Origin of the sequence: Pinisolibacter sp., assembly GCF_036782435.1 — a bacterium.
Lineage (GTDB): Bacteria > Pseudomonadota > Alphaproteobacteria > Rhizobiales > Ancalomicrobiaceae > CALBKH01.
Window position 1 is genome coordinate 1 of record NZ_DAIPZB010000005.1, and the last position, 56,038, is coordinate 56,038.

55 protein-coding genes and 2 tRNA genes (1 of these 57 cut by a window edge) are annotated in these 56,038 nt (G+C 67.6%); 42 read left to right on the top strand and 15 right to left on the bottom strand.

Going from position 1 to position 56,038, the window contains the following annotated elements; all coding sequences use genetic code 11:
- From V7Q42_RS03120 to V7Q42_RS03235, 24 genes are all read left to right on the top strand, one after another.
- A partial coding sequence (locus V7Q42_RS03120; protein ID WP_333822407.1) for a hypothetical protein occupies positions 1-210 on the top strand: 210 nt, incomplete at its 5' end.
- Between the two features lie 162 nt (positions 211-372).
- Positions 373-1,260, top strand: a complete 888-nt coding sequence (locus V7Q42_RS03125) for a hypothetical protein (protein WP_333822408.1) — start codon at positions 373-375, stop codon at positions 1,258-1,260.
- Positions 1,261-1,273: 13 nt separating this feature from the next.
- Complete coding sequence (locus V7Q42_RS03130) at positions 1,274-3,847, top strand: molybdopterin-containing oxidoreductase family protein (protein ID WP_333822409.1); 2,574 nt, start codon at positions 1,274-1,276, stop codon at positions 3,845-3,847.
- Between the two features lie 12 nt (positions 3,848-3,859).
- Positions 3,860-4,519: a 4Fe-4S dicluster domain-containing protein gene (locus V7Q42_RS03135; protein ID WP_333822410.1), complete on the top strand. Its 660-nt coding sequence runs from the start codon at positions 3,860-3,862 to the stop codon at positions 4,517-4,519.
- On the top strand, positions 4,519-5,295 hold the full coding sequence (locus tag V7Q42_RS03140) for a TorD/DmsD family molecular chaperone (RefSeq protein ID WP_333822411.1): 777 nt from the start codon (positions 4,519-4,521) through the stop codon (positions 5,293-5,295). Before V7Q42_RS03135 ends, V7Q42_RS03140 begins: the two co-directional genes overlap by 1 nt.
- Before the next feature lie 201 nt (positions 5,296-5,496).
- Positions 5,497-7,383 carry a sensor histidine kinase gene (locus V7Q42_RS03145; protein WP_333822412.1) on the top strand — a complete coding sequence of 629 codons (1,887 nt, stop codon included), beginning with the start codon at positions 5,497-5,499 and terminating at the stop codon, positions 7,381-7,383.
- Positions 7,358-8,761, top strand: a complete 1,404-nt coding sequence (locus V7Q42_RS03150) for a sigma-54-dependent transcriptional regulator (RefSeq protein WP_333822414.1) — start codon at positions 7,358-7,360, stop codon at positions 8,759-8,761. The genes V7Q42_RS03145 and V7Q42_RS03150 overlap by 26 nt, the downstream gene beginning before the upstream one ends.
- Before the next feature lie 482 nt (positions 8,762-9,243).
- Complete coding sequence (locus V7Q42_RS03155) at positions 9,244-9,957, top strand: hypothetical protein (RefSeq protein WP_333822415.1); 714 nt, start codon at positions 9,244-9,246, stop codon at positions 9,955-9,957.
- A 452-nt stretch (positions 9,958-10,409) separates the two neighbouring features.
- Positions 10,410-11,642: a phage portal protein gene (locus V7Q42_RS03160; protein WP_333822416.1), complete on the top strand. Its 1,233-nt coding sequence runs from the start codon at positions 10,410-10,412 to the stop codon at positions 11,640-11,642.
- Positions 11,635-11,961: a gene transfer agent family protein gene (locus tag V7Q42_RS03165; protein ID WP_333822417.1), complete on the top strand. Its 327-nt coding sequence runs from the start codon at positions 11,635-11,637 to the stop codon at positions 11,959-11,961. Before V7Q42_RS03160 ends, V7Q42_RS03165 begins: the two co-directional genes overlap by 8 nt.
- The gene (locus V7Q42_RS03170) at positions 11,958-12,203 is read left to right on the top strand and encodes a hypothetical protein (RefSeq protein WP_333822418.1); all 246 of its coding nucleotides are present in this window, start codon (positions 11,958-11,960) and stop codon (positions 12,201-12,203) included. The genes V7Q42_RS03165 and V7Q42_RS03170 overlap by 4 nt, the downstream gene beginning before the upstream one ends.
- A complete protein-coding gene (locus tag V7Q42_RS03175) occupies positions 12,203-13,822 on the top strand; it encodes a phage major capsid protein (RefSeq protein WP_333822419.1) in 1,620 nt (539 codons plus the stop codon). The genes V7Q42_RS03170 and V7Q42_RS03175 overlap by 1 nt, the downstream gene beginning before the upstream one ends.
- Before the next feature lie 29 nt (positions 13,823-13,851).
- A complete protein-coding gene (locus V7Q42_RS03180) occupies positions 13,852-14,322 on the top strand; it encodes an iron ABC transporter substrate-binding protein (protein ID WP_333822420.1) in 471 nt (156 codons plus the stop codon).
- Between the two features lie 2 nt (positions 14,323-14,324).
- The gene (locus tag V7Q42_RS03185; protein ID WP_333822421.1) at positions 14,325-14,903 is read left to right on the top strand and encodes a hypothetical protein; all 579 of its coding nucleotides are present in this window, start codon (positions 14,325-14,327) and stop codon (positions 14,901-14,903) included.
- A complete protein-coding gene (locus V7Q42_RS03190; protein ID WP_333822422.1) occupies positions 14,900-15,121 on the top strand; it encodes a helix-turn-helix domain-containing protein in 222 nt (73 codons plus the stop codon). Before V7Q42_RS03185 ends, V7Q42_RS03190 begins: the two co-directional genes overlap by 4 nt.
- Positions 15,122-15,124: 3 nt before the next feature.
- Positions 15,125-15,469: an HNH endonuclease gene (locus tag V7Q42_RS03195; RefSeq protein WP_333822423.1), complete on the top strand. Its 345-nt coding sequence runs from the start codon at positions 15,125-15,127 to the stop codon at positions 15,467-15,469.
- Positions 15,466-15,738, top strand: coding sequence for a hypothetical protein (locus V7Q42_RS03200; protein WP_333822424.1), 273 nt, complete (start codon positions 15,466-15,468; stop codon positions 15,736-15,738). Before V7Q42_RS03195 ends, V7Q42_RS03200 begins: the two co-directional genes overlap by 4 nt.
- A gap of 4 nt (positions 15,739-15,742) precedes the next feature.
- Entirely contained in the window at positions 15,743-16,369 is a 627-nt protein-coding gene (locus V7Q42_RS03205; protein WP_333822425.1) for a hypothetical protein, read from the top strand.
- A gap of 58 nt (positions 16,370-16,427) precedes the next feature.
- Positions 16,428-16,730, top strand: coding sequence for a head-tail connector protein (locus tag V7Q42_RS03210; RefSeq protein ID WP_333822426.1), 303 nt, complete (start codon positions 16,428-16,430; stop codon positions 16,728-16,730).
- Positions 16,731-16,742: 12 nt separating this feature from the next.
- Positions 16,743-17,156: an HK97-gp10 family putative phage morphogenesis protein gene (locus V7Q42_RS03215; protein WP_333822427.1), complete on the top strand. Its 414-nt coding sequence runs from the start codon at positions 16,743-16,745 to the stop codon at positions 17,154-17,156.
- A gap of 11 nt (positions 17,157-17,167) precedes the next feature.
- Positions 17,168-17,560 (top strand): DUF3168 domain-containing protein, encoded by a 393-nt coding sequence (locus V7Q42_RS03220; protein ID WP_333822428.1) that lies wholly within the window; start codon positions 17,168-17,170, stop codon positions 17,558-17,560.
- On the top strand, positions 17,557-17,874 hold the full coding sequence (locus V7Q42_RS03225) for a phage head closure protein (RefSeq protein WP_333822429.1): 318 nt from the start codon (positions 17,557-17,559) through the stop codon (positions 17,872-17,874). Before V7Q42_RS03220 ends, V7Q42_RS03225 begins: the two co-directional genes overlap by 4 nt.
- Before the next feature lie 99 nt (positions 17,875-17,973).
- The gene (locus V7Q42_RS03230) at positions 17,974-19,563 is read left to right on the top strand and encodes a terminase large subunit (protein WP_333822542.1); all 1,590 of its coding nucleotides are present in this window, start codon (positions 17,974-17,976) and stop codon (positions 19,561-19,563) included.
- Positions 19,564-19,710: 147 nt separating this feature from the next.
- Positions 19,711-23,346, top strand: a complete 3,636-nt coding sequence (locus tag V7Q42_RS03235; protein ID WP_333822430.1) for a tape measure protein — start codon at positions 19,711-19,713, stop codon at positions 23,344-23,346.
- Between the two features lie 29 nt (positions 23,347-23,375).
- Here V7Q42_RS03235 and V7Q42_RS21420 read toward each other — a convergent pair whose 3' ends face one another.
- Together V7Q42_RS21420 and V7Q42_RS03240 are read right to left on the bottom strand one after the other, a co-directional pair.
- Positions 23,376-23,822 (bottom strand): aspartyl protease family protein, encoded by a 447-nt coding sequence (locus V7Q42_RS21420; RefSeq protein ID WP_442958159.1) that lies wholly within the window; start codon positions 23,820-23,822, stop codon positions 23,376-23,378.
- Between the two features lie 886 nt (positions 23,823-24,708).
- Positions 24,709-25,020 (bottom strand): Arc family DNA-binding protein, encoded by a 312-nt coding sequence (locus V7Q42_RS03240; protein WP_333822431.1) that lies wholly within the window; start codon positions 25,018-25,020, stop codon positions 24,709-24,711.
- An 89-nt stretch (positions 25,021-25,109) separates the two neighbouring features.
- On the opposite strand from V7Q42_RS03240, the gene V7Q42_RS03245 reads away from it, so the two are divergent.
- The 4 genes from V7Q42_RS03245 to V7Q42_RS03260 all read left to right on the top strand — a co-directional run bounded on the left by V7Q42_RS03245 (position 25,110) and on the right by V7Q42_RS03260 (position 27,083).
- Positions 25,110-25,265 (top strand): Arc family DNA-binding protein, encoded by a 156-nt coding sequence (locus tag V7Q42_RS03245; RefSeq protein ID WP_333822432.1) that lies wholly within the window; start codon positions 25,110-25,112, stop codon positions 25,263-25,265.
- Between the two features lie 2 nt (positions 25,266-25,267).
- The gene (locus tag V7Q42_RS03250) at positions 25,268-25,720 is read left to right on the top strand and encodes a hypothetical protein (RefSeq protein ID WP_333822433.1); all 453 of its coding nucleotides are present in this window, start codon (positions 25,268-25,270) and stop codon (positions 25,718-25,720) included.
- Positions 25,721-25,818: 98 nt separating this feature from the next.
- A complete protein-coding gene (locus tag V7Q42_RS03255) occupies positions 25,819-26,013 on the top strand; it encodes a hypothetical protein (protein ID WP_333822434.1) in 195 nt (64 codons plus the stop codon).
- Entirely contained in the window at positions 26,010-27,083 is a 1,074-nt protein-coding gene (locus V7Q42_RS03260; RefSeq protein ID WP_333822435.1) for a tyrosine-type recombinase/integrase, read from the top strand. The genes V7Q42_RS03255 and V7Q42_RS03260 overlap by 4 nt, the downstream gene beginning before the upstream one ends.
- 93 nt (positions 27,084-27,176) lie before the next feature.
- Here the strand turns inward: V7Q42_RS03260 and V7Q42_RS03265 are convergent.
- Positions 27,177-27,251, bottom strand: a tRNA-Glu gene (locus V7Q42_RS03265).
- A gap of 266 nt (positions 27,252-27,517) precedes the next feature.
- On the opposite strand from V7Q42_RS03265, the gene V7Q42_RS03270 reads away from it, so the two are divergent.
- Positions 27,518-28,321 carry a TrmH family RNA methyltransferase gene (locus V7Q42_RS03270; protein ID WP_333822436.1) on the top strand — a complete coding sequence of 268 codons (804 nt, stop codon included), beginning with the start codon at positions 27,518-27,520 and terminating at the stop codon, positions 28,319-28,321.
- Positions 28,322-28,481: 160 nt separating this feature from the next.
- The gene (locus V7Q42_RS03275) at positions 28,482-28,868 is read left to right on the top strand and encodes a DUF302 domain-containing protein (RefSeq protein WP_333822437.1); all 387 of its coding nucleotides are present in this window, start codon (positions 28,482-28,484) and stop codon (positions 28,866-28,868) included.
- Positions 28,869-28,959: 91 nt separating this feature from the next.
- Here V7Q42_RS03275 and V7Q42_RS03280 read toward each other — a convergent pair.
- Positions 28,960-29,034 (bottom strand) — tRNA-Lys (locus V7Q42_RS03280).
- A gap of 293 nt (positions 29,035-29,327) precedes the next feature.
- Here V7Q42_RS03280 and V7Q42_RS03285 point away from each other — a divergent pair.
- Entirely contained in the window at positions 29,328-30,062 is a 735-nt protein-coding gene (locus tag V7Q42_RS03285; RefSeq protein WP_333822439.1) for a cytochrome c biogenesis CcdA family protein, read from the top strand.
- Between the two features lie 208 nt (positions 30,063-30,270).
- Here V7Q42_RS03285 and V7Q42_RS03290 read toward each other — a convergent pair whose 3' ends face one another.
- Positions 30,271-31,485, bottom strand: coding sequence for an SPOR domain-containing protein (locus V7Q42_RS03290; RefSeq protein ID WP_333822440.1), 1,215 nt, complete (start codon positions 31,483-31,485; stop codon positions 30,271-30,273).
- A gap of 153 nt (positions 31,486-31,638) precedes the next feature.
- On the opposite strand from V7Q42_RS03290, the gene glmU reads away from it, so the two are divergent.
- Positions 31,639-32,988 carry a bifunctional UDP-N-acetylglucosamine diphosphorylase/glucosamine-1-phosphate N-acetyltransferase GlmU gene (gene glmU / locus V7Q42_RS03295; RefSeq protein ID WP_333822441.1) on the top strand — a complete coding sequence of 450 codons (1,350 nt, stop codon included), beginning with the start codon at positions 31,639-31,641 and terminating at the stop codon, positions 32,986-32,988.
- A 113-nt stretch (positions 32,989-33,101) separates the two neighbouring features.
- A complete protein-coding gene (gene glmS, locus V7Q42_RS03300; RefSeq protein WP_333822442.1) occupies positions 33,102-34,931 on the top strand; it encodes a glutamine--fructose-6-phosphate transaminase (isomerizing) in 1,830 nt (609 codons plus the stop codon).
- A 116-nt stretch (positions 34,932-35,047) separates the two neighbouring features.
- Here glmS and V7Q42_RS03305 read toward each other — a convergent pair whose 3' ends face one another.
- Together V7Q42_RS03305 and V7Q42_RS03310 are read right to left on the bottom strand one after the other, a co-directional pair.
- A complete protein-coding gene (locus tag V7Q42_RS03305; RefSeq protein WP_333822444.1) occupies positions 35,048-36,142 on the bottom strand; it encodes a GNAT family N-acetyltransferase in 1,095 nt (364 codons plus the stop codon).
- 92 nt (positions 36,143-36,234) lie between these two features.
- The gene (locus tag V7Q42_RS03310) at positions 36,235-37,347 is read right to left on the bottom strand and encodes a GNAT family N-acetyltransferase (RefSeq protein ID WP_333822445.1); all 1,113 of its coding nucleotides are present in this window, start codon (positions 37,345-37,347) and stop codon (positions 36,235-36,237) included.
- 216 nt (positions 37,348-37,563) lie between these two features.
- Between V7Q42_RS03310 and V7Q42_RS03315 the strand changes: the two genes are divergently transcribed.
- Positions 37,564-38,310 (top strand): DUF502 domain-containing protein, encoded by a 747-nt coding sequence (locus V7Q42_RS03315; protein WP_333822446.1) that lies wholly within the window; start codon positions 37,564-37,566, stop codon positions 38,308-38,310.
- Here V7Q42_RS03315 and V7Q42_RS03320 read toward each other — a convergent pair.
- The 7 genes from V7Q42_RS03320 to V7Q42_RS03350 all read right to left on the bottom strand — a co-directional run bounded on the left by V7Q42_RS03320 (position 38,216) and on the right by V7Q42_RS03350 (position 47,165).
- Entirely contained in the window at positions 38,216-38,998 is a 783-nt protein-coding gene (locus V7Q42_RS03320; protein ID WP_333822448.1) for a DUF1003 domain-containing protein, read from the bottom strand. The two genes, V7Q42_RS03315 and V7Q42_RS03320, sit on opposite strands and share 95 nt — an antisense overlap.
- A 20-nt stretch (positions 38,999-39,018) precedes the next feature.
- Complete coding sequence (gene recG / locus V7Q42_RS03325; RefSeq protein WP_333822450.1) at positions 39,019-41,130, bottom strand: ATP-dependent DNA helicase RecG; 2,112 nt, start codon at positions 41,128-41,130, stop codon at positions 39,019-39,021.
- Positions 41,131-41,209: 79 nt separating this feature from the next.
- Positions 41,210-42,907, bottom strand: coding sequence for a thiamine pyrophosphate-binding protein (locus V7Q42_RS03330; protein WP_333822451.1), 1,698 nt, complete (start codon positions 42,905-42,907; stop codon positions 41,210-41,212).
- A gap of 412 nt (positions 42,908-43,319) precedes the next feature.
- Positions 43,320-44,267, bottom strand: a complete 948-nt coding sequence (locus V7Q42_RS03335; RefSeq protein WP_333822452.1) for a hypothetical protein — start codon at positions 44,265-44,267, stop codon at positions 43,320-43,322.
- Complete coding sequence (locus V7Q42_RS03340) at positions 44,264-45,574, bottom strand: TRAP transporter large permease (protein WP_333822453.1); 1,311 nt, start codon at positions 45,572-45,574, stop codon at positions 44,264-44,266. Before V7Q42_RS03340 ends, V7Q42_RS03335 begins: the two co-directional genes overlap by 4 nt.
- Before the next feature lie 6 nt (positions 45,575-45,580).
- A complete protein-coding gene (locus V7Q42_RS03345) occupies positions 45,581-46,111 on the bottom strand; it encodes a TRAP transporter small permease (RefSeq protein WP_333822454.1) in 531 nt (176 codons plus the stop codon).
- Positions 46,112-46,184: 73 nt separating this feature from the next.
- Entirely contained in the window at positions 46,185-47,165 is a 981-nt protein-coding gene (locus tag V7Q42_RS03350) for a TRAP transporter substrate-binding protein (RefSeq protein WP_333822456.1), read from the bottom strand.
- A gap of 331 nt (positions 47,166-47,496) precedes the next feature.
- Between V7Q42_RS03350 and V7Q42_RS03355 the strand changes: the two genes are divergently transcribed.
- Genes V7Q42_RS03355 through V7Q42_RS03365 form a run of 3 tightly spaced genes read left to right on the top strand, consistent with a single transcriptional unit; the run spans position 47,497 to position 50,234 of the window.
- Positions 47,497-48,786, top strand: coding sequence for an NAD(P)/FAD-dependent oxidoreductase (locus V7Q42_RS03355; RefSeq protein ID WP_333822457.1), 1,290 nt, complete (start codon positions 47,497-47,499; stop codon positions 48,784-48,786).
- Entirely contained in the window at positions 48,783-49,535 is a 753-nt protein-coding gene (locus V7Q42_RS03360; protein ID WP_333822459.1) for an aspartate/glutamate racemase family protein, read from the top strand. Before V7Q42_RS03355 ends, V7Q42_RS03360 begins: the two co-directional genes overlap by 4 nt.
- A gap of 9 nt (positions 49,536-49,544) precedes the next feature.
- Positions 49,545-50,234, top strand: coding sequence for a GntR family transcriptional regulator (locus V7Q42_RS03365; protein WP_333822462.1), 690 nt, complete (start codon positions 49,545-49,547; stop codon positions 50,232-50,234).
- A 306-nt stretch (positions 50,235-50,540) separates the two neighbouring features.
- Here V7Q42_RS03365 and V7Q42_RS03370 read toward each other — a convergent pair whose 3' ends face one another.
- Complete coding sequence (locus tag V7Q42_RS03370; RefSeq protein ID WP_333822463.1) at positions 50,541-51,164, bottom strand: hypothetical protein; 624 nt, start codon at positions 51,162-51,164, stop codon at positions 50,541-50,543.
- A gap of 363 nt (positions 51,165-51,527) precedes the next feature.
- Here V7Q42_RS03370 and V7Q42_RS03375 point away from each other — a divergent pair, with 363 nt between their 5' ends.
- From V7Q42_RS03375 to V7Q42_RS03395, 5 genes are all read left to right on the top strand, one after another.
- A complete protein-coding gene (locus V7Q42_RS03375) occupies positions 51,528-52,184 on the top strand; it encodes a dienelactone hydrolase family protein (protein ID WP_333822464.1) in 657 nt (218 codons plus the stop codon).
- A complete protein-coding gene (locus tag V7Q42_RS03380; protein WP_333822465.1) occupies positions 52,181-52,867 on the top strand; it encodes a phosphoribosyltransferase in 687 nt (228 codons plus the stop codon). Before V7Q42_RS03375 ends, V7Q42_RS03380 begins: the two co-directional genes overlap by 4 nt.
- A 544-nt stretch (positions 52,868-53,411) precedes the next feature.
- Entirely contained in the window at positions 53,412-54,677 is a 1,266-nt protein-coding gene (locus V7Q42_RS03385) for an ABC transporter substrate-binding protein (RefSeq protein ID WP_333822466.1), read from the top strand.
- 64 nt (positions 54,678-54,741) lie between these two features.
- Positions 54,742-55,617: a carbohydrate ABC transporter permease gene (locus V7Q42_RS03390; RefSeq protein ID WP_333822467.1), complete on the top strand. Its 876-nt coding sequence runs from the start codon at positions 54,742-54,744 to the stop codon at positions 55,615-55,617.
- Positions 55,614-56,038: the 5' end (the start) of a carbohydrate ABC transporter permease gene (locus tag V7Q42_RS03395; RefSeq protein ID WP_333822468.1), read on the top strand. 469 nt of this gene lie beyond the right edge of the window; 425 of the gene's 894 nt are visible here — the first part of the coding sequence; it begins with the start codon at positions 55,614-55,616; its stop codon lies beyond the right edge, outside the window. Before V7Q42_RS03390 ends, V7Q42_RS03395 begins: the two co-directional genes overlap by 4 nt.

Sequence of the window (56,038 nt, forward strand, 5' to 3'; positions counted from 1 at the left end):
GGCATGAGCGGCATGTCGGGCATGGGTGGCATGTCCGGTATGGGCGGCATGTCCGGAATGTCGGGCATGGGCGGCATGTCCGGTATGGGTGGCATGTCCGGTATGGGCGGCATGTCGGGCATGTCGGGCATGGGTGGTATGGGCGGCATGAGCGGCATGTCGGGCATGGGTGGCATGTCGGGCATGTCCGGCATGAACCCGCCGAAGTGATCGGCTTCGTCTGATCCGGGTGGGCGCCGGCGACGGCGCCCACCCCTCGCTCCCAGATTGTTCTTCTCAGCAGGTGCAGCCATGCGACCGGGCAGAGGAATTCGGAAGTCGACCACGTCCGCGACACTCGCGGTCGGGATCCTGGCAGGGCTCTTCGCGGCGGTGACCGTCGAAGCGGCCGAGATCGACGCCAAGCCGATCGTCGTCGCCGCGAACAAGGCCCAAGCGAAATCCGAGGCCATGAAGGTGCCGAAGCCGGCGCCGACGGACCCTGCCGTCGCGGCGCTCGAAGAGGCGACGACGCGGGCCAAGGCTGGCGATTACGATGCCGCCCGTTGGCATCCCATCCATTTCAAGCCGGCGATCGACAAGGCGAAGGATGGCGACTGCCTCACCTGTCACGCCGAGATTTTGAAGGCGAAGCCGCGCCAGGCCTCCGAGGTCGGCGTGCCCGCCGACAAGGTGCTCGCCTGGTACCAGACGCTCGACACCTACGTCGGCGGCCAGGAGGATTTCCACATCCGCCACATGGCGACGCCCTATGCGGGCAAGGTGATGAACCTCTCCTGCACCACCTGCCATCAGGGCAACGACCCGCGCGAAGAGAGCCCGCATGCCGAGCTCGCGGCGCTCGAGAAGGCCGGCTCCAAGACGCCGCTGTCCTCGACCCTGCGCAAGATGGTCAATCCCAGCGAGACCTGTCTGAAGTGCCACGGCCAGTTCCCGGCGCAGAACATGGAGCTGCCGGGCCCCTGGCACGAGATCCGCGCCGACATGGAGCCGGAAGGCACCGCCAACGGCTGCCTCACCTGTCACGAGACGATCCGCACCAGCCGGCATCAGGTGGACTATCTGAAAGCCGCGGGGATCGAAGAGGCGGCGAAGGAGAGCTCCGACGTCTGCTACGGCTGCCACGGCGGTCGCAGCTGGTATCGCATCTCCTACCCCTATCCGCGCACCCCGTGGCCGGACATGCCGGCCGACACGCCGGAATGGGCCAAGGGGCGCCCGACCGAACCGGAAGCGCGCTTCCGTCTGCAGGCCAAGTGAAGGAGAGGCGACGATGACCGAAACCATCGACCCGATGGCGGTCGGCGAGGCCGAACCGCTCACCGATACCACCATGACCACCACCGGCACGACCCGGCGCGGACTGCTCGAGATGGCGGCGGCGGTCGCCACCACCGCGCTGGTGCCGATCGCCGGGGCGACGAAGGCGGCAGCCTTCGCCTACGAGCCCTATCCGAAGGACGACGAACTCGAAACCGTCGTCACCAGCTGCGCCCACAACTGCGGCTCGCGCCACATGCTGGTGGCGCACAAGAAGGGCGACGTCATCGTCCGCCTGTCCTCCGACGACGGTCGTTATCAGAAGGACGGTCATTTCGGTAAGGACACCGAGGCCGAGCCGCAGCTGCGCGCCTGTCTGCGCGGTCGCTCCTATCGCTCCCGCCTCTATTCGGCGGAGCGCCTGCTCTACCCGATGATCCGGGTGGGCAAGCGCGGCGAGGGCAAGTTCCGTCGTGCCTCCTGGGACGAGGCGCTGACCCTCGTCGCCGAGAAGATGGTGTATCTGAAGAACACCTTCGGCCCGACGGCGATCGTCGATCAGTCCTATGCCGGCGCCTCCTACGGCGTGTTGCACAAGTCCGATCAGATCGAGGGCCTTCTCGGCCGCTTCCTCGGCATGTTCGGCTGCCGCACCTCGTCCTGGTCGGTGCCGTCCTATCAGGCGACGACCTTCTCCTCGCGCATGACCTTCGGCACCATCGAAGACGGCAACGAGGACGACACCTACGCGCACGCCAAGCTGATCATCATGTGGGGCTGGAACCCGGCCTACACGTTCCACGGCGGCAACACGTTCTACTACATGCGCATGGCCAAGCAGCGCGGCTGCAAGTTCGTGGTCATCGATCCGCAGTATACCGACTCGGCCTCGACCTACGACGCCTGGTGGATCCCGATCCGGCCGAACACCGATGCGGCGATGATGGCCGGCATGGCCCATGTCATCTTCACCGAGAAGCTCCACGACCAGGCCTTCATCGACAAGTTCACGCAAGGCATCGATGCCGGCACGATGCCGGACTGGGCCAAGGACAAGGAGAACTTCAAGGACTACATCCTCGGAAAATACGACAAGACGCCGAAGACCCCGCAGTGGGCCGAGAAGATCTGCGGCGTGAAGGCCGAGGACATCATCAAGCTGGCCCGCATGTACGCCGGCACCAAGCCGGCGGCGCTGAAGGCGTCGTGGGCGCCGGGCCGCAACGCCTATGGTGAGCAGTACAACCGCATGGCCGCGGCGTTGCAGGCGATGACCGGCAACATCGGCGTCCTCGGCGGCTGCGCCGAAGGCGTCGGCAAGGGCTGGCACGCCGAAGGCGTCGCCTACCCCTACGACCAGTTCTCCAACGTCTGGTACGCCTCGATCAAGTCGGATCGCTGGGCCCACATCGTGCTGAACTATCCGAACGTCAAGCGCGAGGAAGTGGGGCTCTGGCCGCGCAACGACCAACTCGACGGGGTGATCCCCAACATCAAGGCGATCTTCTGGCAGGGGTCGGACTGGTTCAACCAGCTGACCAACATCAACAAGGAGATCGAGGCGATCAAGAAGCTCGAGCTGGTGGTGTGTATGGACAGTACCATCACCCCGTCGGGCCTGTGGGCCGACGTGCTCCTGCCGATCGCCACTCACTTCGAGCGGCACGACGTGGCGTTGCCCTGGTACAAGGGCCACTACTACATCCACCGTCCGAAGGTGATCGAGCCGCTCGGTGAATCGAAGACCGACCTCCAGGTCTTCACCGAACTCGCCTGGCGCCTCGGCTTCGGCCCGGCCTACAACCCGAAGGCCAGCCGCGCCTACTTCTTCGAAAACGATACGGTCGACGAGGCTTACCTACGCGAGTGGTGGGAAGGCAAGGTGATGCACCATCAGGGCGTCACCATGAGCTGGGACGAATTCAAGAAGCGCGGCGTCTACAAGTTCGTCTTCGACAAGCCGCAGATCGCCTTCCGCGATCAGATCGAGAAGGGCGTGCCGTTCCAGACGCCGTCCGGCAAGATCGAGATCTTCTCGACCACGCTCGCCAAGATCACCGACTGGAAGAAGACCCAGTACGGCACCGAGATCCCCGCGATCCCGAAATGGATCGAGCCGTGGGAGAGCCTCATCTCGCCGAAGACCAAGGAACACCCGTTCCATCTGGTCAGCCCGCATCCGCGTTGGCGCACCCACTCGATCTTCAACAACATCGCGTGGCTGCGTGAGACCTACGAGCAGGAGGTGACGATCAACGCGTCGGACGCCAAGAAGCTCGGCATCCAGACCGGCGATACGGTCGAGGTGTACAACGCCCGCGGCAAGTGCGTCGTTCCGGCCTACGTGACGGAGCGCTGCATGCCCGGGGTCCTGGTGCTGCACGAGGGCGCCTGGATGGATCTCGACGAGAACGGCGTCGACCGGTCCGGCAATCCGGACTTCCTGACGCTCGACGAGCCGAGCCCGGCCGGTGCCTTCGCCTACAACACCGTGCTGTGCAGCATCCGCAAGTCGGAGCTCGTCCACAAACCCGGTTGGGACAGGCTCGCGGTTTCGCGCAGCGCCGTCTTCCGCCGCGATCAGTGACGGGAGGGGGACATGGATCAGCAGACCAAACAGGCCATCAAGGACGCGGCCGCCAAGAAGAAGCGCGAGCACTACACGCCGGTCGTCCCGGATATGCAGCTCGGCTTCATCCACAACAACGTCGATTGCATCGGTTGCCGCGCCTGCGAAATCGCCTGCAAAGACAAGAACGGCCTTCCCCCGGGGCCGCGCTTCCGTCGGGTGGCCTATGTCGAAGGTGGGACTTTCCCCGAGGTCTACGCCTACAAGGTCAACATGTCGTGCAACCACTGCGCGGAGCCGGCATGCCTTCCCACCTGCCCGACGGGAGCGATCTTCAAGCGCAAGGCCGACGGCATCGTCGACATCGACTCGACGCTGTGTATCGGCTGCCGGCGGTGTGAGGCGGCCTGCCCCTTCGGCGCGCCGCAGTTCATCCCGGAGCGCAACGTCGTCGCCAAGTGCAACCTGTGCGTCGACGAGATCGAGGCCGGACGCAAGCCGTATTGCGTCATGGCCTGCATGATGCGCGTACTCGACGTGGGTCCCATCGACAAGATCGCCGACGGCACCTACGAAACCAAGGCGCGGGGACCGGCCGACAAGATCGTGCGGCAGGTCAAGACGATGTCGGATCCGGAGTTGACCAACCCCTCGATCCGCTTCGTTCCCCACTCGAAGGGCGAGGTCTGATGAGCGGCATCGCCGACGAGGTGGTCGGGTTCACGCAGGAGCAACGGCGGGGATACGCGGAGGATCTGCGTATCCTGGCACTGCTCCACGCCCGTGAACCGACGGCGGACCTGATCGCGTCTTTGCGGTCCGGGTCGGTCGAGCGTATGTTCTCGCTGCCCCTCACCGGGGAGCAGGAACGCGAAGCGCTCGACTTCTTCCGCACCGCGTTGACCGAGAACGTCACGCGGACGGATCGGGCGGGTCTCGACGAGTTGGCGGCCGACCACGCCGCCATCTACCTCAACCACACGCATCGAGTGAGCCCGTCGGAGAGCCCCTGGACCGATCCGGAGGGTCTGACGTCGCAGCAGCCGATGTTCGACGTCCGCGACTGGTATCGCCACTGGGGGATGGAGACGCCCAACTGGCGGGAGCGTCCGGACGACCATCTCGTGGTGCAACTCGAGTTCGTCGCGCATCTGCTCGACCAGGTCGGCAGCGAGGCCGCGCTGATCGATGCGGCGCGGTTCCTGGATCGCCATCTGTTGCGTTGGTACGGCTCCTTCGCCGACGGCGTTTCACGGCGCTGTTGGACGGCCTACTGGGCTGCCGTCGCCAATGTGACGGCGGTCCATCTCGAGTCCTTGCGCGAACGCCTGGGACGGCTGCCCGGTTGCGAACGAGTGGAATACGAGAGCATCGAGGCGGAGAAGCAGCGCCGCCGCGACACCACCATCGCCGAGACCTGTGCCTCGGCGGGAGCCTTCGCGCCGGGCGCCGGTCCGACGTTGTGAGGAGACGGTGAAGGTCACAGGGTCGCAGGAGGTCGTCATAGGCCGGCGAGAACACATGGGATCGTGCCGCCCCTCCGGAGTGTCCTTCGGGGGTGGTCGGCCGATTCGCGTCTCCGGTCGCCGATGCGGCGAGACGAGTACGACCGGGGGGAGGGGGATCGACCTCGTCCGCCCCGCCGGCGCGGCCGGGAGGATCGGCCGATGATCATCCGTATGCTCGACTGTCTCAGATGCAGTCTGGCGGCGCGGCTGGCGGTGACGCTGGTGGCGCAGCTGGTGGTCGTCTCGGCCGTCTTCCTCGGCGGCTTCGTCTTCCTCTATCGCTCCAGCCTCCAGTACGAGCGAACCCAGGCGGCCGAGAAGGTCGGGCAGTTGCTCCAGGCCAGCCTCGAGAACGCGATGCTGAAGCGCGACATCGACGGCCTGCGCGAGATCGTCGACCATCTCGGCGGGCTCGACGACATCGTCTCGGTGATGATCCTCGATCCCAAGGGAGAGGTGCGCTTCTCCTCGCGGTCGGGTCGTTTCGGCTCGCACTTCGACCTGGCGAGCGGCGAGCTCTGCCCCGATTGCGTCGGCAAGGAGAAGGGTGGCGTCGGCGGCGCCGCCTTCATGCAGGACGGGACGCGCGAGATCCTGCGATCGGTCAAGCCGGTTTCCAACAAGCCGGAATGCGGCCAGTGCCACGGCCCGGTCTCGGAACATCCGGTCAACGGCATCCTGGTGATCGACCATGCCGCCGAGGGCCTGCGCCGCGAGGCGGCGCGCAGCGCGGCGCTCTTCGCCGGGTCGGGCGGCATCGTGCTGCTTTCGGTGGTGTTCTTCACCTGGTTGACCCTGCGGCGCAGCGTGACCGGGCCGGTGGCTCGGCTCGCCGCCGTCGCCCGGGCGCTCGAGGCCGGTGACCTGAAGGCGCGCGTGGGCGCGACCGGTGTCGACGAGATCGGCGAACTCGGCCGCAGCATCGACCGGATGGCCGACCGGCTGGTCTCCACCCTCGCCGACGTCCAGGAGCGGGAGGACTTCCTCCAGGCGGTGCTCGATGCGGTGCCGGACGGCATCCGGGTGATCGACGAGGATTTCCGGGTGATCCGCGCCAATCGCGCCTACTGCACCCACACCAACCTGACGCCGGAGAAGGTGGTGGGCCACCGCTGCTACGCTCTCAGTCACGGACGGACCGAGCCCTGCATACCGACGCTGGTCACCTGTCCGCTGGTCGAACTCCAGGAGCCGGGGGCGAGCGTCAAGTTCCACGATCGCTATCTGTGCGGGGAGGACGACGAGGTCGCGGTCGAGGTGGCGGCCGCCGCACTGACGCTCGCCGATCACCAGGGCACGCGCCGCGTCGTGGTCGAGGCGATCCGCGATCTCGAAGCGATGGCCAAGGTGTCGCACGAGCAGAAGCTGTCGGAGATCGATCAATTGGCCACCGGCGTGGCGCACGAGATCCGCAATCCGCTCTCCTCGATCGGCCTCGGTCTCCGGGCGGCGCTCGCCGACATCGAGAGTGGCGAAACGCATGAGGCGTCGGCGGCTCTGCGCCTGATCGAGCCCGAGATCGAGCGCTGCCTCGGCATCGCCTCGTCGCTGCTGAAACTGTCGGCCCCGACCGGCTCGCACCTCGATCTGGTGATCCTCGACGAGATGATCCGCGAGGTCGTGGCTCTTCTCGGCTACGAGGCCGAGAACCGCAGGGTGACGATCGACCTGAAGCTCGAAGAGAATCTACGGGTCATCGCATCCGACAGCGAAATGCGCATGGTCTTCATCAATCTCGCCCAGAATGCCTTGCACGCCATGCCCGACGGCGGTGTATTGGACATCACGGCCCATCGCGACGGGGCGACCATCGTGGCGGAAGTCGGCGACACCGGCGTCGGGATCAGATCGGAAGACCTCGACCGGATCTTCATGCCGTTCTGGAGCCACCGCGCCGACGGCGTGCGGGGAACCGGGCTCGGACTGGCGATCTGCCGCACCATCGTTCGCCGTGTCGGTGGCTCGCTCACCGTCGCCAGCACGGTCGGACAGGGATCTCGTTTCACCTTGAGAATGCCGGATGCAGATCATCGACAGGCCGACTGAGGCCGACCTGGCCACGCCGATCGCCGACCGCCGCAAGATGGTGCTGGTGATCGAGGACGACGCGACCCTCAACCGGTTGCTGGTGCGCCAGCTGACCCAGGCGGGCTATGTCGCTCGCGGCGTCCTGCGTTGGAAGGACGCGCAGAAGGTGTTGGGCGAGGAGGAGCCGGCGCTGGCGCTGCTCGACATGCGCCTGCCCGATGCCGACGGCCTCGACGCGGTGCCGCAGTTGAAGGAAGTCTGTCCGGTGGTGGTGCTCACCGCCTACGGCGCGGTCGAACACGCGGTCAAGGCGCTGAAGGCGGGAGCGACCGACTATCTCGTCAAGCCGGTGCGCGGCGAGGAACTGGAGCTGGCGATCGGCCGAGCGCTGGAGCGGGCGTCGCTGCAGCGCGACGGTCTGTTCTGGAAGGACCGGGCGCAGTCGATCGAAGGCGGTATCCGGATGATCGGCGCCAGCGCCGCCTTCCGCCGCGCCACCGATCTCGTCGACATGGTGGCGCCGACCGACCAGACCGTGCTGGTTCTCGGCGAGAGCGGCGTCGGCAAGGAGCTCTTCGCCCGCGCCATCCACGACGCCTCGTCGCGGGCGGCTTCGAAATTCGTGGCGATCGACTGCTCGACGCTGCAGGCCAACCTTTTCGAATCCGAACTCTTCGGCCACGAACGCGGCTCCTTCACCGGCGCCGACCGGCGCAAGGACGGTCTGGTCGAGGTCGCCGACGGCGGCACCGTCTTCCTCGACGAGATCGGCGAGGTCAGCGCGACGATCCAGGCCAAACTGCTGCGCATCCTGGAGACCGGGATGTTCCGCCGTCTCGGTGGCACCAAGGATCTGCACGCCGACGTCCGCTTCGTCGCCGCCACCAACCGCGACCTGCAGGAGATGGTGCGCGCCGGAACCTTCCGGGCCGACCTCTACTATCGCCTGTCGCGGTTCGTCGTCGAAGTGCCGCCGCTGCGCGAGCGCGGCGAGGACATCATCGCCATCGCCGACGCCTTCGTCGCCGGTCGCGCATTTCGCCGCAACGTACCGAAACGGCTCGGCATGGAGGCCAAGAAGGCGCTCGTCGCCTACCGTTGGCCGGGCAACGTGCGCGAGCTGAAGAACGTCGTCGAGCGCGCCGTGCTGCTCTCCGGCGACCGGGAGACGATCGGCGTCGCCGAGCTCGGATTGACGGCGGACCCGATGCGGGCGCCGGAGGCGAAGTCCTTCCGCCTCGAATTCGACGCACCGCCGACGCTCGAGGAGATCGAGCGGGAATATCTCACGCGTCTGGCGACGCGCACCGACCTCAGCCGCGCCGAAATGGCTGCGACGCTAGGCATCTCCGAGCGCAACACCTACCGGCTGCTCGCCAAGCACAAGCTTCGATGACGCTCGCAGGTGGTGGTGATCGGTGATCGACGGAGAGCGCGGCACAGGCCGACGCCGCGCTGCGACCGCGTGAGTCTCGCGTGACGGCGACCCATCCCGAAGCGGTTCGCCGCCGCAGCGTCCACCGGATCTTCGACCGGAACGCGGGAGCCGACCGCCGACGCCTCGATTCGGCGCGCCGTTTCATGTCGTTCGATGGTTCCGGGAGATCGTGGCGCGCCCTACGGAAACGCCAAGGTCCAACGATTTCATGCCGTTGTGGCCTGCTAACCGGGGGGAGGGCGGACATTGGCGGAAAAGGGTTTTTTGCCTCTGTCTGCTAACCGTTCCACGCGCTTTCGAGCCCCGATCGGGGGTATGAAAGCGAACGCCCTCGGCGGGACAACCGAGGGCGTTCAATGCGTAGACCAGAAGAACGAAGGTCGATGCTCTGTCGAACAGGAGCACTCTACCTTCGTTTCGGAACCGAAACAAGGTGCGTGATGCCCGGCGCGTGGTTGAACAGCCCGAAGGCCAAGGCCCGGTTCGAAACCGAGGCGAAGAAGCGTTCGCTTGCGGATCGCATCATGGATCTCGTCGACGCCGAGATCGCCGCCACCCCCTACGTCTACTCGCACCTGATCGGGGCCGAAGAACCCCTTCGGTGGGCGGCGAAGCCGCTGAGCTGGTACGCGACCCAACTCGGGGTGAGCGCCGATACTGTCGGCGACACGATCGGGCGACAGGCGGGCGGGGCAGCGCCCTTCATGAAGCACGTGGTGAAGCCCAAGGGGGAGCCGCGCGTCACGCTTCTCCGCCCCGGCGATCCGTCCGCCGACAAGATCCCCGAGGGGTACGCCAACGCCATGAAGGCGTACTACCTAAAAGCGACGAGCGAAAAGACGGTCTCCCGTGACGAGTACGGCCAGCTCGTCGGCCTCGCCGAGGCGTGGGGGCACAAGGCCCCCCAGGTGTTCGCCACCATCTGCACCCATTGGCTCGAATACGCCCACGTGATGCATACCTTCATCGACATCGCGAAGGCAGAGGCGGAGGAGCAAGGTGTCGAACTCGACGTCTACCATTTGACGCTCTCTCGACCTCGGATCGGCGTCATGCGTCTGGTGCCGTGGGTCGGCAGTGAGTTCTACAACCTAAAACTTCAAGAAGCAGGAAAGGCCGACCACAAGGGGCAGGATCTCGCCCATTCGAGGTAGCTCTTGCAGGAAGAAAGTGGGGTGCCCTTAATATATATTATATAATTGGTATTAGAGGAATTATGAAAGAAACAGTCTTCAATATCCATATTGTTAGAACAGGAAGAAAGTGGGGTGGATATAGAAGACGGCTCCGCCCCCTCGACCTCCGGTCTCGGGAGGACGTAGCCAGAGGCTTTGGTCCCCTCTTTCTCTCTCGGGAGAAGGATAAACCTCTTACCTCGGAAATGACGGAAGTCTCTCGCGCACATGCGCACACGCCCGAGCGCACACGAACGCGCATGCGCGCGACCCTCTCGACTTCGGCGGTTCAGAAACGTGCCACGAGCGCGACAGTCGATTGACGATCTCACTCGGTAGACTATGATGACGATGCTTGGTCGTCCCCCCATCGGGCTAGAGTGACACCAGAGCGGTAGGTCCTCCGCAGCAACAACGTTTGCGGCGGGACCATGTTCAAACTCTTCAATCGCCAGACCAAGACCGATACTTCGATCGCCGAGACCAAGGCGACGACTTCGACGCTCGCCTCGCCCCAGCCGTGGCTGTTCGATCTCTTCGACGCGGCCCCCGCATCGTCTGGCGAACTGATCTCCCCCCGCAACGCTGAGCGCGTCCCGGCCGTACGGCGGGCCGTGGGAGCCCTCGCCGAGGGCGTCAGCGGCCTGCCTTGCGTCGTCTACCAGACGGGCGTCAGCGGGGCCGTGAGCGCGATCACGGACCATCCGCTTTCCGACCTTCTCGGCATCACCGCGAACGACTGGACCCCGGCCGCCGCGTTCTACGAACAGATGACGCGGGACGCGGTTTTGACGGGCAACGCCCACGCTTGGATCGCCCGCAACGGCGACGGCGAGCCGGTCGAACTCACCCGGCTCCGGCCCGGCGACATGACGTGCGACGCGGATGTGAACCCGCTCGACCCGCCGATCTACCGCCTTCAAGGGATGGTGGTCGATCGTTCGAACGTCCTGCACATCCGAGCCCCGAGCCTGGACGGCGTGTCCGGTGTTTCGCCCGTCGTCGCCTGTCGCGAGGCGCTCGGCCTTGCCCTGGCGATCGAGAAGCACGTCGCCCGCCTGTTCGGCCGTGGGGCTCGGCCCAGCGGCATCTTGTCGTTCCCCGGACGGCTGGGAGCCGAAGTCGCCGCTCGCGTCAAGGCGAGTTGGCAGGCTGCTCATTCGGGCTCAAACAGCGGCGGAACCGCAGTTTTGGAAGAAAACGCACGGTTCGAAAGCTTGACGATGACGAGCGTAGACGCTCAGCTCCTCGAACTATGGAAGCAATCGGCGATCGAGGTCGCCCGCATCTTCGGTGTCCCGCCTCATCTGATCTTCGAACTCGACCGCGCGACGTGGGGCAATGCCGCCGCGATGGGCGAAACCTTTCTTCGCTTCGGCCTCAGCCGGTGGCTTCGGGCTTGGGAAGGCGAACTCAATCTCAAACTGATCGCCCCCGAGGATCGCCGCCGCCTGACGATCGAGTTCGACACGGACGCGCTCACCCGCACCGACCTCTCCGCCCGTGCGGACGCCTATTCGACGCTGATCTCGGCGCGCGTCCTCACGCCCAACGAGGCCCGCGCTCGTGAAGGCCTCCCGCCGAAGGACGGCGGCGACGACCTCGTGAACCCATTCACGACGTCGGCCAAGGCCCCCACGATGGGAGGACTGACCAGTGGCTGACACGACCGTTCGCCTCTTCGTCGGTGACGCCGCCCACGACCTCGCCCTGACGCCGCCCATGATCCTCGAACTCGAACGGCTCACGGGCCGCGGGATCGGCGGCATCTTCCGCCGCCTCGCCGCGAGTGAGTTCGCCTTCGCCGAAGTCACTGAGACCATCCGCCTTGGACTGGTGGGCGGCGGCATGTCGCCGGAGCGCGCCGCCGAGATCGTCGAGACCTACGTGCAGCCGCGTCCTCTCGCCGAGATCTTCCCCACGGCGCTCTCGATCATGGAAGCCGCGTGGTTCGGGGCTCCCGCGAAGGAGGCCACCGAATGACCACGACCCGCATGGGCCGCGTGAAGCGCGCGGTACTCGCCGCCTTCGAAGCCCAGCCTCGGCGCTGGTTCACCACCGCGCAACTCGCGGCCATCGCTTATCCGGGGGTCGAAATCGGGAAGCGCCACCTCGACGCGACCGACCGCGCGCTTCGCAACGTCGCGCCTACCCTCGGGCTGGTCCGGTGTCGGGTCGGAACTCCGAAAACAGGCGGATGGCACAATTCGTGGGGTGCTCGCTAATGTCGGACCACCAGCACTCGATTGCACGAGAGACCGACCACCTCGAACAGCTCGACCTCGAAGTGAAGTTCGTCACGGGCGAAGCCGGTCTCGTCGCAGGATACGCGAGCCTCTTCGGCAAGCCGGCCGACACCGTCCGCGACGTCATCGCCCCCGGTGCCTTCGCCGCCTCGATCGCCCGCCGCCTTCCCGAGATGCTTCGCGAGCACAAGGGCGACCCCATCGGCACCTGGACGGACGTGACCGAAGACGACCTCGGCTTGCGCGTCACCGGCCGCTTCGACCTCTCCACCCAGGCGGGCCGCGTCGCCCATGCCGACGTGCTCGCGGGCCGGATGGACGGCCTCTCGATCGGCTACTTCGCCAAGAAATCCGACCGCGCCGGAGACGGCGTGCGGACCCTCCGCGAGGTCGACCTCGCGGAAATCTCAATCGTGCGCCGCCCCGCGTCGAGCCGGGCTCGCATCCTCTCCGTGAAATCGATGGAGCCCAGCACCATGACCGACAATCCCACCGCGACCCCCGAGGCCGAAGACGAGGTGAAGGCCCTCGGCGACCGTCTCGCCGCGATCGAGGCCAAGGCCGCCGCGATCGAGACCAAGTCGGCCGACGCCGCCAAGATCACCCGTCGCCTCGACGAGATCGAGAAGCGTCTCGCCCGTCCGGCGATCGGCACCAAGTCGGCCGGCGATACCGAGGAAGTCGAGGTCAAGGCCGCGTTCGCCGATTACCTGCGCACCGGCCGCGCCTCCGCCGAGGTGAAGGCCCTCACGATCGAAAGCCCTGGCACCGGCGGCGTGATCGCGCCGCCCCAGGTCTCGACCTCGATCATTCAGAAGATCGCCGAGTTCTCGCCGGTGCGTCAGCTCGCCTCTTCGATCGGCCTCTCGGCTCCGCTCGTTCAGATCCCGCGTTTGGTAGACGAGGTCGAAGTGGGCGAAGTCACCGAGACCTCGACCCGTCCAGAGGGCGAACTCAGCTTCGAACAGATCGACCTCAAGCCGCACGAAATGGCCGTCATCGTGCCCATGTCGAAGACTGTGGTCGAAGACGCCGCCGTCGACCTCGTCTCGTTCGTGTCGAACCACGTCGCTCGTCGGTTCGGCATCAAGGAAGCCGGTTGGTTCGTGAAGGGCAACGGCACCTCGCAGGCCGAAGGCATTCTCACCTCGCCCGAAGTGGGAGTGACCGATAGCGCCGTCTCTGGCGGTGTGGTCGCGGACGATCTCGTCGAAATCTACTACGGCATCAAGTCGGTGTACGCCACGCGCGGCAGTTGGCTGATGAACCGCAAGACGATGGCGAGCATTCGCAAGCTGAAGGACGAAACGGGGGTCTACCTCTGGCAGCCCGCGCTTGCCGCCGGCCAGCCGCCGACCTTGCTCGGACGTCCGGTCTATGAAGCTCCCGACATGCCCGATCCGGTCGCCGGTGCGACGCCGATCGCGTTCGGCGACATCGCGAGTGGCTACCTGATCGCCGACCGCATCGCCCTGGAAATCGCCCGCGACGACCTCACCGGCTGGGGAACCGGCCTCGTGAAGATCCTCGCCCGTCGCCGTGTCGGTGGTCGCGTCGTGCTCGGCGAAGCCATCTCCAAATTGAAGATCAAGGCCTGATCGGCACCAGCTCTCGAAAGGACATCACCATGAGCATCGCCGCAACGGCCAAGAGCCGCATCTACATCGGCTCCGCCAACGCCACCATCTCCACGCTCGCCGCCTTCGAAGCCGACACCTTCACCGAGATCGGCGAAGTCGAAGACCTCGGCGAGTGGGGCGCGGAAGGAACCGAGATCACCTTCAAGTCGCTCGCGGACGGCCATGTCCGACGCCGCAAGGGCACGATCGACTCCGGCAAGGTGTCGCTCGTCTGCGCTCGTGATCCGCTCGACGCCGGCCAGATCAAGGCGCGCGCCGCCGTCGAAGACGTGCTTCCCTATGCTTTCAAGGTCGAACTCTCGGACAAGCCGAGCGCCACCGGCACGCCCACGACGTTCTACTTCCGAGCCGTCGTCATGAGCGCGAAGAACGCCTTCAAGGGGGCCGACGATCTCATGAAGACCACGTTCGAACTCGGGATCGACGGCGCGATCCTCGAAGTCGTGGCGGCGGCCTGATCATGGGACGGCTGGCGGAGGAGATCATCGTGCATCTGGCGGGCGAGGCGATCATGCTTCGCCCGTCCCTTCGTCATGCCCTCCGGCTCGAACGTCGACCCGGCAGCTTCAAGGCCGTCCTCGACGGGATCGAGGAAGGCTCGCTCACAGTGGCGGCGGAGATCATCCGCCCCCACGCCCACGACGTCACCCTCGACGCCATCTTCGCCGCCGGCCTCGCCAAGCTCCGCGAGCCCCTGACGCTCTACGTGCTCGGGTGCGCGGGGATTGATCCCGAGACCGCCCCCGCACGCCGTGCCAAGGCCAGCGGCAAGCCCCTGCCGTCCGTCCCGTTCTCCGAACACCTCGCGAGCCTCTACAGGATCGGCACCGGATGGCTGGGGTGGACGCCCGACGTCACGCTCGACGCCACACCCGCCGAGATCACCGAGGCCTATCGAGGCCGCGTCGAGATGCTGCGATCGATTTTCGGATCGTCCGAGGACGACACCCCGACCGCCGACGACCGGCCGCTCGACGACAAGATCCGCACCGTGTTCGGCACGTTCGGCACCACGAAGGTGACGCGGGAGCCGGCATGACCAGGTGCTCGACCGCATGGCCCGCCATCCTTCACGACCTCATGCGCGAGGCCGACGTCTCGGAACGTGAACTCGCGAGCCTGACCGGCCTGTCGCGCTCGACGCTCCGCCGCTTCCTCCGGGCCGAAACGTCCATGCGGGTCGACGATCTCGAACTCTGCCTCGCCATGTTCGGGGTCGAACTCGACGCCCATCCGATCCCGATCGAGGAGGCCTGACCCATGCCGATCGCCGCACCGCGCGTCTGTGGTCTCTGTGGTGGGGTTCACGCCTCGGGCATTCGTTGCTCGAAGGCGATCGCGCGCGACAAGGAACGCAAGGCGCGTCACGACGAGCAACGCCCATCGGCCCGTGAGAGAGGGTACGACGGCAAGTGGCAGCAGGCCCGCGCCGCGTTCCTCGCCAAGCACCCCAAGTGCGCCAAGTGTGGGGAACCCGCGACCGTCGTCGACCACGTCATCCCGCATCGTGGCGACAAGCGCCTCTTCTGGCAGCGGTCAAACTGGCAACCCCTGTGCGTCTCTTGCCATTCGAGCCGCAAGCAATCGGAGGAACGCCGCCGATGAACCGTACCGAGATCATGGACCACGCGACGCGGTTCATCGCCCACCGCCGTGCGAAGACGGGCGCGGCTTCCCGGCACCCCACCTACTACTTCAAGGGCGAGATGCTGACGGCCGCCGAGATCGCGAAGCGCACCGGCCTCAACAAGGCGACGATCCTCCGACGTGCCAAGGCCGGCCGTCCCCTCGATCATCCCGACAAGCGGCGCATGTCCGACGAGCAACGAATGCGTCGTGGGCTCGGACCCCGCTTCCCCGAGACCGGATGGTGACGCCATGCCCAAGCGCTACCTGTTCAGAGGCCAGCACCTGACGATCGCCGAGGCGGCCGACATGGCCGGTCTCAGCCAGAATGCCATTCGTGCCCGCATTCGGGGTAACACGATCGAGGACGTCGCCCGCCACCCTCGTGGGCGCCAGCCCGTGCGGTATCTCTTCCGCGGCGCGTGGCGCACCGTGCGAGAGATCGCAACCATCCTCGGGTGCCACCACACGACCGTCTATGAGCGTCGCAGTGGGGACAGGGTGCTCGAACCCCACGAGATCGAACTCAGCCCCCTCGACCCCAGGCCGAACGATCGGCGCGTGACCTTCAAGGGCATCACCCGCAACGTCGCCGAATGGGCACGCTTCACCGGCATCGATCGGCATATTCTCTATCAGCGCCTCGACGCGGGATGGACGATCGAACGCACCCTCACCACGCCCGTCTCCCCCAGGCGCCCGACGATCATCCTCCGCATGGTCACGGCCTTCCGTCGAGCCCGCAACGCCCACGCCATCGCGCGCATGGTCGAAGCCTTCCGTGCAATCGATTGCACGAGCCCCACCCGGGGGGTGTCCGAGACTTTCCCGAACGCCTCGGGGACCGGCGGACGGAGCCGCGTGAACGATCTGCATTGATAAAATCGATCGATCGACGGCATTCGATCGGTTTTACGAATGGATGAGGTGCCCGAACATGACCATTCTGACCGTGGAAGACGTGCGCGAGCACCTCAATCTGACCCTCACGGACGACGACGTGCTGATCGCGTCGAAGATCGCCGCCGCCGAGACGTGGGTCGCCACCTTCATCGGGTCGGCCCTGGACGATGCGACCGCCTTCCCGAACGGCACGCCGGAGCCGGTCAAGGAAGCCGTGCGCCAGCTCGTCGCCAGCCTCTACGAGAACCGGGAAGCCAACGCCGTGGGCGTGAACGTCGGGAGCCTCGATCCCGGCTTCTTCGACCTGCTCGCCCCGTATCGAACCTACGTGTTCTGAGGAGGTCGACGCATGTCCTCGCCCCAGCTCGAACGCCTCCGTCGCCGCATGAACGCCATCCCGCAGGCGGTGCGGGACGCCGTGACGCCGGCCTTGATCAAGTCGGGGGAAGAGCTGGTCGCCCGGCAACAGGCCCTCGTGCCCGTCCGCACCGGAGCCCTTCGCGACAGTATCGAGATGACCCCGCCGGGCGGGACCACGCCGCCCTATTCCCAGCCGGGAGGATCGACCACGGCCGGCCCGAACCAAGTGCTCGTGACCGCCGGCAACGAGGACGTCCGTTACCCCCATCTCGTCGAGTACGGGGTCGCTCATGCCCCGGCGCAACCGTTCTTCTGGCCAGCCTACCGCCTGACGAAGAAGCGCATCGCCAACCGGATCAAGCGTTCGATCGGCCGCGCCGTTCGGGAAGGGTGGATCAAGTGACGGAACCTTCGTTGGCACTACAGACCCTCGTGCGCGCACGGCTGATCGCCTCGCCCGACCTCGTCGCGCTGGTGCCCGCCGACCACGTGCTCGACAAGAACGACCGGCCGGAGGTGTTCCCCTGCATCCTGATCGGCGAGGGGCAGACGCTCCCCGACGAAGGCCTCGCGCGGGACCGCTTCGCCGTCACCCTCGACGTGCACGTGTGGGCGGAAGAACCCGGTCTCGCCACCGTGAAGACGATCGCTCACGCCGTGCGCCAAGCGCTGGTGCTGCCCTTCGTCATTCTCCGCTTCCACGTCGTCGACCTGCGCATCGCCTCGACGCGCTTCATGCGCGACCCGGCGGGGTACGGGCACGCCGTCGTCACCGTCGAAGCCCCGATGAAGGAGATCGTGCCGTGATCCGAGCCGGTTCCCTCGATCGGACCATCGTCATCGAACGCGTCACAACCAGCGTCACAACCGAAGGCACCCCGTCCGAGGTGTGGGCACCGGTCGCGACCATGCGAGCCCAGCTCGTGAAGCGTTCCGCCGATGACACGTCACACGACACCGGAGCCGTGACCGTCACCACCGTCACATTCCGCACCCGGTTCCTCGACGGTGTGACGCCGGCCGATCGCGTCACCTACGCCGGCCGCGCCTTCGGCATCGCCGAGGTGGTCGAACTCGGACGCCGCGAAGGGCTCGACCTCCGTTGCGTGGCGCGGGGGTGACGCATGGGCCGCATCGTCCTCCCCGCGAAGAAGAAGGTTCCCGCGCTGGCTCCGCTCGTCGTCGAGCCGATCAACCCGTTCCCGGCGATCCCCGATCCGATGGGGTACGGGCAACGGGCCGTCGACTTCCTGCGCTCGTTGAAGCATCCGAAGTCGCGGCTTCCGGGGAACCGGTTTCAGCTCGACCCGTGGCAAGAGGAGATCGTGCGGAAGATCTATGGACCGTGCGACGAGTTCGGGAACCGGATTGTCCGCAACGTCATCGTCATGCTGCCCCGCGGCAACCGGAAGACCAGCCTCGGCGCTGCCCTGTCGCTCCTCCACACCATGGGGCCGGAGGCGGTGCCGGGCGGCGAGGTGCTGTTCGCGGCATCCGACCAGAAACAGGCGAAGATCGGGTTCCGCGAGGCCGAAGGCATCATCGCGTCGGGTGACGAGAACCTGTGGCGACGGGGGCAGGCCTCCCGCCGCTTCGACGCCGCCGACACGATCAAGTTGCAGGAATACAAGAACCGCATCGCGTTCCCGAACGGCTCGTGGTTGGAGGCGATCTCCTCCGACGCGGGCACCCAGCACGGCCGCACGCCGGTGTTCGCCCTCGCCGACGAGATCCATGCGTGGAAGAAGCGCGACCTGTGGGAGGTGCTGCGCACCGGCCTCGTCAAGGTCCCGAACTCGTTGCTCGTAGTCATCACCACGGCGGGACGTGGACAAGAGAACATCGCCTTCGACGTGATCGACTACGCCCGCAAGGTGGCGCGCGGCGAGGTCGACGATCCGTCGACGTTGCCGATCCTCTACGAGGCCCCGCGCGACGCCGATTGGCAGGACGAAGCCCTGTGGCGGGCCGTCAATCCCGGCATGGCCCATGGCTATCCCGACCTCGCGGGGCTTCGTCAGCTCGCCCGCGAAGCCGCGCTCCGCCCGTCCGATCGCGAGGCCTTCCGGCAACTGCACCTGAACGTCTGGCTGGACCACTCCTCCGACCCGTTCCTCGACATGACCGTCTACGACCAGGGCTCGGACCCGATCGACCTCGACGCCCTCGAAGGCGAGCCCTGTTGGCTGGGGGTGGACCTGTCGTCGAACTCGGACCTCACGGCCGTGGTCGCCTGTTGGCGCGACCCCGACCGCGACGAGGGTTTCATCGTCCATCCGTGGTTCTTCTGCCCCCGCGACAACCTCGCCCGGAAGGCCGATCGGGACGGCGTGCCCTATCCCCGGTGGGCGGGGGAAGGCTTCATCGTCCCGACGCCGGGCAACGTCGTCGACTTCCGCGAAGTCGAGAACACCATCCGCGACCTCTGCGACCGCTTCGACGTGCGCGAGATCGCCTTCGACCCTCACCTCGCCCGCAACATGCTCGCCAACCTGTCGGAAGACGGGCTTCCGGCCGTCGAGATGCGACAGGGGTGGGTGACGATGGCCCCGGCGATCAAGGAACTCGAACGCGCCATCGTCGGCGGCAGGTTCCGCCACGGCGGGCACCCGGTGCTTCGATGGAACTTCGACAACATCGCCGTCGAGACCGACAAGGCCGGCAACAAGGCGTTCCACAAGGGGAAGTCGAAGGACCGGATCGACGGTGCGGTCGCCGCCGCCATGGCCGTTGCGCGGTGCTCGGCAGGGGATACCGGCCGCTCGATCTATTCCACCGATGAACGGGCCGGGGGATTGCTCGTCTGGTGACGAGTGCAATTGGAGTGCCCGTGCCTCGCGCACTTGCGTCTGACCTTCGCCAGTTTGCGCCGCAGCGCCGGCCCCGCATGGGCCGAAGTAGAACGTAGTCCAACGAGGCCCCCGGCCTCAATCGAAGAGACGAGGAAGGGTTAACCCATGGCGACCGAAACCGAAGGCTTGATCGTCAGCCTAGAGGCGCGGATCAATCAGTTCGAAAAGGCCTTCGCCCGCGCCTCGCGCACAGCCGACAGTCAGTTCAGTGCGGTGGAACGGCGGGCTCGCCAGTCGGCCGACCGGCTCGAAAGCCTCATGGGCTCGACCGCCCTCGGTGTGAACCGCGCCCTCGGCGCGATCGGCGCGGGGATCACCTTCGAGGGTATCCGGCGATATGCCGATGCTTGGACGGAAGCCGGGAACAAGGTGAAGGCCGCCGCCACCGCCACGGGCGTGCAGACACGATCCCTCGACGAGTTGAAGGCGGAGGCGAACGACGCCCGCACCTCCCTGGAAGCCTATGTCGACCTCTACGCCCGCTTGACCCGCGCCTCGGCGGGCGTCGCAAAGACCGAAGGCGACGTCGCCCGCGCGACGAGCATCCTCGCCAAGTCGTTCAAGGCCTCCGGTGCCACCGCCGCCGAGGCCGCGTCTGGCGCGCTCCAGGTCGGACAGGCCCTCGGCTCCGGCGTCCTCCAGGGCGACGAGTTGCGGGCGATCAAGGAGAATGCCCAGCCGATCGCGCAAGCCATCGCCGACGCCTTCGGAGTGCCGATCGGCGCGTTGAAGGCCCTCGGCGAGCAAGGCAAGCTCACCTCGGACAAGGTGTTCGCGGCGATCCTCGCCGCCGGCCCCAAGGTCGAAGCCCAGTTCGCCGCCACCACTGCGACCATCGGCGACAGTTTCACCAAGCTCGGCAACGAGCTGACCGCCTACATCGGCAAGACGGCGGAAGCGAACGGCATCTCCGCCGCCTTCCGTTCGGTGGTCGACGGCCTCGCCGGCAACATCGGGGCCGTCACCAACGCCGCCGCCGCGGCCGCCGCCGTGCTTCTCGGTGCCTACGTGCCCGGCATGATCCGGGCCGGCGTCGCCACGGCGGCGATGGTGGCGACGAACCCGTTCCTGTTGCTGGCGACCGCCGCCGGTGCCGCGGCCTATGCCGTCACGGCCTTCGGCGACCAGCTCCACCCGATCGAAGGCGACCTCGCCAACCTGCAGGACTACGCCGGGGCGGCGTGGGATGGGATCAAGGAAGGGGCGACGATCGCCGCCGACACGATCACCAACGCCTTCCGCGTCGCCGTCGACTTCATCGGCAACGCCCTCTCCGGCGTGAGCCTGTCGTGGGCGGACGTCGCCAACGTCGCCAAGTGGGTGGCGAACACCGTCGTGAACAGCTTCGCCATGGTCTATGACGTGCTGGTCGCGACCTTCACCAAGCTCCCCGCCGCCGTCGCCTCGGCGACCATCTCCGCCGTCAACGGGCTGATCTCGATTGTCGAGAATGCCCTGAACGGCATCGTCGAGCTGGTCAACATGACCGTCGACGCCTTGAACAGCGTCGGGTCGAAGGTGGGTGTCGAGCTGGGGAAGGTCGGCTCGATCGACCTCGGCAGGATCACCAACAGCTACGCCGGGGCCGGTGCGGCGGCGGGCGAAGCCTACGTCGACGCGCTCCGTCAGATGACCCGCGACCGCGTGGGCGAAGCCCTGTCGTCGATCAATGGGCAGGCCGATGCCGCCCTCGACGCGTGGCGTCGCAAGGCCAACGAGCGTGCGGCGGAGCGCAAGGCCGAAGAAGCCAAGACCAAGGCCGCCGACGCCGGCAAGGCTTCGGCTCCGATCCCCGCCGGCAAGACGATGCCGCTCGAAGTCACCAAGGGTTACACCGACCTTCAACAGCGGATCACCGCCCTACAGGCCGAAATCAGCCTTCGTCGATCGATCACCGGAAGCGTGGAACAGGTCGAAGCCGCCCTCGAACGTCAGAAGGTCGCCCAAGAGCTGGTCAACGCGGCGACCAAGGAAGGCGTCGTCATGACCGACGACGTCAAGTCCAAGATCGGCGCCCTCGCCGACGCCTACAGCCGCGCCGCGCAGGAAGCCAAGGCGCTCGCCCAGTCACAGCAGGAAGCCGCCCAGAAGGCCAAGGACCTCGAGGAAGCCGGCAAGAGCACGTTCAAGGGCTTCATCTCCGACCTCGCGCACGGCAAGAGCGCGTCCGAGGCCTTCGCCAACGCCCTCGGCAAGATCGGCGAGAAGTTCCTCGACATGGCGCTCGACCAGATGTGGGAACAGTCGTTCGGCAAGAACAACCCGATGTTCCAGCAGGCGGCGAACTTCCTCAATCCGACCGCCACGAAGCCGGCCTATGCCCCCGGCAACCCGCTGGCAGGTGTCAACTTCAACCCGGCCGGCATCACCACGCCCTCGGCGACCGTCAACGCCGGCACCGTCACCGTGACGGGTGCCATCCCCGGCGTGCCGGGTGCGCCGACCACGCCGACGAGCGCGGCCCCGGTCAACACCGTCGAAGCCGCTGCCCAGGGCAAGCCCGTCGTCGCGCCGCTCTCGCCGGCCGCGCTGCCGTCCGAGAACGCCGCTTCGCTCGCCGCTCTGTTGAAGGGCACGATCCCGGCGAACGCCTATGACAAGAGCATCCCCGCGAGCATCCGCACCAACAATCCCGGTGCCATGTGGTACGCGGCGTGGCAGAAGAAGTACGGGGTGCTGGGGAAACAGAACCTCGCGGACGGTCTCGGACAGGGCAACAACATCGGCATGTTCCCGACCCCGGAAGCCGGGGCCGCGGCGCAGTTCGAATTGCTGCAAAAGTACGGTGCCAAGGGCTGGGATCTCCGCAAGGCGATCACGACGTGGTCGGGTGGCAACTCCTCCGACCAGTACGTGGGATCGGTCGCCGGCAAGCTCGGCATGGCCCCCGACGCCAAGCTCGCCGACCTCATGGGTAACCAGGACACCGCCACGAAGCTCGCCAAGTACATGGCCGTTCAGGAGGCCGGCAAGGCCTATCCGATGTCGCAACAGCAGTGGGGCAGCGCGTGGCAGCTCTACCAGCAGCAGAACGGCAAGAGCGCCGTCGACACCACCCAGCAGCAGGCACAGGCCGCTCAGCAGGCCGCACAGGCGCAACAGCAGCTCATTCAGCAGACGAACCAGACGGGGCAGGCCTTCACCGGATTGCAGCAGCCACTACAGCAGCTCGACATGACGGCGACGGGAACCGTCCCCCAGCTCGGCACCCTCGGACAGGGCATCGGCGGGGTGGCGTCTCAGGCCATGTCGGCGATCCCCGGCCTCGGCAAGTTCGGCGGGATGCTCGGCAACCTCGTTCAGCAGCTTCTCGGAAGCCTCGGCGGCGGCGGGGGGCTGTTCAGCCTGTTCGGCTTCGCCGAGGGCGGGCACGTCTCGGGACCGGGCACCGGCACCTCCGACAGTATCCCCGCCATGCTCAGCAACGGGGAGTTCGTCGTGAACGCCAAGGCCACCGCCGCCAATCGGCCGGTGCTCGAAGCCATCAACGCCGGCAAGGCCCCCAGGTTCGCCACCGGCGGCATCGTCTCCCGGTCGGCCTTCTCGTCGACCACGAACAACAACATCAACGTGAGCGCGGCGAGCACCGGGAACGTTCGACAGGATCGCCAGTTCGCCGACATGCTCGCCGGCAAGATCGCCGCCGCCGTCAACCCGCCCGACACGTTCAGACGTTCGGACATGCAGCAGAAGGCATCGGCGGCAGCTCAGTTGCAGCTCGCGGGGGCGAGGAACAATTGAGAAAATTAGTGATCTCAGAACTTTGGTAGTCAGTAAGAAAGTGTGAAAATTCTGTCTTCACCACTGGAAAATAGTACGCACTTATCAAGAACGTCTCTCCCGAGAAGTCCGTCAATTCCTTGTGGACGAAGCAGGGTTTCAATAACAGGCAGAGCTTCAATAGAGAAAGGCGGATGAGCCGGGCTGCGAGGAACAAGCACCAGCATTACGTCGTACTGATTGCACGCATGAATGCCCCCATTTGTCGATGGGGTTTGAATATTTGCAACGCTTGTCGGCACCAATCCAAGCGGAGCAACAAGACCAGGGTCAACGCAAGTACAAGACGCACCAGTATCAATAAGGAAAGTCCCCGTTACCGGCGCGGGCAAGGTTCTTCCAGAACGCAGAAGCGCATCTCGATGTGGAACGCTTAGTGACACAACTACTTGTATCAGAAAGCCCATCGGTCCATAGCTAGAGGTTATGCTCGGCATGCAAAAGACAGGCCTCTCGAAAAATACGAAACCTGCTCAGCGGGCGCTATCCTCCGAACCAAGAATTCGCCCGGCTCGTACTTGGCGTAACCCGCGCTTAATGCGTCACCATATGTGTCGAAATAGCCCTCTATCTCCGAGCCCTTTATGAGCACGAAACGTCCGATATGCTGAAGCAGCACGGGGAGGTTCTCGTTGTAGGTTTTAACTTCTTGCTCAAGGGCACTCATGGCGTCATCTCCGCAGAGTTATCCTACGCAGCGTCGGCGCTTTGAGAGTGTGCAACGAACTGGTTAACGAGCCGTCGCCACCGGATAGATCCCGCTTCCTAGACGTGTTTGGTGTCAATTAAATGGGTTTCAGTCAACACGTTTCAATCGGAGCGAAACGGGCGCAAACGGGACGAAACGGGCGCAAACGAGACGAAGCGCATGGAAACACATGCATTTCGCCATTCCGCAATTTCGGGGTCCCCTGCGATGAAATGTCCGTGTCCGACGAAAGTTCCGGCTCTGATGACCACCCTGCGGTGTTCGTCATGGTGCCTCGGTGCCGACGCGGGGATAATCCGATATTCGTGCACTCGATGGTTAACGACGAACACTTAATTGAAGCGCGGCCGACTTGTCGGCCTCGGTAGCCGTCGAGAAGAACGCCCTCAGCTCGGCGCCGGGGGTGCCCGACCCCAATCCGTGACCAGACCGGAAGACCTTGACCCCCCATTCGGGTGGGAGAGTGCGTAGAGCCCTCTGAACGCTCCGCAACTGCCCCGCCGAGAAGCCTTCGCCATGGATCGCCGCCGCCAACTCCCGGCTGGTCACGTCCTTCCCACCGGCGGCGAGGACGGCTTCACGAATGGCGAGCATCAGCTTCCCCGGCCCTCGGCTCATTCCTTCTCAGCCTTCACTTTGAATGAGTAGTGCTTCCCATCCATTGACAATATGGCGTCAGCATATCCGTCACCGTCAACGTCTAGAACTACAATAGTAGAGTCGTCGGCGCATCTATTCGCCTCAGAACCTTCGATCTTGGACCAGTGTCTTCGCTTTAAGCGCGAGGGTTCTGATCCGAAGCTATGCTCCAAGCGGAAGACAATCTCAGAATTCAACGTTCTATTATTCTGACGTGCGGCGTCTTCGACCTTTCGGCGCAGTTCGGCCGATAGTCGGATTTTCATGTCTGGCGGGTTCTGACTCATGGGTTGAATGATTACCCGCGATGGGGGTTGACAGCAAGGGGTGTCGGGGCGCAATGATAGGGGTATTAAATAACCCTATAGAGGTGAGCATGAAGGCATTCAGCGAACTGAAAGTGCGGTTGCCCCCGGAATTGAAAGACACCCTCAAAGAACGGGCGAAGACCAACCACCGCAACATGAACGGCGAAGTCGTCGCCTTGATCGAGGCGGCGACGCGACCCACGGAAGACCAGAAGGAGAAGTGACCATGGAAGCGACCATCACCATCAAGCTCGGCAACGAGACCGCGAACCCGATCGAGATCGACCTGAACCTCGACGATCATCTCGCCAATTACATCAAGGCGCGCATGATCGCCGACGAACCCGAGATCGACGCCGATGGGCTCGACGCGGTGACGGAAGAGGCGGCGCTCGTCGACCTGATCGACAAGTGCCCTGTCTACTTCGCCGACGCTTTCACCAGCCTGTTCGAAGGCCTGATCGCCAAGAACTATGACGCGGCCGGCGCGCGGATCGAGCTTCGGGACGGCATCCGAGGCGAAACCTGCGTCGGCCTGTTCGGCACCAAGAACACCTTCGTCGTCGACGCCGATGACGCCGACCAGTTCGCCGCCGACCTCTGCGCCAAGCTCGATTGGCCGGCCGACTGCATCGATGACCTGCGCGAGACCGACGAAGGCGCGCATCATCGAACCTGAAGCCGCGTGAGCGCCTGCAATCAATGGTGAAAGGCGAACACTTAACCTGACCCGTCGTCGACCCCGGCGGCGGGTCGATCACTTCGAGGAGGCGCATCGTGCCGAGTAAACCCGCCACCATCAGCAGCCCCGACTTCAAGCGCGCGTGGAAGGCGCTCGTGAGCCTCGGGGAGAAGCCCGTCGCGGCCAAGTTCCACCCCGATGGCACGTTTCGCATTTTGACCGAGAAGTGCCTTCTCAAGAACGGCGAGAACACCGTCAACCCCAACGAGTGGGACGTGGTGTTACAATGAAGACGCCGCGCAAGCCTCCCTACGTTCACGAGTACGTCGATCGCCACGGGAAGCCGCGCCTCTACTTCAATCGCGAGGGGCAGCCTCGGGTGGCGCTCCCGCGTCCGATGTTCAGCGAAGAGTTCTGGACCGCCTACCATCGGGCCGTGAAGGCCAGCGACGAGGCCAAGGCTTCTCCCGCCACCGCCGTGGCCAGCTTGGGGGCCGGCGCGTCCCGCACGGTGCCCGGCACCATCAACGCCTTGGTCGCCGACTACTACCGCTCCGCCGGCTTCACGTCGAAGGCAGCCGCCACCCGGCGCAATTACAAGAGCGTCATCGAGCCCTTCCGGCTCGCGCACGGCGACAAGCGGGTCGCCACGATCAAGACCATCCATATCGACGCCATCCTCGGCGACATCGCCAAGCGGTCGACCGCGCAGGCCAAGAACACCCGCAAGCGGCTTTCGATGCTCATGAAGCTCGCCGTGAAGTGGGAGTATCGGCCCGACAACCCCATGCTCAACGTCGATCCTGTTCAGCACAAGTCGAAGGGCTATCGGACCTGGACCGAGGACGACATCAAGGCGTTCCGCGCCAAGTGGGGGGAGGGCACCCCCCAGCGCGTCGCTCTCGAGATCCTGCTCTACACCGGCCTACGCCGCAGCGACGCCGTGCGCCTCGGACGGCAGCACATCCAAGGCGGCTTCATCGTGATCCACACGAAGAAGAGCGGCGAGATGGTCGAGCTGAACATCCCCATCCACGACGACTTCGCCCGCCTGCTCGCCGGGATCGGGCACGAGCACCTGAACCTGATAGCGACGCGCACGGGCGTGGCGCGGTCGGAGAAGGCCTTCACGAACTGGATCATCGAAGCGGCCAAGGATGCGGGCTTGCCGCCTCACAGCTCGCCCCACGGCCTGCGCAAGGCCGCGTGCCGTCGTCTCGCCGAGGCCGGATGCAGCACCCTGGAAATCATGTCGATCACCGGCCATCGCAACATGAAGGAGATCGAGACCTACGTGCAGGCCGTGAACCAGAAGCGCCTTGCGCAATCGGCCGTCACCAAGCGCGCGACGGTGAAATGAGAACGGGCGAGCAACGGCGACCTGCTAACCTACCCCCGGAGGTAGCAGATTTCGGCTTCAAGGTGCTGATATCATTGAGCGGAAATCGTGAAGTGGCGCGCCCTACGGGAGTCGAACCCGTCTTTGCAACGTGAAAGGCTGCCGTCCTAACCGATAGACGAAGGGCGCTCACGAGGCGGCTTCATATATGGCTTCGGCGGAGGGGGCAAGCCCCGAGACGCCGTCTCGTCGACACCTTCGAGAGGGCTTCCGGGTTCGCGGCCTTACCCGGCGGCGAAGCGTGCGGCGCGACCCGCGGAGCACCTCGTGGCCGACGATCCGAGGATGAAAAGCCGTCTTCGGCGCGATAGGATCGCCGTCGAAATCCGATCGTTCCCCGAACCTTGGCGCGAATCGCGGCGATCCGCCGAGCCGCCGCCCGCAGAGACTTCGCCATGGCCGCCTTCACCCGCGTCGACGATCCCGACGACCCGCGCGTCGCCGCCTTCCGCGACGTGCGCGAGCGCGACCTCGTCGGCCGCGACGGGCTCTTCGTCGCCGAAGGCGCTGTGGTACTGGCGGTCCTGGCGGCGTCGCGACGCCACGGCGCACTCACGGTGCTCCTCGACGAGCGGCGGGTGGAGGGGCTCGCCGAGACGCTGGCGCGACTGCCGGACGAGGTCCCGGTCCTCGTCGCGTCGCGGCCGGTGATCGACGCCATCGCCGGCTTCCCGCTCCATCGCGGCATCCTGGCGCTCGGCCGGCGCGAGGCGCCGGTCGAGGCGGCGGCCCTGCTCGCCGGTCTGGGGCCGCGGGCGGTGGTGGTGGCGGCCTGCGGTATCGCCAACCACGACAACATCGGCGGCATCTTCCGCAACGCCGCCGCCTTCGGCGCCGATGCGGTGCTGCTCGACGCCGAATGTTGCGATCCCTTCTATCGCAAGGCGATCCGCGTCTCGGTCGGCCACGTGCTGAGCGTGCCGCAGGCGCGCTTGAAACGCGGCGCCGATCCGGTCGGGCTCCTGGAGCGTCACGGCTTCGAGATTCTGTCGCTGACGCCCTCGGCCACCGAGCGGCTGATCGACGTCGCCCCGCCGGCCCGCGTCGCGGTGGTCCTCGGAACGGAGGGTCCGGGGCTGCCGGCCGAGGTGCTGGCGCGCTCGCGCGCCGTATCGATCCCGATGGCGCCGGGCGTCGACAGCCTCAACGTCGCGGTGACCAGCGGCATCGTGTTGCATCACCTGACGGCGCGGCGCTGAGCCACGCGCGAGTTCGACGAGCGCCGCTCTTCGATCGAGAGCAGGCGCCACCGCCGCCGCTCACGATCTCTCGAGCCTGTGACTTCGGAAACACCTCGGAAAAAACGCGGAGGTGCCCTATGTGATCGATGGACGACATCGCCACACGAGGAGAGACCCCATGGCCTATACGATCGACCGCGTGATCACCGACGCCGATCTCGAGACCGTCGACGCACGGGTGCGCAAGGCGCTCGGCGACGCCGGTTTCGGCGTCCTGACCGAGATCGACGTCGCCGCGACGATGAAGAAGAAGCTCGGCGTCGACATGGCGCACTACCGCATTCTCGGCGCCTGCAACCCGAAGCTCGCCCATGCCGCGATCGGCCACGAGCCGCGGATCGGCGCGATGCTGCCGTGCAACGTCATCCTGAGGGCGGTGGACCGCGGCATCGAAGTGAGCGCCGTCGATCCGGTCGCCTCGATGGCGGGGATCGACAATCCCGCCCTGACCGCCATCGCCGGCAAGGTGCGCGACATCCTGGCAGACGTCGTCGCGGCGGTGTGACCGCAAGCGGAGGCGCGCGCGGCTCGGACGATCGTCCGCAGCCGTGCGCGCCGCATGTGAAGGCGGGAAAATCGGGAAGACGAGAAGGGTCTGGTGAGCCGGGCGGGGATCGAACCCGCGACCACATGATTAAAAGTCACGTGCTCTACCACTGAGCTACCGGCCCTCAGCGCGGCCGGACCATAAGGGGACGGTGGTGCGCCGGTCAAGCGGTGGTTCCGGGTCGCGACGATCGCGCGGCCGGGCCGTCCGGGACGGGCGAAAAGTCGCCGCACCCGCTTCGGGCCGTCCGCCGAGCACCGGCACTTGACGAAGCTCGAGGTTCGGCTGTCGGGAAGGTGATTTCGTCGCGAGGTGGTTTCGCGATAGGTACGGCGCGACCACCCGATCCCCCGGTCCCGCCCGAACCCCCGGTTCATTGCGGGCCGCGACGGAAGACCCGACGGAGATGCGATCCGAATGACCTCCAACGTCACCTTCCTCGGCACCTTCGCCGCCGGTGTCCTCTCCTTCGTCTCGCCCTGCGTCCTGCCCCTGGTGCCGCCCTATCTCGCCTACATCGCCGGGGCGAGCCTCGACGAACTGGAGAGTTCCGGTTTCGATCGGGCGCGGCGACGGATCTTCGGCTCGGCGCTCGCCTTCGTCGCCGGGTTCTCCACCGTCTTCGTCACCCTCGGCGCGTCGGCGTCGGTCTTCGGCCAGTTGGTGCGCGAGCACCTGAACACGCTGGCGATCGTCGCCGGCCTCGCCATCATCGTCATGGGCCTGCACTTCCTCGGCGCTTTCCGCATTCCGCTGCTGTTCCGCGAGGCACGGGTCCACGTCGACCGCAAGCCGGCGGGCGCCGTCGGTGCCTATGTCGTCGGTCTCGCCTTCGGTTTCGGCTGGACGCCGTGCATCGGGCCGGTGCTGGCGGCGATCCTCGGCGTCGCCGCGAGCCGCGACACGGTGGGGCAGGGCGCGCTGCTGCTCGCCATCTACGCCGCCGGCCTCGGCGTGCCGTTCCTGGCGGCCGCGGCCTTCTCGCAGCCGTTCCTGCGGCTGATGAGCCGCTTCCGCGCCCACATGCCGTTGGTCGAAAAGATCACCGGCGGTCTCCTCGTCCTCACCGGCATCGCCTTCCTCACCGGCGGCATCGAGCGGCTGTCGTTCTGGCTGATCGAGACCTTCCCGATCCTCTCCGCCGTCGGCTGACACCATCGATCATCGAAAAGGACCGATGGCATTCCTGACGCGAATTTCTCATGCCTCTGACGCAAGTGAGAAATTCGCGTGTCTTCGAAGGCCGGGCGCGTCGGCACCTTCCGGCCTTCGGTATTGATACGCCCCGGGTCCACCCGTGACGGCGACCGGCGGGGCGAACCGTCGTCCTCGCTTCTCGTTCCCGTGAGAACCGCGCGCCTCAGCGCAGGCCGCCGATCGGCTGGCCGGAATAGGTGGTGACGGCGCAGGGGGCGCCGCCCGCCTTGAGGCGCAGGCACGCTTTGGCGGCCTCGGTCGGATCGGCGAAGGGGCCGGCGAGCAGGCGCGCCTCCATCCCCGTATCGGTCTCGCGCAGGCGGGCGAGCGGCTCCAGCGCCTTGGCGAGCTCGGCGTTGCGGCCGGCGGTGTCGGACCAGGCGCGCCGCAGCGAGGCGAGCGTACGGAAACCGCCGAGATCGATCGCCGAAGCCGGTACCGTCGCCGCCGGTTTCACCGCCGGCGTGTCGGTCGGCGCGGTCGAGACGACTCGTACCGTTCGCGCGGGCTGGACCTCGGTCCGGGGCGCGGCGGCAGCCTCCACGGGCTTCGGCTCGGTCTCGGCCGAACTCGCATCCTTCGCTCGATGGTCGTCCGGCGTCTCCACCCCCGGTGCCGCTTCCGCCTTGGCAGCAGCCTCCGCCTTGGGTGCCGCCTCCACTTTGGGTGACGGTTCCGCCTTGATCGCCGGCAGCGCCGCCGTGTCGCCGCGGGCGGGCGAACGCGGCGCCCTGGGCACGGCGCCGGTGGTCGCCGGTCCGTCGACGTCGTAGCCGCTTGCCGGTGGCCCGAGACGCGCGTCGAGCGCCGGCCGCGGCAGCGGTGTCGGTAGGCGTTCCGCCTTCTGCGGTTCGCTGGCCGCGGTGATCGTCGGTCCGCCGGAGGCGCCGGTCGGCGTGCCGGCGACGGCGGGCGACGTCGCGGCGTCCACCGGCCCCCGAACCGACGAGATCCGCTCCTCGATGCCGTCGAGCCGGCGCGAAACGCCGTCACCCGCCATACCGATCTGTTGGATGCGGCGCCGGATCTCGGCGATCTCGGCGCGCAGCCGGTCCAGATCGCGCGACGTCGCCACCGTCTCGTGTCCGGCGAGCGGCATGGGCGCGACGCGGCCGAGCCCGATGGTGCGAGACGGCAGGACCGAAGTCGTCGCGCCGTCGGTGGCGGCGATCGATCCGGTGATCTCGCTCGGGTCGGGCTGACCGATTTCGGTGCGGGCGAGTGCCCCTGGGGCAGGGCGGGACGGGGCGTACTGCCACGATGCGAAGGCGAGAACGAATGTGACGACCGCGCCGAAGCCCCAGCCGAGCACGGCCAGTCCGCCGCCGCTCGCTTCCTCCTCGATCCATTCGCCGATGTCGCCGTTTCGCTCCACCACGACCGTGTTCGCCCGTCTTCTGTCGAATCGCGGTGACGAGGATAGCATTTCCACGCTAGACCCACCGCCGTTCGCCGGTGATGCGGTGAAACCAAAAGGAAACGCCGATCGGCTATTCCTGGGGCGGTAGATCGAAGACGGAGAGGTCCATCCATGACCGAGAGGTCGTCGCTCGGAATCGTGCTCGCCGCGGGCGAGGGAACGCGGATGCGCTCCGCCATGCCGAAGGTCCTGCACGAGGTCGGAGGTCGGCCGATGGTCGTCCATGCCATGGCGACGGCGCGCGAGGCCGGGATCGCCCGTCTGGCGCTGGTCGTCGGGCCGAACATGGCGGCGGTGGAAAAGGCGGTCTCGGCCGCCGGAGCCGACGCGATCGTCCATCAGGTCGAGCGGCTCGGCACCGCGCACGCCGTGCTGCGGGCGCGCGCCGCGATCGAGGAGGGCGCCGACGACATCGTCGTGCTCTACGGCGACACGCCGCTCGTCCGGCCGCAGACGGTGGCGGACGTACGCGCCAAACTGGCGCAGGGCGCCGATCTGGTGGTCCTCGGCTTCCGCACGCCCCATCCCGCCGGCTACGGCCGGCTGATCGAGGTCGACGGCCGTCTCGTCGCCATCCGCGAGGAGAAGGACGCCACCGACGCCGAGCGCGCCGTGACCTTCTGCAACTCCGGCATCATGGCCTTCCGCGGTGGCGTCGTGCTGTCGCTGCTCGACGCCATCGGCAACACCAACGCCAAGGGCGAGTACTACCTCACCGACGCGGTCGAGATCGCCCACGCCCGCGGCCTCACCGTGGTGGCGGTCGAGGGGGCGGAGGACGAGTTCCTCGGCGCCAACGACCGGGCGCAGCTCGCCGCCTGCGAAGCGATCTTCCAGAAGCGCCGGCGCGCCGAGATGCTGGCGAACGGAGTGACGCTGGTCGCCCCGGAGACCGTGTTCTTCTCCGCCGACACCGACATCGCCGCCGACGTGACGGTCGAGCCGAACGTCGTCTTCGGCGCCGGCGTCGTCGTGGCGACCGGCGCCCGCATCCGCGCCTTCTCGCATCTCGAGGGCGCGCGGGTGGGCGAGGGGGCGACGGTCGGCCCCTACGCGCGGCTCCGGCCCGGCGCCGACCTCGGCCGCGAGGTCCACATCGGCAACTTCGTCGAGATCAAGAACGGCCGCATCGAAGACGGCGCCAAGGTCAATCACCTGACCTACATCGGCGACGCCCGGGTGGGTGCCAAGGCCAACATCGGCGCCGGCACCATCACCTGCAACTACGACGGCTACTTCAAGCATCACACCGACATCGGCGCCGGCGCCTTCGTCGGCTCGAACTCGTCGCTGGTGGCGCCGGTGAAGATCGGCGACGGCGCCTACATCGGCTCGGGCAGCGTGATCACCCAGGACGTGCCGGCGGACGCTCTGGCGGTGGCGCGGGAGCGACAGATGACGCGCGAACGTTGGGCGGCGGCCTACCGGACGCGCATGGCGCGCGCCAAGGCGGCCAAGTGATCGGCCGGGTCGCGCGGGACCACGTCACAAAGCGACACACGATGTGATTTCGGGTCGGTGCGACGGGCGGGATAGAAGTTCTCGGAACATCAACGGCTAAGGGTTCGTCCTCCATGTGTGGCATCATCGGCATCGTCGGGCGTGAACCGGTCGCGGGTCATCTGGTGGAATCGCTGAAGCGGCTCGAGTACCGCGGTTACGATTCGGCCGGCGTGGCGACGCTCGAGTCCGACGGGGGCCTGACCCGGCGTCGCGCCGAGGGCAAGCTGCGCAACCTCGAGGCGCGCCTCGCCAAGGAGCCGCTCGCCGGCCTCATCGGCATCGGTCACACCCGCTGGGCGACGCACGGCGCGCCGACCGAGGGCAACGCCCACCCGCATGCGACGGCCCGCGTCGCGGTGGTGCACAACGGCATCATCGAGAACTTCCGTGAGCTCAAGGACGAACTCGTCGCGGCCGGTCAGGTGTTCGAGTCGGAGACCGACACCGAGGTGGTGGCCCAACTCGTCCATCATCACCTCGCGGCGGGCAAGTCGCCCGAAGAGGCCGTCGCGGCGTCGCTGAAGCGGCTGTCGGGGGCCTTCGCGCTCGCCTTCCTCTTCCCCGGCGAGGACGATCTCATCATCGGCGCTCGCCGCGGTAGCCCGCTGGCGGTGGGTTGGGGCGACGGCGAGATGTATCTCGGCTCCGACGCCATCGCGCTCGCCCCCTTCACCGACCGCATCACCTATCTCGAAGAGGGCGACTGGGTGGTGATCCACCGCTCGGGCGCCGAGATCCACGACGAGGCCGACGCCGTCGTCCATCGGCCGGTCGTCGTCGTCTCGGCCTCGGCCTTCCAGGTCGACCGCGGCAACTATCGCCACTTCATGGCCAAGGAGATCCACGAGCAGCCCGAGGTGATCGGCCACACGCTGGCGCATTATCTCGATCTCGGCGCCGAGAAGATCCGCCTGCCGATCGAACCGCCCTTCGACTGGACGAAGCTCGATCGCCTGACCATCGTCGCCTGCGGCACCGCCTACTACGCCGGTCTGACGGCGAAGTACTGGTTCGAGCGCTTCGCCCGGCTGCCGGTGGAGATCGACGTCGCCTCGGAGTTCCGCTATCGCGAACCGCCGTTGATGGCCAACGGCTTGGCGCTGTTCGTGTCGCAGTCGGGCGAGACCGCCGACACGCTCGCCTCGCTGCGCTACTGCAAGGCCCACGGCCAGCACACCGCCGCCGTGGTCAACGTGCCGACCTCGACCATCGCGCGCGAATCCGACGTGATCTTCCCGACGCTCGCCGGCCCGGAGATCGGCGTCGCTTCGACCAAGGCCTTCACCTGCCAGTTGGCGGTGTTGGCGTCGCTGGCGATCGCAGCCGGCAAGGCGCGCGGCATCCTCGCCGACGGCGACGAGAAGACGTTGGTACGTGCCCTCGGCGACCTGCCGGGGCTGGTGTCGCGGGCGCTCCGCCTCGAGCCCAGGGTCGAGCGGCTCTCCCGCCAGATCGCCAAGGCCAAGGACGTCATCTATCTCGGCCGAGGCTCCAGCTTCCCGCTGGCGCTCGAAGGCGCGTTGAAGCTCAAGGAGATCTCCTACATCCACGCCGAGGGCTATGCGGCGGGCGAGCTAAAGCACGGGCCGATCGCGCTGATCGACGAGACCCTCCCGGTCATCGTCATCGCGCCTTACGACCGCATCTTCGAGAAGACCGTCTCCAACATGCAGGAGGTGGCGGCGCGTGGCGGTCGGATCATTCTGATCACCGACGAGAAGGGTGCGGCGGAGGCCTCGGTGCCGACGCTCGAGACGATCGTCCTGCCCGACATGCCGGCGACGATCACGCCGCTCGTCTATGCGATCCCGGTGCAGATGCTCGCCTATCACACCGCGGTGTTCATGGGCACCGACGTCGACCAGCCGCGCAACCTCGCCAAGTCCGTCACGGTGGAGTGACGGGCCCGCGGACGTGACGACCCGGCGCCACCGCCGTCATGACGGACGAATCGAAGAAGGCGATTGGAGGAACCTCCGATCGCCTTCTTCAGTTTCGGGCGATGATGCCGACGTGATCAGGCGGCGGAAGCCTTCGCGTCGCGGCGGCGCGGCGCGTTCGGGTCGATCCAGCGCTTGAGCTTCTTGGCGATCATGTTGCGCGCCAACATGAGGCGCAGCATGGCCGAGCCGTGCGGCCCGAATTCCTCGGCGACCAGCCACAGCGGCTCCGGGGTCACGCCGAAATCGAACTTGTAGGCTTCCGAACCGATGGTGAAGTCGAACTCGGCGAGGCCGAGATCGATCGCCCAGGCGATGGCGTCCTCGATCACCAGGAGGCCCGGCGACCAGTTCTTGAAGCGCTCTTCGTGGCCGATGGCGAGCAGGCGGAAGGCGGACGGCTCGACCAGACCGAAGCCGGCGCTGATCGGTTCGCCGTCGAGGGCGAGCCACATCACCCGGGCCGGATCGCCGGCACGCACCAGCCGACGATAGAAATCGTCGACGTCCGCGCGGGTGCCGTAGCGTTCGCGGCGCCAGGCGAGGAGGCGCTCGAGCGGCGCGAGAGCGGCCTCTCCCGTCGCCACGGTGAAGACGAGGTCACCCTTGCGGGAGAGCTTGCGCCGCTTGCGGGTGAGCGAGCGGACCGAGGTCTGCGAGAAGCGGGTGTCGCGCAGCGTCGCGTAGTCGGCGTCGAGATGCAGCGGGTGGCGGACGACGTGGGAGCGGCGCAGTCCCGGCAGGTCCATCAGCGGTTCGGCCCGTTCGCCGATGGCGGCGGGGAGTTTGTCGATCATCAGGAAGGCGGCGTCGTCGGGCAGGGCCGCGACGATGCGGGTCCAGATCGAGCGCATCTCGACCGGTGAAGGGTGGAAATCGGGGGCGGTGAACGAGGCGTTGTAGTCGCACACCCCGTGATCGAGCGGCGCCCAGTAGGCGGCGGCGCCGAAGGTGTCGAGGGTCAGCGGCAGGGCGAAGAGCGGGCGGTCGGTCTCGGCACAGTCGACCATCGCGAGGATGGTTTCATTTTCGGCGCGTTCGCTACCAGCGAGCCAGCAACAGGTCCAGGCCGGGTGTTGAAAAGCGGTGGGACGCATCGCGTCGGGCAGGGCGGCGAGCGCCTCCCGCACGGCTTCGCAGCCGGTCACCACGCGGACCCGCGTCGCGGTCATGGTCGCCACTCCCCGAATGATCGGACACCGTCCTCGACGCCCGAACTCCACATCTCGGCGGCCACTCTAACGCGAGCGGACTGAACAGGTGGTTACGGCGCGGGTGGAGGCGGCGGCGTCGGATGTTCGCCGTGTCGGCGGGCGTGGATCGCGGCGAGGGACGGAAGGGTGCGGCGCACGAGATCGGCGGCGGCGCGGCGAGCGCCGAGGAGGCGCAACATCACCGAGCCGCGAAGCCCGAGCGGCTCGCGGATCTCCCAGAGCTGTTCGGTGCCGACGCCGAAATCGAACTTGTAGGGTTCGGATCCGATGGTGAAGTCGAATTCGCCGAGCCCTTCGCCGACCGCCCAACCGATCATGTCGTCGATGGCGAGCAGCCCCGGCGACCAGTTCTTCCAACGCTCGTCGAAGGCGACGACGAGGAGGCGCAGCGCATCGTCGCAGACGATGGCGAAACAGCCGGAGATCACCCGCCCGTCGAGCCGGAGCAGCCCGATGCGGGCGAGATCGGTGGCATCGAGGAGCCGGCGATAGAAGGCGGTGGTGATCGGCCGGGCGTCGTGGCGGCGGTCGCGCCACGCCATCAGCCGTTCGAGTTCCGTGGCCGCCGCCGCTCCGGTGCCGACGGTGAACTCGAGACGGCCCTTGCGCCCGAGTTTGCGGCGTTTTCGCGCGAGCGTACGCCCCGCCCGATAGCGTGCGCGCACCGCCTCGAGCCCGTCGACGAGCGCCAGCGGATGGCGCCGGAAGCGCGACGGCGACGGCCGGGCGAGATCGAGCAGCGGGTTGCGGCGATCTCCGACGCGTTCCGGGATCTTCTCCAGGAAGACGAGATCGGCGTTCGGCAACTGATCGAGAATGCGCGCCCAGATCCACCGCATGGTCTCGGGCTTCGGGGCGAAATCGGCGGCGAAGATCGGAGCGACGTAGTCGCAGACGCCGTCGTCGAGCGCCGTCCAACAGGGAACTCCGGAGCGGGGGTCGAGCATCAGCGGCAGGACGAAGACCGGCGCGTCGTCGGCCTCGGCGCCGACGACGGCGAGCGCGATCGCCGGTCGATCGTCGGCGCGGATGGCGAGCCATGCATCGATCCACGCCGCCTGTTGGAAAGGTCCACGCAGGAGGTCGGACGGTAGATCTCGCAGTGTCTGTTCGACGGCGCGCGCATCCGTTGCGACGCGGACACGGAGGCCCATCGTCTGCATGGAACGTCTTCCCCCCACCCGTGCCCCGAGTATTTCCGAATGCCGCGCCGGCAAACATGCACGAAAAGGCGGAGGAAGGCGAGTCGAGAACGAATCATGCGGACCGATCGGGTTGCGCGCGCCGCGGTGTCGCGGCACCGCGCCGTTCGCAGCCATGTGATTGCCGCATCGCGAAAAGACGCTAGTCTCACGGATGGACGTCCCCGGAGGGCCACCATGGACGACAGGACCGACATTCCCGGGCTGCACGCGACATGGGCGGCGCGGCTCAGAAATCACTTCGTCACCGGTCTGGTGGTGGTCGGGCCCCTCGCCATCACCGTCTACATCGCCCGCGGCTTCCTCGAGTGGGTCGACGCGACCGTCAAGCCGTTCCTGCCCACGGCCTGGAATCCCGACAGCTATCTGCCCTTCGCCGTGCCGGGGTTCGGATTGCTGGTGGCGTTGATCGGTCTCACCGCGCTGGGCGCGCTCACCGCCAGTCTGGTCGGGCGCACGCTGCTCTCCTACGGCGAGGATCTGGTCGGCCATCTGCCCTTCGTGAGGCCCGTCTACAAGACGCTGAAGCAGATCTTCGAGACCTTCGTCTCCTCCCGCGATCAGTCGTTCCGCGAGGTCGGGCTCATCCAGTGGCCGCGGCGGGGTGTCTGGTCGCTGGTCTTCGTCTCCGGAGCGGCGAAGGCGGAAGTGGCGGCGCGGCTGTCGAACGCGCGGCCGGAGGTGGCGGTCGACGACTGGCTCACCGTCTTCATCCCGACGACGCCCAACCCGACCGGCGGCTACATCATGTTCCTGCCGAAGGACGAGGTGCGCATCCTCGACATGAACCCGGAGGACGCGGCCAAGTTCATCATCTCCGGCGGCATCGTCACCCCGGAGTGGGCGGAGGTGCCGGAGGGGACGCCGGAGGAACCGGCGAAGAAGGCTCCGGCGGTCTCGGCGGTACCGAACGTTCCTGCATGATCTCGACCTGCATCTGCTGGATCTCGGCGAGCCGTTGCCACTGATGCGACAGGAGATGGTCGAGCTTCTCGTGCAGCGAGCGGATCTCCAGTTCGGCCTTGAGGTTGACCCGATAGTCGCTCTCCGAGCGCAGCCGATCCTTCGTCTCCTGGCGCTTCTGGCTCATCATGATGATCGGCGCCTGGATCGCGGCGAGACAGGACAGCACCAGATTGAGCAGGATGAACGGGTAGGGATCGAAGGCGCGCGCCGCCATCGCCACGTTGATCGCCATCCAGACGACGAGCACCGCCGCGAAGATCGTGATGAAGGTCCAACTGCCGCCGAAGCTCGCCAATCCGTCGGAGAGCCGCTCGCCGAAGCTGCGTCCTCCGGCATAGGCCGCGGCGATGTCGGTGGAGATGGTGTCGGCCTGGGCGATCGAGCGGGCGACGTCGGCCTCGAGCGCGGTCAACTCGCCGCGTTCCTCGGCGAGCAGGTCGCGGATGTGGCGGTCGCGCAGCCGCGCCACCTCGCGGCGATCGATCAGCGCGTCGGCGGCGATCTCCGGCCGGTCGTGACGGATCATCTCGGCGAGGCCGGCGGAGAGCGCATAGAACGGCACCAGATCGCGCAGCGGCACCTCGCGGCCGGTGAGCGCGCAGACGCCGCGGGCGGCATGATCGGGCGTGTGATGACGGGGCGGCATCGTAGGGCTCCTCGCCGGGGTCAGCCCGCCTTGATCAGGCGGACGCCCTGGTCCTGGTCGAAGAGATGGAGAAGAACACGCAAGGCACGACCGCGCTCGCTCGTCAGATCGGGATCGCGGGCGAGGATCAGGCGGGCGTCGTCGCGCGCCGTCTCCAGAAGCTCGGCGTGGAGGTCGAGCCGGGCGAGGCGGAAGCCGGGCAGGCCGGACTGCTTCGTCCCGAGCACCTCACCGCCGCCGCGCAGCTTCAGATCCTCTTCGGCGATGACGAAGCCGTCCTCGGTCGCCCGCATGATCTCGAGCCGCGCCTTGGCCGTCTCGGTCAGCGGCGCCTTGTAGACGAGCAGGCACGAGGAGGCTTCCGAGCCGCGCCCGACCCGGCCGCGCAGTTGGTGCAGTTGGGCGAGGCCGAAGCGTTCGGCGTGTTCGATCACCATGATGGTGGCGTCGGGGACGTCGACGCCGACCTCGATCACCGTGGTGGCGACGAGGAGGCGGGTCACTCCCTCCTGGAAGGCGCGCATCGCCGCATCCTTCTCCTCCGCCTTCATCCGCCCGTGGACGAGACCGACGACCGGGCCGAGCGCGCGGGTCAGGTCCTCGTAGCGGGCCTCCGCCGCGGCGAGATCGAGCGTCTCGCTCTCCTCGACCAGCGGCGACACCCAATAGACCTTCTGGCCGTCGGCGATGGCGCGCGCCAGCGCCTCGACGATCTCGCCCATCCGGTCCGACGAGGCGAGGCGGGTGGCGATCGGTTGGCGCCCGGCCGGTTTCTCGGTGAGCCGCGAAACGTCGAGGTCGCCGAAGAAGCTCATCATCAGGGTGCGCGGGATCGGCGTCGCGGTCATCACCAGAAGATCGGTGGCGCGCCCCTTCGAGGTCAGCGCCAGACGCTGGTGGACGCCGAAGCGATGCTGCTCGTCGACGACGGCGAGCGTGAGGTCGGCGAATTCGACCGGCCCCTGGAAGAGGGCATGGGTGCCGACGAGGAGGCGGATCGTCCCCGTCGCCAGCCCCTCGAGGATGCGCTCGCGCTCCTTGCCCTTCTCGCGGCCGGTGAGGATCGCCCAGTCGATGCCGGCCGCTTCCGCCAGCGGCGCCAGCGATCGGGCATGCTGACGGGCGAGAAGATCGGTCGGCGCCATGATAGCCGCCTGGCCGCCCGCCTCGATCGCCATGGCGCAGGCCATCACCGCGACCAGCGTCTTGCCGGCGCCGACGTCGCCCTGGAGGAGGCGCAGCATCCGTTCGGGAACGGCGAGATCGCGGCGGATGTCCTCGACGGCAGCTTCCTGCGAGCCGGTCAGGCGATAGGGCAGGGCGTCGACGATGCGCTCGGTCAGTTCGCCGGTGGCGAGACGCGGCGGCTTCGCCGTGCGCTTCGCCGAGGCGCGCACCAGGGCCAGCGTCAGTTGCTGGGCGAGGAACTCGTCGTAGGCGAGGCGGGCGAGCGCCGGGGCGTCGGGTCCCTCTCCGGGCGTCGCCTCCGGATGGTGGATGGTCCTGAGCGCGTCGCGGAAGTCGGGCCAGCGCTGCCGGGCGAGCCACTCGGGGTCCTGCCATTCGGGGAGCCGCGGGCAGCGGTCGAGCGCGGCGGCGACGGCGCGGGCGATGGCGCGCGAGGCGAGGCCCTCGGTCTGCGGATAGACCGGCTCGATCAGCGGCAGCTTTTCGAACTCCGCCTCGGTCACCACGTGATCGGGGTGGACCATCTGCGGCGCGCCGTTGAACCACTCGACCCGGCCGGAGACCCACCGCGTCTCGCCCTCCGGCAGCAGCTTCGCCAGCCAGTCGGCCCGCGCCGAGAAGAAGACGAGGGCGATCTCGCCGGTTTCGTCGAAGCCGTAGACCTTGTAGGGCGCGCGCGAACCGCGCGGCGGGGCACGGTGGCGGTCGATGGTGAGATGGAGGGTGACGATCGCCCCTTCCGGCGCGCGGGCGACGCCGGGGCGCAGGCGGCGGTCGACGATGCCGGACGGCCGATGGAACAGGAGATCGACCAGACGCGCGCCCGATCCCGCCTCCACCGCGACGCCGTCGAGCAGCCGGTCGTAGAGCGCCGCGGTCTTCGGGCCGACGCCGGGTAGTCCGGTCAGCGAGGCGAAGAGGGGCGTGAGGATGTCGGGACGCATCGCGGCTCGCCGGCGTTCGGGATCGAGGTTCCTCGAACCGTTTGTAGCAGGCGGGTCGCGCGGCGGGAAAGGGTGCGCCTCAGCCCATCCACTGGCTGACCGGAGCCGCGGCCTCCTGCAGCGGCTGGGTGATCACGTCGAGGAGAACGGGGCCGTCGTGGACGAGGGCCTTCGCCAACGTCGGCGCGAGGTCGCGCGGATCCTCGGCGCGGAACGACGTCACGCCGTAGGCGGCGGCGATGCGGGCGTGATCGGTGCGATCGAAATCGACCGAGAAATAGCGCTCGCCGTAGCCGGCGCGCTGGCTCGCCTTGATCCAGCCGAAGACCGAATTGGAGATGACGATCATCAGGATCGGCACCTTGAGCCGGACGATGGTCTCGAGCTCGCCCACCGTGAAGCCGAACGAGCCGTCGCCCATGATCGCCACCACCCGGGCCTCCGGGCGGCCGATACGGGCACCGGTCGCCGCCGCCATCGAATAGCCGAGGGCGCCGTGGGCGCGATTCGTGATGAAGTGGCGCCCCGGGCGGCGCAGTTCGTAATAGGCCGAGACATAGGGGCAGGGCGTTCCCGGATCGGCGACGACCACAGCGGTGTCGGGCAGGGCGGCGGCGAGATCGCGGATCAGCCGTTCCGGGCGGATCGGCATCTCGTCGGAGGCGGCGAGGGCGGCGAAGGCCGACCATTTCACCCGCTTCGCCTCGGCGACCAGGGCGCGGCCGTCGCCGTCGCGTTCCGGACGCCCGGCGAGCCGATCGGCGACCGCCGCGTCCAGCGCCTCGAGGGCCAGCTTGGCGTCGCCGACGAGGGCGACCTCGGTCGGATAGTTGACGGCGATCGCCGCCGGATCGACGTCGATGTGGACGATCGGCACGGTCGGGGCGGGATGGCGCCAGTGCTCGGTCGAGGTCGAGCCGGCGCGGCAGCCGACGATCACCACCAGATCTGCGGCGTCGATCACCGCGCGGGTGGCGCGGACACCACCGTTCGAGCCGACGACGCCGGCGCAGAGGTCATGGGTCTCGGCGAGCGCGCCCTTGCCGCTGACCGTCGTGGTGACGGGAGCGTCGAGCCGTTCGGCCAGCGTCGCCAGCTCCTCGCTCGCGTCCGCCGCGATCACCCCGCCACCGACCAGGAACACCGGCCGGCGCGCGCCGACCAGGAGATCGGCGGCGCGTTCGACGTCGTCGGCCGCCGGAGCGGAGCGCCACGACGGCGCGCGGCCGTGTTCGGGCTGAGCCCAGATCTCGCTCTCGGGGACCGTTCCGGTCTGGACGTCGAAGGGCAGGCCGATGTGCGCCGATCCGGGCTTGCCGGTGGTCATGGCGCGGAAGGCGGCGCGCATCGCCCGCGGCAGGTCGACGGCGCGATCGAGCACCGTGTTCCATTTGGTCAGCGGCCGATAGAGCCCCTTCTGGTCGAGTTCTGTCAGCGGAAAGCGGCCGCGCGAGGCGACCGAGACGTCGGAGGTGATGCCGAGCACCGGCACCGAACTCTCGTTGGCCTCGACGATGCCGGGCAGCAGATAGGTCGCGCCGCCGCCGCTCGGACCCTCGCAGACGCCGACCTTGCCGGTCACCCGGGCGTAACCGTCGGCCATGTAGGCGGCGGAGCGCTCGTCGCGGGTGAGGATGTGGCGGATGCCGCGGCCGTCCTTGAAGAAGGCATCGTAGAGCGGCAGCGAAGTGTCGCCGCACAGGCCGAAGACCGTGTCGACGCCGTTCAGTTCGAGCATCCGCAGCAGGGCTTCGGCGCCGGTGAGTTCGTTGCTCATGGGGCAGGCTCCGAGGGGGACGAGAAAACCGTCTACAGACCTGTATTCAGGCTAGGTGAGGGGGCGAAGGCTGTCAACGCGAAGGGGCGGCGGGGAGGACGGATGTGACGTGGTCGTTCCGTGGCGCGACCTCTCGAAGCGACCGGGTCACCGGGGAGATCGGAGGGGCTGGGGCGGCCCCTTTCCGCCGGCGGTACCTGGTGCCGTACACCGGTCGGCGCCCTCCCTGCGAGATGCTACGAGACGCCGCCTTCGGCGGTTCCTCGGCATGAGGGGCTCTCCTTCGCACGGAAATCTTCGATCCCTCATCCTGAGGAGGGCCGAAGGCCCGTCTCGAAGAATCGGGCACGGACTCGGATCCGCGATCTCACCCGAAACTGCTCCGGCGGACGACGAGATCGCCGCCCCATCATCACCTTCCGCCGATCCGCCGATAGAACCCGGCGAGCAGCAGCGGCGTCAGGTACATCGGTAGCTGATAGCAGCCGACGAACAGCATGATCGGTTCGACGATGCCGTCGGGCAGCGCCGTGAGCAGCAGGATGAAGTTGCGGTTGCCGGCGGCGATGCCGATCGCCGGGGCGGCGTCGGACGCGCCGAAGCGGCGGGCGAGGAGCGCGCCGACGATCTGGAAGCCGAAATTGGCGGCGAAAGCGGCGAGTGCGGTGACCGCCACCGATGCCGGGTCGCGGCGGATCTCGAGCGCGATCGCCTCCATGACGCCGATCACCACGATCGCGAAGACGAAGGTGGAGAGCCCGTCGACGGCAGCGAGGCGGCTTCGCCCGAGGTCGGGCGCGAGGCGGGCCCGCGCCCCGAAGCCGACGAGGGCAGCGACGCCGATCAGGCCGGCGAGGCGTAGCGCCGCCGGCGCCACGGCGGCGGGATCGCCGAGGTCGCCGGAGGCGAGGAAGACCGGCACCACGGTCAGAGGCAGCAGCCCGGTCGCCACCACGACGAGGCGCAGCGCCGGAGCCGGGTCGCCGCCGACCAGAATGGTGAGGTTCGGCGTCCCGGCGATCGGCGCCGTGGTGGTCATGATCAAGAGCGCCATGGCGATCGGCCCGGCGAGCCCGAAGCCGCGTTCGACGGCGAGGACGGCGAGCGGCACGGCGATCTGCAGGAGGACGACGAGGCCGAGGGTCGAGGCCATCGCCGACAGGGCCCCCCAGGCGGCGCGCGCGCCGATGCGGAAGGCGGCGATCGCCAGGAGGACGGCGATGAGCAGGCCGATGTGCGGCCGGATCGCCCCGGCGAGGCTCGGCGAGACGATGCCGGCGAGAAGGCCCACGACCAGCACGCCGCGGCCGTGGCGGGCGAGCGCGCCGAGCGCGGTCTCGAGGGTCGACCCGAGGCTCATCCCGGCGCCAGGGAGAGGTGGTCCGGCAGCCAGGTGGCGAGTTCGGGGAACATGATCATCACGAAGACCATGACGATCATGATCATGAACATCGGGAAGGCCGATTTCGCCACGAATCCCATCTGGTGGCCGGTCATGCCCTGCATGACGAAGAGGTTGAAGCCGACCGGCGGGGTGATCTGCGCCATCTCGACGACCAGGACGATGAAGATGCCGAACCAGATGACGTCGATGTCGACCTGCCGGATCATCGGCTCGACGATGGCGATGGTCAGCACCACCGAGGAGATGCCGTCGAGGAAGCAGCCGAGGATGATGTAGAAGACCAGCAGCGCCATGATCAGCTGGAACTTGGTCAGTTCCAGCGAGCCGATCCAGGTGGCGAGCGCCCGCGGCAGGCCGGTGAAGCCCATCGACATCGACAGGAAGGCGGCGCCGCACAGGATCAGGGCGATCATCGCCGAGACGCGGGTGGCGCCGAGCAGGCTCTCGACGAAGGACTTGTAGGTCAGCGACCCCTGCGCCGCCGCGAGGGCGAGCGAGCCGGCGACGCCGATGGCGGCGGCTTCCGTCGCGGTGGCGAGGCCGGCGTACATCGAGCCGATCACCGCGACGATGAGCAGGATCACCGGGATGAGGAAGCGCGACCGCGACAGCCGCTCGGCGAAGCTCATCGGCGGTTCGGGCGTCGGCGCATAGTCCTTCGCCGTCTTCACCCAGATGATGAGATATCCCATGAACATGAGCGCGAGCACCAGTCCCGGCACGATGCCGGCCATGAACAGCTTGGTGATCGATTCGTTGATGGTGACTCCGTAGACGATCAGCGTCAGCGACGGCGGGATCATCAGCCCGAGGGTGGCGGCGCCGGCGAGCGTGCCGATGATCATCCGTTCCGGATAACCGCGCTTCTTCAGTTCCGGCACCGTCATCTTGCCGACGGTGGTCAGCGTCGCGGCGGAAGAGCCGGAGACGGCGGCGAAGATGGTGCAGCCGACGATGTTGGTGTGGAGGAGCCCGCCGGGCAGCCGCGCCATCCACGGCGCCAGCCCTTTGAACATGTCTTCCGACAATCGGGTGCGGAACAGGATCTCGCCCATCCAGATGAACAGCGGCAGAGCGGTCAGCGACCAGGACGACGACGTCGACCACATGGCCGTGATCATCGCATCGCCGACGGGCCTCGAGGTGAAGAGGATCATGCCGACGAAGGCGACCCCGGTCAGCGCCAGTCCGATCCACACACCGGTGGAGAGCAGGAAGAACAGTATGACCAGGAAGAGTGCGGTGAACTCCAGTTGATCCATCGCCGCTCACTCCACCTGGATGGTGTCTTCGGCGCCCGACCCGATGCCGGACGTGCCGGAGAACAGGTAGCGGACGAAATTGTCGAGGAAGGCGACGGCGAAGAGGATCGCCCCCACCGCCATGGCGGTCTGCGGGATCCACAGCGGCGTGGCGTCGAGACCCTGGCTGAGATCACCGAGCTTCCACGACCAGTAGACCGCCCGGCAGGCGTACCAGGCGATGTAGCCGGAGATGGCGGTGCCGACGGCGAGCGCCCAGATCTCCAACGGCCGGCGCATCCGCGGCACGATCTCGTGGATCATCGTCACCCGGATGTGCGAGCCGCGGTTCAGCGCCGCGGCGAAGGCGAGGAACGACGAGGCCGCCATCAGATAGCCGGCGTAGTCGGTCGAGCCGCGCAGCGACACGCCGGACCATCGGGCGATCATCTGAGCGACGATCAGGCCGAAGACGCCGAGAAGCGAGAGCGCCGCGAGGGCTCCGGCGACGAGGTAGAGCGCATCGAGCACGCTGCGCAGGAGACGGGCGATCGCCATCGCTGAACCCGAGCGGGAGAGGAAGGGAGGACACGGGCGTGGAGCGCGCCCGTGTCCTCGGAGGGTGTGCCGATCACTTCGCCTCGAAGGCGTCGATGATCGTCTTGCCGCCCGGACCGGCCTTGGCGATCCATTCGGCGGTCATGGTCTTGCCGAAGCCGGACAGTTCGCCCGCCAGCGTCGCATTGGGCTTGGCGACGGTCATCTTGTTGGCCGCCAGCGCGTCCAGGTACTTCTGGGTGAGCGCCCGCGACTTGGCGAGGCCGTCGGCCGCGGCCTTGTCGCCGCAGGTCTTCATCGCCGCCTGATCGGCGGCCGACAGCTTGCCGAAGGAGTCCTTGTTGGCGAAGATGACGTTGCGCGGCAGCCAGGCATCGACCTCGTAGAAGTTGGTCATGTACTCCCACGCCTTGACGTCGAAGCCGGTCGAGCCGGACGAGATGAAGCTGTCGGCGACGCCGGTGGCCAGAGCCTGCGACAGGTCTGCCGCTTCGATCTGCACCGGGATCATGCCGGCGAGTTCGGCGATGCGGGCGGTGGCGACCGAGTAGGAGCGGAACTTCACGCCCTTCAGGTCGGCGACCGCGTTGATCGGCTTCTTGGTGTAGAGGCCCTGCGGCGGCCACGGAACGGCGTAGACGTAGACGAGGTTCTGGCTGGCCATGAGCTTCTCGAGCTCGGGTCGGGCCGCCTTCCACAGCTTCTCCGAGGCGTCGAAGCTCGACGCGAGGAAGGGGATCGAGTCGACGCCGTAGAGGGCGTTCTCGTTGGCGTGGGCCGAGATCAGGCGCTCGCCGATCGGCGCCTGTCCGGTCTGGACGGCACGCTTGATGTCGTTGCCCTTGAACAGGGCGCCGTTGGGATGGACGGTGATGTCGACGCGGCCGGCGGTCGCGCCCTTGACGCAGGCGCCGAAGGCGACCGCCGTCTCGGTGTGGAAATTGGTGGCCGGATAGGCCGCCGGCAGATCCCAGCCCTCGGCCAGGGCCGCGCCGCCGCCGAGAAACTGCGCCGCGAACGCGGCCATCATCCAACCCGACTTCGATACCTTCATGTCGACCACTCCCTGGATCCGCCGGTGTCCCCGGCGCACATGTCGTCGGGCCGCGAAAGGATTTTTCCGTGACGCAGCCGATCGGAAAAAACGAGTTCTGTGACGCCTGTATACGGATCATGATGCAAATGACCCGACCGTCAAGCCGGAATCTCTCGCCTCGAAAGCGCCGCGTGGTGGGCGCTGCCGCCGCGGCCCGGCGCCTCGCGCGGGGCCGTCACATCGTCCGCCGCGGGAGGGATTGCATCGGCTCGAGATTTGGCTTCATCTCGGGCATTCAGATCTGAATACGGACCGATCGAGGCATCGCCCCTTCGGTGGAGAGTGCGCCATGGCGGAGCGGATCGTCGTCGTCGGTGGGGGAGCGGTCGGAGCGGCCTGTGCGCTCGAAGCGCATCGGCGCGGCTTCGCGGTGACGTTGGTCGAACCCGGCGATCCCGGCGGCGATCAGGCGGCGAGTTACGGCAACGCCGGCTGGCTGTCGGTGCAGTCGGTGATCCCGCCGTCCGAACCGGGTGTGTGGAAGAAGATCCCCGGCTATCTCCTCGATCCGCTCGGGCCGCTCGCCATCCGGCCGCTGCACCTGCCCGGCATCGCGCCCTGGCTCGTCCGCTACATGGCGTCGGGGTGGACGCGCGAGCGCATCCGCGCCATCGCCGGCATGCTGCGTCCGCTTCTCGCCGATGCGCCGACGCTCAATCGCGAGGCGGCCGAAGAGGCGGGGGTCGCCGACCTCGTCGCAGCCTCGAGCGGCCTCGCCCACGTCTTCCGCGACCGCGCCGCCTTCGCCGCGGAGACGAGTTGGGCGACGCGCGCCGCCGTCGGCATCCGCTGGGACGAGGTCGAGGGCGACGCGGTTCGTGAACTCTTGCCGGAGATCGATCCGGCCTATCGCTTCGCCGTCGTGGTGCGCGAGGGCGGTCACTGCCGCGATCCCGGCGGCTTCGTCGCCGCGCGGGTGCGTCACGCCGGACGGCTCGGGGTGACGCTGGTCCGGGCGAAGGCGCTCGATTTCGCCTATGCCGGCTGCCGACTCACCGGCGTCGTCACCGATGCGGGCACGGTTCCCGCCGATCGTGCGGTGATCGCCGCCGGCATCCGCTCGACACCGCTCGCCGAACGCGTCGGCCTGAAGGTGCCGATGGAGAGCGAGCGCGGCTATCACGTCGAGATCGACGGGCTCGACGCCGGTCCGGCGATCCCGGTGATGATCCAGGACCGCAAGGTGGCGATCACCCGCATGGCCAAGGGCCTGCGCGTCGCCGGTCAGGTGGAACTCGCCGGCGTCGAGGCGGCGCCCAACTGGCATCGCGCCGAGGTGCTGAAGACCCATCTCCTCGGCGTCTTCCCCTCGCTCGCCCCGGCGATCCGCGACGGCGCGGCGCGGACGTGGCTCGGCCACCGCCCGAGCACGCCCGACGGCCGGCCGGTGATCGGCCGTAGCCCCCACGCGGACGTGCTCGTCGCCTACGGCCACGGCCACATCGGACTGGCCAGCGGTCCGAAGACCGGCCGCATCGTCGGCGATCTCCTTCTCGGGCGGACGCCCGAGATCCCGATCGACGGCTTCGCGCCGGATCGCTTCCGCGCTTATCCCACCACCGGAGGGCAGCCGACATGACGACGATCGTTTCCCCCGTCGGCCCGTTGGCGCGCGGCGGCAAGGCGATCTACGGCGCGCCGCTCGGCATCCTGATGCTCGAGGCGCGCTTTCCCCGCATCCTCGGCGACATGGGCAACGCCGAGACCTGGCCCTTCCCGGTGCTCTATCGGGTGGTGCGCGGCGCGAGCCCTGAGAAGGTGGTGCTGAAGGGCGCCGCGGGGCTGCTGCCGGACTTCATCGAGGCGGCGCGCGATCTCGTCCGTCTCGGCGCCGAGGCGATCACCACCAACTGCGGCTTCCTGGCGCTGTTCCAGAAGGAGCTCGCCGAGATGGTCGGCGTGCCGGTCGCCACCTCGTCGCTGATGCAGGTGCCTTGGGTGCAGGCGACGCTGCCGCCGGGCCAGAGGGTCGGCATCGTCACGGTGTCGAGTTCGACCCTGACGCCGGCCCATCTCGCCGGCGCCGGCGTGCCGCTCGACACGCCGGTCGTCGGCACCGAGACCGGTTGCGAGTTCTTCCGGGTGCTGATCCTCGCCGAGAAGGACGACATGGACGTCGGGCTGGCCGAGGCCGACATCCTGGCGGCGGGGCGCGAGCTGGTGGCGCGCCATCCGGAGGTCGGGGCGGTGGTGCTCGAATGCACCAACATGCCGCCCTACGCCGCCGCGCTCGCCGCCGAGATCGGCCGGCCGGTCTACGACATCTACTCGATGATCTCCTGGTTCCACGCGGGTCTCCGCCCGCGGCGGTTCCGTCGCGAGGGGTGAGGAGGGGCCATGTCCGCCGAAACCGACAGCGTCGTCGATCGCGTCTACGAGGCGCTGAAGGAGATGGCGGTCGGCTATGCCGTCCGCCCCGGCGAACGGATCAACGAAGGCCGGATCGCGACGCAGCTCGGGGTCAGCCGCACCCCTCTCAGAGAAGCCTTGAACCGCCTCAAGATGGAGGGATTCCTGCGCTTCGAGCCGGGCCGCGGCTTCTTCTGCCGCGAACTCGATCCTCAGGAGGTCTTCCAGCTCTACGAGTTGCGCAAGACGATCGAGACGGCGGCGGTGCGGCTCGCCGTCGCCCGCGCCGACGATCGCGAGATCGCCGCACTCGCCGGCTTCCTCGACGCCACCGGCCCCGGGAGCGACGGCCGTTCGGTCGGCGAACTGACCGAACTCGACGAGACCTTCCACGCGCGCCTGATGATGCTCTCCCGCAACGACGAGATGCTGAGGGTGCTCGACAACGTCGATGCCCGCATCCGCTTCGTCCGTTGGATCGACATGGGCGAGGGGCGCTCGACCACTCAGGGCGAACACCGCGCCGTGGTCGAGGCGCTGGCGCGACGCGACGCCGACGCCGCGGCCGCGATCCTCGAACGCCACATCGATCGCCGTCTCGACCAGATCACCGCGGCGATCCGCGAAGGCCTCGCCCGGATCTATCTGAAGCCGCAACCCGGTGAGGGCGAGGGCTGACGAGGCGGCCCCCGCGGTCGCGGAGGCGCTTTCGCGTGCCTACCTTCACGGCACGTCTCGTGTAGATCGACGGAGCCTCGATTTGCTCCCTCGTAGCTCCGAAATCAGCCGTCGTCTCCGGCGAGAGAAGCGAGGGAAGGGGATCCACTCGCTCCGCGTATCGTCGGACCGTCGATGGATCTCTTCCCCTCCGCTTCGTGTCCCACCGGGGATGACGGCCTCCTGATCGGGCTCGTCGGGTGGCGGGACGCCGGGCGTTCGGCCTCGGTGGCGGCGCGCGCGGCGGCCTCCCCACGGTGGCGGCGCTCACGCCTTCGGCGCGGCAGCGTCGCCGCCTGCACGGGCGCTCTCCTCGCGCAACAGGTCGCGTAGTTCCTCGAGGCGAGTGCGATAGCCGTCGGCGTCGCCGTAGTCGAGGAACCCGACATAGCGGCGATGTGGATCGGTGGTCTTCAGTGCGTGCTTGATCGGGCACCAGTATTGTTCGGTGCGGCCGGCGATCTCGCGGACGAAGGCGACGACGCCGTTGGCGTAGGAACAGTAGCGGCAGTTCAGCGCCTCGATCCAGTTGAGATAGCCGAGCCGGGCGCGGTCGAAGACGACGTAGTCGGCGCGGCGCACCCGCGGGATGCCGTAGGCGCGGAAACAGATCTGCTGGTAGAGGTTGGCCCACAGGTCGAGCGCCACCAACGGCACGATCAGCGAATAGATCACCGGCGCGGTGAGGATCGAGGAGAGCGAGGACTCGGCGAGGAAGCGCGCCGCGCCGGTCTTCAGCCGGCGGTGCTCGGCGGCGATCCCCTCCTCGAACTCGACGAAGCGCTCGCGCAGACGCCAGCCGAGGGCCTCGCGTCGCGCATCGATCTCGGCCTCGAGTTCGCTCTGGAGGCGGAGGATCTCGCCGATCAGGTCCTGCATGCGTCGGGTCATGGGGTCGGCCTTCCGTGGGAGGGAGCGGCAGGGCGCGCGACGGGGTCACCGCGTCGGCATCCGCGGCGCATCGAGCCGGTCGGCGGTGACGGAGGCCCGTGCCGAGCGTGTCGCTCGCCGGCCGCCCCGCCTCCGACGTGCCCGCGTCGGAAGGCGATCGTCACGGCGAGCGGTCTTTCGACGGGGCCACCGTCCCGACCCGGTCCGGTCGCGGAAAATTCCAACATTTCTGCATGATCCGACCGAAAGACGCGCGCGTCGTTGATGCCGATCATGGTGACGGGCGGCTCGTCCGGGCATCATTCCCGCCGAGAGACGAGGTCGGCCATGTCGATCCATCGGTCTTCGAGCGGAACGGCCCCCATGAGGGCGCGCGAGGTCGAGGTTCCCCCTCTCGGTCTCGCCGGGACACTGACCCTGCCCCCCGCCCCACGCGGCGTCGTCCTCTTCGCTCACGGCAGCGGGTCGAGCCGCTTCAGCCGGCGCAACCGCCTCGTCGCCGCGGCGCTTCAGGGCCGCGGCTTCGCCACGCTGCTCTTCGATCTGCTGCTGCCGGAGGAGGAGGGCGATCGCGCCAAGGTCTTCGACATCGCTCTTCTCGCCGATCGGCTCGGCACGGCGGTGCACTGGGCGACCAACGACCCGGATCTCGCGGCGTTGCCGATCGGCCTCTTCGGCGCGAGCACCGGCGCGGCGGCGGCCCTGGTCGCAGCGGCTCGCCTCGGCGATCGCATCGCGGCGGTGGTGTCGCGCGGCGGGCGACCGGATCTGGCGGGTGCGGCCCTCGATCGCGTGGTGTCGCCGACCCTGCTGATCGTCGGGGGCGAGGACGGCGTCGTCGTCGACCTGAACGCCGAGGCCTTCGCCCGGCTCGACCGTGTGAAGGCGCTCGAGATCGTGCCCGGCGCGACGCATCTCTTTCCCGAGCCCGGAGCGCTCGAAGCCGTCGTCGAATTCGCCGGCGACTGGTTCGAGCGGCACCTCGTCGGTGCTCGACATCGACGGGAGGCGGAACCGTGAAGCCGTTCAGGGATCGTATCCGAGCGGGGCGGCGGCTCGCCGGCGCCCTCGCGCATCTGAAGGATCGCCGCCCGGTGGTCCTGGCCCTGCCGCGCGGTGGCGTGCCGGTGGCGGCCGAGATCGCCTCGGCGCTCGCCGCTCCGCTCGATCTCGTCCTCGTCCGCAAGATCGGCCTCCCCGGTCAGCCGGAACTGGCGATGGGGGCGGTGGTCGACGGCGCCGAGCCGATCACCGTGCGCAACGAGGACATCATCCGCCTCGCGGCGATCGACGACGTGCTGTTCGCCCGGGTGCGCGATCGCGAACTGGCCGAGATCGAACGGCGGCGCAAGCTCTACCTCGGCGACCGCCGCCGGGTGGACCCGAAGGGGCGGGTGGTGATCGTCGTCGACGACGGCATCGCCACCGGCGCGACGGTGAAGGCGGCGTTGCGCGCCATCCGCGAGCGCGGGCCGGAACGGCTGGTCCTGGCGGTACCGGTGGCGCCGCCGGAGACGATCGCCGAATTGCGGCGCGAGGTCGACGAGATCGTCTGCCTCGAGACTCCGACACCCTTCGGTGCCATCGGCTTCTTCTACATCGACTTCACCCAGGTCGACGACGCGACGGTGGCCGAGGCGCTGGCGCGGTTCCCGGTCGATCCGGCCGATGCGCCGGTGAACGGGACACGGGTGGAAACGTGAGGAAACGCGAGGCGGTCATCCGCGGTCGTGGGCCGCGAAGACCGGCCGATCGTGGCGCCGCCCCGGAGATCGGCGCGGCCCCGTCATGGCGCGCCGATGTCGTGCGTCGGCGCCACGAAGGTATGGTGCGCGACGAGCCCGTGATCATGTGACCGCGAGGCGTCATATTTGAAATCACATGTATTCTAAAATTTGAGTAAAGAGAAAGTATTTTCTTCAATGTATTTCATTTCATCGACCGACATCCGGAAGCCGTGAGAAAGGTGTTGATCATCGGAAGTTGATCGGGATCAATGCGGCGATTGTATACTCGTGCGATGGAATTTCATCGATCGGCGGGCGAGCGACGAAGTCGGAACGTCGGAGTGCGCATGCACGGCTCGCGAGAGGAGGAACGGCCGACGTTCCCGTGAGATCCGATCGTAGACGGAACCGATCGACCCACCGGCCGGCGCTTCGTGCGCGGCCGTCCGTCGGGATCTTCGAAAAGACGACCGCACGCTCGCACGCGTGACAGGACGCGACAACGAAGAGGGAGAACGTCATGAAGACCAGCAAGGTATTCGGTCGACTTCTGTTTTCGGTGGCCATCGTCGGCTTCGTCGCCGGTGGCGTTCCGTCGGCGCAGGCCGGCGGGACCGTCGAGGTGCTGCACTGGTGGACCTCGGGTGGTGAAGCGAAAGCCGTCGGCGAGCTGAAGAAGACCTTCGAGGCGCAGGGCGGCACCTGGATCGACTCGCCCATCGCCGGTGGCGGCGGTGACGCTGCGATGACGGCGCTGCGCGCCCGGGTCATCGCCGGCAACGCGCCCTCGGCGGTGCAGCTCAAGGGGCCGGGCATCCAGGAATGGGCCAAGCTCGGCGTCATCGAGAGCATCGACGACGTCGCCGCCAAGGAGAAATGGGACTCGGTGCTGCCGCCGGTGGTCGCCGACGTCATGAAGTACCAGGGCAAGTACGTCGCCGCCCCGGTCAACATCCACCGTGTGAACTGGATGTGGGCCAACCCGGCGGTGCTCGCCAAGGTCGGCGCCAAGGTTCCGACGACCTGGGCCGAGTTCAACGAGACCGCCGACAAGCTGAAGGCGGCCGGCATCACGCCGCTCGCCCACGGTGGCCAACCGTGGCAGGACGCGACGATCTTCGAAGTGGTGGTGCTGGGGGTCGGCGGCGCCGACTTCTACAAGAAGGCGCTGGTCGAGATGGATCAGGCCTCGCTCTCCGGTCCGACCATGGTCGCCGCCTTCGATCAGCTGCGCAAACTGCGCGGCTACGTCGACAAGAGCTTCCCGGGTCGTGACTGGAACCTCTCCACCGCCATGGTGATGAACGGCCAGGCCGGCTTCCAGATCATGGGCGACTGGGCCAAGGGCGAGTTCCTCGCCGCCGGCAAGAAGCCCGGCGTCGACTTCCTGTGCGTGCCGCCTCCGGGCTCCGGCTTCCTCATGAACGCCGACAGCTTCACCTTCTTCAAGGATCCGAAGCCGGGTCGTGCGGAAGGCCAGAAGGTGTTGGCGAGCGAGATCATGTCGCCGGCCTTCCAGCGCACCTTCAACCTCGCCAAGGGGTCGATCCCGGCGAGGACCGACGTGAAGCTCGACGACTTCGACGACTGCGCCAAGCGCTCGGCCGCCGATCTCGCCGCCGCGACCAAGGCGGGCAGCCTGCTGCCGAGCCTCGCCCACGAGATGGCGGTGCCGCGCACCGTGCGCGGCGAGGTGCTCGACGTGGTGACCAACTTCTTCAACTCGGACATGAGTTCGAAGGACGCCGCCGCCGCGCTGGCCGCCGCCGTGAAGCGGGCGCAGTGATCGACGCCGACCGCCGTCGGGGACGGGTCCTCCGCCCCCGGCGGTCCCAAGGGGAGGCGCCGGGATGTTCGCTCGCGTCGTCGAGAAGTGGCTGCCGCGGATCGTGGTGATGCCGCTGTTCGCGGTCAGTCTGTTCTTCGTCTACGGCTTCATCGCCTGGACGACGTGGATCTCGTTCACCCGGTCGGGAGTCATGCCGGACTACGGGTTCGCCGGTCTGCAGCAATACGAGAGGCTGTGGTCGACGCCGCGCTGGTACGTGGCGCTCGGCAATCTCGCCGTCTTCTCGATCCTGTTCATCGGCTTCTGCATCGTCGTCGGCATCCTGCTGGCGATCCTCCTCGATCAGCGCATCCGCATCGAGGGGGCGATCCGCACCATCTACCTCTACCCGATGGCGCTCTCCTTCATCGTCACCGGCACGGCGTGGAAGTGGATCCTCAACCCCGGCCTCGGGCTCGAGCATCTCGCCCACCAATGGGGTTGGACGGACTTCCATTTCGGCTGGCTGGTCGATCCACGGATGGCCATCTACACGGTGGTGATCGCCGGGGTGTGGCAGTCGTCCGGCTACGTCATGGCGCTGTTCCTCGCCGGGTTGCGCTCGGTCGACGACGAGGTGTTGCGCGCCGCGGCGATCGACGGAGCGGGGCCGATCCGCACCTACACCTCGATCATCCTGCCGATGATCCGGCCGGTGTTCTTCTCGGCGATCATCGTGCTCGCCCATCTCGCCATCAAGAGCTACGACCTCGTCGTGGCGCTGACCGGCGGCGGCCCCGGCTACGCCACCGACGTGCCGGCGACCTTCATGTATTCCTTCGCCTTCCAGCGCAGCGAACTCGGCACCGCCGCGGCGAGCGCGGTGATGATGCTGGTCACCATCCTGGCGATCATCGTGCCCTACCTCTATTCGGAACTGAGGGAGGCCGGCCGATGACCACCTCCGCGAACGCCGGCATCGTCCGCCGCAAGGGCGTCGGCGCGAAAGTCGGGCGCATCGTTCTCTTCACCGTGCTCGGGCTCTTCTGCGTCTACTACCTGATGCCCCTGTGGGTGGTGGTGGTGACGTCGCTCAAGTCGCTCGACGAGATCCGTGCCGGCTCGCTCCTCGGCCTGCCGCAGGCGCCGAGCTTCGCCGCTTGGGGGAAGGCGTGGTCGTCGGCCTGCGTCGGCGTGCGGTGCGACGGCCTCGCCCCCTATGTCTGGAACTCCGTCGCCATGGTGATCCCGGCGGTGGCGCTCTCGACCTTCTTGGGAGCGATCGCCGGTTACGCCCTGACGAAATGGCGCTTTCCCGGTGCGGACACGATCTTCGCGCTGATGCTCTTCGGCGCCTTCATCCCCTTCCAGGTGGTGCT

Excerpts from the sequence above, each read along its gene's own strand:
- V7Q42_RS03195 (WP_333822423.1), top strand. The coding sequence starts at position 15,125 with ATGCCGATCGCCGCACCGCGCGTCTGTGGTCTCTGTGGTGGGGTTCAC.
- V7Q42_RS03305 (WP_333822444.1), bottom strand. The coding sequence starts at position 36,142 with ATGACCGCGACGCGGGTCCGCGTGGTGACCGGCTGCGAAGCCGTGCGG.
- V7Q42_RS03215 (WP_333822427.1), top strand. The coding sequence starts at position 16,743 with ATGTCCTCGCCCCAGCTCGAACGCCTCCGTCGCCGCATGAACGCCATC.
- V7Q42_RS03370 (WP_333822463.1), bottom strand. The coding sequence starts at position 51,164 with ATGACCCGACGCATGCAGGACCTGATCGGCGAGATCCTCCGCCTCCAG.
- recG (WP_333822450.1), bottom strand. The coding sequence starts at position 41,130 with ATGCGTCCCGACATCCTCACGCCCCTCTTCGCCTCGCTGACCGGACTA.
- V7Q42_RS03130 (WP_333822409.1), top strand. The coding sequence starts at position 1,274 with ATGACCGAAACCATCGACCCGATGGCGGTCGGCGAGGCCGAACCGCTC.
- V7Q42_RS03375 (WP_333822464.1), top strand. The coding sequence starts at position 51,528 with ATGAGGGCGCGCGAGGTCGAGGTTCCCCCTCTCGGTCTCGCCGGGACA.
- V7Q42_RS03260 (WP_333822435.1), top strand. The coding sequence starts at position 26,010 with ATGAAGACGCCGCGCAAGCCTCCCTACGTTCACGAGTACGTCGATCGC.
- V7Q42_RS03135 (WP_333822410.1), top strand. The coding sequence starts at position 3,860 with ATGGATCAGCAGACCAAACAGGCCATCAAGGACGCGGCCGCCAAGAAG.
- V7Q42_RS03155 (WP_333822415.1), top strand. The coding sequence starts at position 9,244 with ATGCCCGGCGCGTGGTTGAACAGCCCGAAGGCCAAGGCCCGGTTCGAA.
- V7Q42_RS03320 (WP_333822448.1), bottom strand. The coding sequence starts at position 38,998 with ATGCCGCCCCGTCATCACACGCCCGATCATGCCGCCCGCGGCGTCTGC.
- V7Q42_RS03210 (WP_333822426.1), top strand. The coding sequence starts at position 16,428 with ATGACCATTCTGACCGTGGAAGACGTGCGCGAGCACCTCAATCTGACC.
- V7Q42_RS03175 (WP_333822419.1), top strand. The coding sequence starts at position 12,203 with ATGTCGGACCACCAGCACTCGATTGCACGAGAGACCGACCACCTCGAA.
- V7Q42_RS03360 (WP_333822459.1), top strand. The coding sequence starts at position 48,783 with ATGACGACGATCGTTTCCCCCGTCGGCCCGTTGGCGCGCGGCGGCAAG.
- V7Q42_RS03150 (WP_333822414.1), top strand. The coding sequence starts at position 7,358 with ATGCAGATCATCGACAGGCCGACTGAGGCCGACCTGGCCACGCCGATC.
- V7Q42_RS03315 (WP_333822446.1), top strand. The coding sequence starts at position 37,564 with ATGGACGACAGGACCGACATTCCCGGGCTGCACGCGACATGGGCGGCG.
- V7Q42_RS03285 (WP_333822439.1), top strand. The coding sequence starts at position 29,328 with ATGACCTCCAACGTCACCTTCCTCGGCACCTTCGCCGCCGGTGTCCTC.
- V7Q42_RS03330 (WP_333822451.1), bottom strand. The coding sequence starts at position 42,907 with ATGAGCAACGAACTCACCGGCGCCGAAGCCCTGCTGCGGATGCTCGAA.
- V7Q42_RS03205 (WP_333822425.1), top strand. The coding sequence starts at position 15,743 with ATGCCCAAGCGCTACCTGTTCAGAGGCCAGCACCTGACGATCGCCGAG.
- V7Q42_RS03160 (WP_333822416.1), top strand. The coding sequence starts at position 10,410 with ATGTTCAAACTCTTCAATCGCCAGACCAAGACCGATACTTCGATCGCC.
- V7Q42_RS03190 (WP_333822422.1), top strand. The coding sequence starts at position 14,900 with ATGACCAGGTGCTCGACCGCATGGCCCGCCATCCTTCACGACCTCATG.
- V7Q42_RS03390 (WP_333822467.1), top strand. The coding sequence starts at position 54,742 with ATGTTCGCTCGCGTCGTCGAGAAGTGGCTGCCGCGGATCGTGGTGATG.
- V7Q42_RS21420 (WP_442958159.1), bottom strand. The coding sequence starts at position 23,822 with ATGCCGAGCATAACCTCTAGCTATGGACCGATGGGCTTTCTGATACAA.
- V7Q42_RS03270 (WP_333822436.1), top strand. The coding sequence starts at position 27,518 with ATGGCCGCCTTCACCCGCGTCGACGATCCCGACGACCCGCGCGTCGCC.
- V7Q42_RS03200 (WP_333822424.1), top strand. The coding sequence starts at position 15,466 with ATGAACCGTACCGAGATCATGGACCACGCGACGCGGTTCATCGCCCAC.
- V7Q42_RS03245 (WP_333822432.1), top strand. The coding sequence starts at position 25,110 with ATGAAGGCATTCAGCGAACTGAAAGTGCGGTTGCCCCCGGAATTGAAA.
- V7Q42_RS03365 (WP_333822462.1), top strand. The coding sequence starts at position 49,545 with ATGTCCGCCGAAACCGACAGCGTCGTCGATCGCGTCTACGAGGCGCTG.
- V7Q42_RS03250 (WP_333822433.1), top strand. The coding sequence starts at position 25,268 with ATGGAAGCGACCATCACCATCAAGCTCGGCAACGAGACCGCGAACCCG.
- glmS (WP_333822442.1), top strand. The coding sequence starts at position 33,102 with ATGTGTGGCATCATCGGCATCGTCGGGCGTGAACCGGTCGCGGGTCAT.
- V7Q42_RS03185 (WP_333822421.1), top strand. The coding sequence starts at position 14,325 with ATGGGACGGCTGGCGGAGGAGATCATCGTGCATCTGGCGGGCGAGGCG.
- V7Q42_RS03385 (WP_333822466.1), top strand. The coding sequence starts at position 53,412 with ATGAAGACCAGCAAGGTATTCGGTCGACTTCTGTTTTCGGTGGCCATC.
- V7Q42_RS03230 (WP_333822542.1), top strand. The coding sequence starts at position 17,974 with ATGGGGTACGGGCAACGGGCCGTCGACTTCCTGCGCTCGTTGAAGCAT.
- V7Q42_RS03180 (WP_333822420.1), top strand. The coding sequence starts at position 13,852 with ATGAGCATCGCCGCAACGGCCAAGAGCCGCATCTACATCGGCTCCGCC.
- V7Q42_RS03345 (WP_333822454.1), bottom strand. The coding sequence starts at position 46,111 with ATGGCGATCGCCCGTCTCCTGCGCAGCGTGCTCGATGCGCTCTACCTC.
- V7Q42_RS03350 (WP_333822456.1), bottom strand. The coding sequence starts at position 47,165 with ATGAAGGTATCGAAGTCGGGTTGGATGATGGCCGCGTTCGCGGCGCAG.
- V7Q42_RS03235 (WP_333822430.1), top strand. The coding sequence starts at position 19,711 with ATGGCGACCGAAACCGAAGGCTTGATCGTCAGCCTAGAGGCGCGGATC.
- V7Q42_RS03140 (WP_333822411.1), top strand. The coding sequence starts at position 4,519 with ATGAGCGGCATCGCCGACGAGGTGGTCGGGTTCACGCAGGAGCAACGG.
- V7Q42_RS03340 (WP_333822453.1), bottom strand. The coding sequence starts at position 45,574 with ATGGATCAACTGGAGTTCACCGCACTCTTCCTGGTCATACTGTTCTTC.
- glmU (WP_333822441.1), top strand. The coding sequence starts at position 31,639 with ATGACCGAGAGGTCGTCGCTCGGAATCGTGCTCGCCGCGGGCGAGGGA.
- V7Q42_RS03275 (WP_333822437.1), top strand. The coding sequence starts at position 28,482 with ATGGCCTATACGATCGACCGCGTGATCACCGACGCCGATCTCGAGACC.
- V7Q42_RS03170 (WP_333822418.1), top strand. The coding sequence starts at position 11,958 with ATGACCACGACCCGCATGGGCCGCGTGAAGCGCGCGGTACTCGCCGCC.
- V7Q42_RS03240 (WP_333822431.1), bottom strand. The coding sequence starts at position 25,020 with ATGAGTCAGAACCCGCCAGACATGAAAATCCGACTATCGGCCGAACTG.
- V7Q42_RS03310 (WP_333822445.1), bottom strand. The coding sequence starts at position 37,347 with ATGCAGACGATGGGCCTCCGTGTCCGCGTCGCAACGGATGCGCGCGCC.
- V7Q42_RS03355 (WP_333822457.1), top strand. The coding sequence starts at position 47,497 with ATGGCGGAGCGGATCGTCGTCGTCGGTGGGGGAGCGGTCGGAGCGGCC.
- V7Q42_RS03145 (WP_333822412.1), top strand. The coding sequence starts at position 5,497 with ATGATCATCCGTATGCTCGACTGTCTCAGATGCAGTCTGGCGGCGCGG.
- V7Q42_RS03335 (WP_333822452.1), bottom strand. The coding sequence starts at position 44,267 with ATGAGCCTCGGGTCGACCCTCGAGACCGCGCTCGGCGCGCTCGCCCGC.